This window comes from Alphaproteobacteria bacterium (genome assembly GCA_035625915.1).
Classification (GTDB): Bacteria; Pseudomonadota; Alphaproteobacteria; order JACZXZ01; family JACZXZ01; genus DATDHA01.
The window spans coordinates 1-46,432 of the sequence record DASPOR010000050.1 but is presented as its reverse complement, the minus strand read 5'-3'; the positions used below and the strand labels follow the sequence as shown (position 1 = coordinate 46,432).

44 protein-coding genes are annotated in these 46,432 nt (G+C 61.3%); 26 read left to right on the top strand and 18 right to left on the bottom strand.

Annotated elements, in window-relative coordinates:
* The 3 genes from VEJ16_04700 to VEJ16_04690 all read right to left on the bottom strand — a co-directional run.
* Window positions 1–864: 2Fe-2S iron-sulfur cluster-binding protein (locus VEJ16_04700; GenBank protein ID HYB08947.1), on the bottom strand; the 864-nt coding region annotated here is incomplete at its 3' end.
* The gene (locus VEJ16_04695; GenBank protein HYB08946.1) at window positions 861–1,142 is read right to left on the bottom strand and encodes a sarcosine oxidase subunit delta; all 282 of its coding nucleotides are present in this window, start codon (window positions 1,140–1,142) and stop codon (window positions 861–863) included. The genes VEJ16_04695 and VEJ16_04700, both read right to left, overlap by 4 nt.
* A 12-nt stretch (window positions 1,143–1,154) precedes the next feature.
* On the bottom strand, window positions 1,155–2,405 hold the full coding sequence (locus tag VEJ16_04690; GenBank protein ID HYB08945.1) for a sarcosine oxidase subunit beta family protein: 1,251 nt from the start codon (window positions 2,403–2,405) through the stop codon (window positions 1,155–1,157).
* 326 nt (window positions 2,406–2,731) lie between these two features.
* Between VEJ16_04690 and VEJ16_04685 the strand changes: the two genes are divergently transcribed.
* Window positions 2,732–4,777, top strand: a complete 2,046-nt coding sequence (locus VEJ16_04685) for a PAS-domain containing protein (GenBank protein HYB08944.1) — start codon at window positions 2,732–2,734, stop codon at window positions 4,775–4,777.
* A gap of 29 nt (window positions 4,778–4,806) precedes the next feature.
* Here the strand turns inward: VEJ16_04685 and VEJ16_04680 are convergent, their stop codons facing one another.
* Together VEJ16_04680 and amrS are read right to left on the bottom strand one after the other, a co-directional pair.
* A complete protein-coding gene (locus VEJ16_04680; GenBank protein HYB08943.1) occupies window positions 4,807–4,953 on the bottom strand; it encodes a hypothetical protein in 147 nt (48 codons plus the stop codon).
* 30 nt (window positions 4,954–4,983) lie between these two features.
* The gene (gene amrS / locus VEJ16_04675; GenBank protein ID HYB08942.1) at window positions 4,984–6,093 is read right to left on the bottom strand and encodes an AmmeMemoRadiSam system radical SAM enzyme; all 1,110 of its coding nucleotides are present in this window, start codon (window positions 6,091–6,093) and stop codon (window positions 4,984–4,986) included.
* 187 nt (window positions 6,094–6,280) lie between these two features.
* On the opposite strand from amrS, the gene amrB reads away from it, so the two are divergent.
* The 15 genes from amrB (at window position 6,281) to speE (ending at window position 22,689) form a co-directional block, all read left to right on the top strand.
* Window positions 6,281–7,078: an AmmeMemoRadiSam system protein B gene (gene amrB / locus VEJ16_04670; protein HYB08941.1), complete on the top strand. Its 798-nt coding sequence runs from the start codon at window positions 6,281–6,283 to the stop codon at window positions 7,076–7,078.
* The gene (gene amrA / locus VEJ16_04665; protein ID HYB08940.1) at window positions 7,056–7,694 is read left to right on the top strand and encodes an AmmeMemoRadiSam system protein A; all 639 of its coding nucleotides are present in this window, start codon (window positions 7,056–7,058) and stop codon (window positions 7,692–7,694) included. Before amrB ends, amrA begins: the two co-directional genes overlap by 23 nt.
* 69 nt (window positions 7,695–7,763) lie before the next feature.
* Window positions 7,764–8,366: a cysteine hydrolase family protein gene (locus tag VEJ16_04660; GenBank protein ID HYB08939.1), complete on the top strand. Its 603-nt coding sequence runs from the start codon at window positions 7,764–7,766 to the stop codon at window positions 8,364–8,366.
* Window positions 8,367–8,449: 83 nt separating this feature from the next.
* Entirely contained in the window at window positions 8,450–10,786 is a 2,337-nt protein-coding gene (locus VEJ16_04655) for a xanthine dehydrogenase family protein molybdopterin-binding subunit (GenBank protein HYB08938.1), read from the top strand.
* A gap of 1 nt (window position 10,787) precedes the next feature.
* The gene (cysQ, locus tag VEJ16_04650) at window positions 10,788–11,573 is read left to right on the top strand and encodes a 3'(2'),5'-bisphosphate nucleotidase CysQ (GenBank protein HYB08937.1); all 786 of its coding nucleotides are present in this window, start codon (window positions 10,788–10,790) and stop codon (window positions 11,571–11,573) included.
* Window positions 11,574–11,915: 342 nt separating this feature from the next.
* A complete protein-coding gene (locus tag VEJ16_04645) occupies window positions 11,916–12,896 on the top strand; it encodes an L-threonylcarbamoyladenylate synthase (protein HYB08936.1) in 981 nt (326 codons plus the stop codon).
* A gap of 262 nt (window positions 12,897–13,158) precedes the next feature.
* Window positions 13,159–14,589 (top strand): FAD-binding oxidoreductase, encoded by a 1,431-nt coding sequence (locus tag VEJ16_04640; GenBank protein ID HYB08935.1) that lies wholly within the window; start codon window positions 13,159–13,161, stop codon window positions 14,587–14,589.
* A gap of 39 nt (window positions 14,590–14,628) precedes the next feature.
* Entirely contained in the window at window positions 14,629–16,413 is a 1,785-nt protein-coding gene (locus tag VEJ16_04635; protein ID HYB08934.1) for an acyl-CoA dehydrogenase family protein, read from the top strand.
* A gap of 277 nt (window positions 16,414–16,690) precedes the next feature.
* Window positions 16,691–17,293 (top strand): TetR/AcrR family transcriptional regulator, encoded by a 603-nt coding sequence (locus VEJ16_04630; GenBank protein ID HYB08933.1) that lies wholly within the window; start codon window positions 16,691–16,693, stop codon window positions 17,291–17,293.
* A gap of 36 nt (window positions 17,294–17,329) precedes the next feature.
* Window positions 17,330–18,355 (top strand): NADP-dependent oxidoreductase, encoded by a 1,026-nt coding sequence (locus tag VEJ16_04625; protein HYB08932.1) that lies wholly within the window; start codon window positions 17,330–17,332, stop codon window positions 18,353–18,355.
* Window positions 18,356–18,365: 10 nt separating this feature from the next.
* On the top strand, window positions 18,366–19,256 hold the full coding sequence (locus VEJ16_04620; GenBank protein HYB08931.1) for a haloalkane dehalogenase: 891 nt from the start codon (window positions 18,366–18,368) through the stop codon (window positions 19,254–19,256).
* 24 nt (window positions 19,257–19,280) lie between these two features.
* On the top strand, window positions 19,281–20,078 hold the full coding sequence (locus VEJ16_04615; GenBank protein HYB08930.1) for an enoyl-CoA hydratase-related protein: 798 nt from the start codon (window positions 19,281–19,283) through the stop codon (window positions 20,076–20,078).
* An 11-nt stretch (window positions 20,079–20,089) separates the two neighbouring features.
* Window positions 20,090–20,908, top strand: coding sequence for an NAD(P)-dependent oxidoreductase (locus tag VEJ16_04610; GenBank protein ID HYB08929.1), 819 nt, complete (start codon window positions 20,090–20,092; stop codon window positions 20,906–20,908).
* 7 nt (window positions 20,909–20,915) lie between these two features.
* A complete protein-coding gene (locus tag VEJ16_04605; GenBank protein ID HYB08928.1) occupies window positions 20,916–21,689 on the top strand; it encodes a fumarylacetoacetate hydrolase family protein in 774 nt (257 codons plus the stop codon).
* 142 nt (window positions 21,690–21,831) lie between these two features.
* Complete coding sequence (gene speE / locus VEJ16_04600; GenBank protein HYB08927.1) at window positions 21,832–22,689, top strand: polyamine aminopropyltransferase; 858 nt, start codon at window positions 21,832–21,834, stop codon at window positions 22,687–22,689.
* Between the two features lie 69 nt (window positions 22,690–22,758).
* Here the strand turns inward: speE and VEJ16_04595 are convergent, their stop codons facing one another.
* Both VEJ16_04595 and VEJ16_04590 read right to left on the bottom strand, forming a co-directional pair.
* Window positions 22,759–23,328: an Hsp20/alpha crystallin family protein gene (locus VEJ16_04595; GenBank protein HYB08926.1), complete on the bottom strand. Its 570-nt coding sequence runs from the start codon at window positions 23,326–23,328 to the stop codon at window positions 22,759–22,761.
* A 113-nt stretch (window positions 23,329–23,441) separates the two neighbouring features.
* Entirely contained in the window at window positions 23,442–24,683 is a 1,242-nt protein-coding gene (locus VEJ16_04590; GenBank protein ID HYB08925.1) for a nucleoside transporter C-terminal domain-containing protein, read from the bottom strand.
* Window positions 24,684–24,824: 141 nt separating this feature from the next.
* Between VEJ16_04590 and VEJ16_04585 the strand changes: the two genes are divergently transcribed.
* The gene (locus VEJ16_04585; GenBank protein ID HYB08924.1) at window positions 24,825–25,559 is read left to right on the top strand and encodes an SDR family NAD(P)-dependent oxidoreductase; all 735 of its coding nucleotides are present in this window, start codon (window positions 24,825–24,827) and stop codon (window positions 25,557–25,559) included.
* 3 nt (window positions 25,560–25,562) lie between these two features.
* On the opposite strand, the gene VEJ16_04580 is transcribed toward VEJ16_04585, so the two are convergent.
* The 3 genes from VEJ16_04580 to VEJ16_04570 form a co-directional block, all read right to left on the bottom strand.
* Entirely contained in the window at window positions 25,563–26,072 is a 510-nt protein-coding gene (locus VEJ16_04580) for a GNAT family N-acetyltransferase (GenBank protein HYB08923.1), read from the bottom strand.
* A 72-nt stretch (window positions 26,073–26,144) separates the two neighbouring features.
* Window positions 26,145–26,984: an undecaprenyl-diphosphate phosphatase gene (locus VEJ16_04575; protein ID HYB08922.1), complete on the bottom strand. Its 840-nt coding sequence runs from the start codon at window positions 26,982–26,984 to the stop codon at window positions 26,145–26,147.
* 93 nt (window positions 26,985–27,077) lie between these two features.
* A complete protein-coding gene (locus VEJ16_04570) occupies window positions 27,078–28,652 on the bottom strand; it encodes an ATP-binding protein (protein ID HYB08921.1) in 1,575 nt (524 codons plus the stop codon).
* Window positions 28,653–29,077: 425 nt separating this feature from the next.
* On the opposite strand from VEJ16_04570, the gene VEJ16_04565 reads away from it, so the two are divergent.
* Window positions 29,078–30,193 (top strand): hypothetical protein, encoded by a 1,116-nt coding sequence (locus tag VEJ16_04565; protein ID HYB08920.1) that lies wholly within the window; start codon window positions 29,078–29,080, stop codon window positions 30,191–30,193.
* Between the two features lie 398 nt (window positions 30,194–30,591).
* The gene (locus VEJ16_04560; GenBank protein ID HYB08919.1) at window positions 30,592–32,253 is read left to right on the top strand and encodes a tetratricopeptide repeat-containing serine protease family protein; all 1,662 of its coding nucleotides are present in this window, start codon (window positions 30,592–30,594) and stop codon (window positions 32,251–32,253) included.
* A 111-nt stretch (window positions 32,254–32,364) separates the two neighbouring features.
* On the opposite strand, the gene VEJ16_04555 is transcribed toward VEJ16_04560, so the two are convergent.
* From VEJ16_04555 to VEJ16_04535, 5 genes are all read right to left on the bottom strand, one after another.
* A complete protein-coding gene (locus tag VEJ16_04555; protein ID HYB08918.1) occupies window positions 32,365–33,210 on the bottom strand; it encodes a polysaccharide deacetylase in 846 nt (281 codons plus the stop codon).
* A gap of 68 nt (window positions 33,211–33,278) precedes the next feature.
* The gene (locus tag VEJ16_04550; protein ID HYB08917.1) at window positions 33,279–33,455 is read right to left on the bottom strand and encodes a hypothetical protein; all 177 of its coding nucleotides are present in this window, start codon (window positions 33,453–33,455) and stop codon (window positions 33,279–33,281) included.
* 2 nt (window positions 33,456–33,457) lie between these two features.
* Window positions 33,458–33,997 carry a hypothetical protein gene (locus VEJ16_04545; GenBank protein ID HYB08916.1) on the bottom strand — a complete coding sequence of 180 codons (540 nt, stop codon included), beginning with the start codon at window positions 33,995–33,997 and terminating at the stop codon, window positions 33,458–33,460.
* 3 nt (window positions 33,998–34,000) lie between these two features.
* Window positions 34,001–34,858, bottom strand: a complete 858-nt coding sequence (locus VEJ16_04540) for a ParA family protein (protein HYB08915.1) — start codon at window positions 34,856–34,858, stop codon at window positions 34,001–34,003.
* Window positions 34,859–35,138: 280 nt separating this feature from the next.
* Window positions 35,139–35,900: a glucose 1-dehydrogenase gene (locus VEJ16_04535; GenBank protein ID HYB08914.1), complete on the bottom strand. Its 762-nt coding sequence runs from the start codon at window positions 35,898–35,900 to the stop codon at window positions 35,139–35,141.
* Between the two features lie 224 nt (window positions 35,901–36,124).
* Between VEJ16_04535 and VEJ16_04530 the strand changes: the two genes are divergently transcribed.
* On the top strand, window positions 36,125–36,469 hold the full coding sequence (locus VEJ16_04530; protein HYB08913.1) for a RidA family protein: 345 nt from the start codon (window positions 36,125–36,127) through the stop codon (window positions 36,467–36,469).
* 22 nt (window positions 36,470–36,491) lie between these two features.
* Complete coding sequence (locus VEJ16_04525; protein ID HYB08912.1) at window positions 36,492–38,090, top strand: FAD-binding oxidoreductase; 1,599 nt, start codon at window positions 36,492–36,494, stop codon at window positions 38,088–38,090.
* Window positions 38,091–38,131: 41 nt separating this feature from the next.
* Here VEJ16_04525 and VEJ16_04520 read toward each other — a convergent pair whose 3' ends face one another.
* Window positions 38,132–38,356: a hypothetical protein gene (locus tag VEJ16_04520; GenBank protein ID HYB08911.1), complete on the bottom strand. Its 225-nt coding sequence runs from the start codon at window positions 38,354–38,356 to the stop codon at window positions 38,132–38,134.
* Window positions 38,357–38,585: 229 nt separating this feature from the next.
* On the opposite strand from VEJ16_04520, the gene VEJ16_04515 reads away from it, so the two are divergent.
* Window positions 38,586–40,412, top strand: a complete 1,827-nt coding sequence (locus tag VEJ16_04515) for an adenylate/guanylate cyclase domain-containing protein (protein HYB08910.1) — start codon at window positions 38,586–38,588, stop codon at window positions 40,410–40,412.
* A gap of 193 nt (window positions 40,413–40,605) precedes the next feature.
* On the top strand, window positions 40,606–41,676 hold the full coding sequence (locus tag VEJ16_04510) for a GGDEF domain-containing protein (protein ID HYB08909.1): 1,071 nt from the start codon (window positions 40,606–40,608) through the stop codon (window positions 41,674–41,676).
* Between the two features lie 73 nt (window positions 41,677–41,749).
* On the opposite strand, the gene VEJ16_04505 is transcribed toward VEJ16_04510, so the two are convergent.
* Window positions 41,750–42,148 carry a RidA family protein gene (locus tag VEJ16_04505; GenBank protein ID HYB08908.1) on the bottom strand — a complete coding sequence of 133 codons (399 nt, stop codon included), beginning with the start codon at window positions 42,146–42,148 and terminating at the stop codon, window positions 41,750–41,752.
* A gap of 150 nt (window positions 42,149–42,298) precedes the next feature.
* Between VEJ16_04505 and VEJ16_04500 the strand changes: the two genes are divergently transcribed.
* Window positions 42,299–42,736 carry a cupin domain-containing protein gene (locus tag VEJ16_04500; protein HYB08907.1) on the top strand — a complete coding sequence of 146 codons (438 nt, stop codon included), beginning with the start codon at window positions 42,299–42,301 and terminating at the stop codon, window positions 42,734–42,736.
* A gap of 313 nt (window positions 42,737–43,049) precedes the next feature.
* Entirely contained in the window at window positions 43,050–44,030 is a 981-nt protein-coding gene (locus VEJ16_04495; protein ID HYB08906.1) for a DUF3829 domain-containing protein, read from the top strand.
* 56 nt (window positions 44,031–44,086) lie between these two features.
* Here VEJ16_04495 and VEJ16_04490 read toward each other — a convergent pair whose 3' ends face one another.
* A complete protein-coding gene (locus VEJ16_04490; GenBank protein HYB08905.1) occupies window positions 44,087–45,322 on the bottom strand; it encodes an MFS transporter in 1,236 nt (411 codons plus the stop codon).
* 354 nt (window positions 45,323–45,676) lie between these two features.
* Here VEJ16_04490 and VEJ16_04485 point away from each other — a divergent pair, with 354 nt between their 5' ends.
* On the top strand, window positions 45,677–46,258 hold the full coding sequence (locus VEJ16_04485) for an HdeD family acid-resistance protein (protein ID HYB08904.1): 582 nt from the start codon (window positions 45,677–45,679) through the stop codon (window positions 46,256–46,258).
* Window positions 46,259–46,432: the final 174 nt, after the last annotated feature.

The window sequence follows — 46,432 nt, the reverse complement described above, 5'->3', positions numbered from 1 at the left end:
ACCCGTCGCCAGCACCACGCGCTTCGCGCGTACGCGCCAAAAACGCTGGCGGAGCGCGCCGCCTTTCAACGCTGCGTGATCGCCGACCCGCTCGGCAATCCCGAGGAAGTTATGGTCGTAATAGCCGAATACGGTCGCACGCGGGAGAAGCCGCACGTCGGGCATCGACACAAGCTCACGGACGGTCGCACCCACCCATTCGAGTGCCGGGACGCCGTCGATCGTTTCGCGGGTGCCGAGGAGCGATCCGCCGAACTCGTTTTGCTCGTCCGCAAGGATGACGCGCGCACCACCCCGTGCTGCGGCCAGGGCGGCCATGAGCCCCGCCGGACCACCACCGACGACGAGCACGTCGCAATGGGCGTTTACCCGCTCATACCGGTCGGGGTCGCCTTCCGTCGGCGCCTTGCCCATCCCAGCCATTCTCCGAATGCCACTTTCGTAAGTCATCCAGAGCGAGCGAGGCCACATAAAGGTCTTGTAATAGAAGCCCGCCGGGAAGAGTGGCGAGAGCAGGTTGTTGATGCCGCCGAAATCGATCTCGAGGCTCGGCCAACGATTTTGGCTTTCGGCTATGAGACCGTCATAAAGCTCGATCTGCGTGGCTCGGACGTTGGGCTCGCTTCGTCCGCCGACACCGAGCTGGATGAGAGCGTTCGGCTCCTCCGAGCCGGCCGAGAATATGCCCCGCGGTCGATGATATTTGAAGCTTCGGCCGACGAGAGTAATCCCGTTCGCCAGGAGGGCCGAGGCAAGCGTGTCGCCGACATAGCCTTGGAGCGCGCGGCCGTCAAAGCGAAACTTGATCGGCTTCGATCGGTCGATCCGTCCTCCTTGGGCAAGACGCTGACCCTGCGGGCTCATTTCGTTACCTCGGGGGGTGGGTCGTCCATTTTGTAGACCGCGACGATCTCGTGGCTCACCGTGTCGCGCACCAAGTTGAACCAGCGTCGGCATCCGAAGCGATGCACCCAGCGTTCGCGGTGCAGTCCTTTCGGATTTGCGCGCATGTAGAGGTAATCGGCCCATTCCGCATCGCTTGTCGCCTCCGGCCTCGCGGGGCGGGCGATGTGGCTTTCCCCGCCACATGCGAACTCGGTCTCTTCACGCGGACCGCACCAGGGACATTGGATAAGGTGCATGCCGTAAATTCCTCAATGTGCGACGCCGGCCGAGCCGTGCTCGTCGAGCAGCCGTCCGATTTCGAAGCGCTTCAACGAGAACGGGGCTGCGAGCGGATGGGGCTCGTCGCGCGCAATAGTGTGCGCGAAGGCGAAGCCCGAGCCGGGAATCGCTTTGAATCCGCCCGTCCCCCAGCCGCAGTTGAAGAATAAACCCTCGATCGGCGACTTGCCGATGATCGGGCTTGCATCCGGGCATATATCGACGATTCCACCCCACTGGCGCATCATCCGCAGCCTGCTCACGATCGGGAAAAGCTCCTTGAGGGCGGCAAGCTGCGCCTCGATGATGTGGAAGCTGCCGCGCTGGGCGTAGGAGTTGTATCCGTCGATGCCAGCACCAAGCACAAGCTCGCCCTTGTCGGATTGACTCACATAGACGTGGACCGCACCCGACATGACGACCGTATGGAGCACGGGCTTGATCGGCTCGGAAACGAGTGCTTGAAGCGGATGGCTTTGAATAGGGAGGCGCAGGCCGGCCATCGCTGCGACGACACTCGCGTGCCCGGCAACGACGACCCCGACCTTCTTGGCGGCGATGTAGCCCTTTCCCGTCTCGAGCCCCTCGATCCGCCCTCCCACGAGTCTGAGGCCGGTGACCTCGCAATTCTGGATGATATCGACGCCGCGTGAGTCGGCTGCGCGTGCGAATCCCCATGCCACGGCATCGTGCCGCGCCGTACCGCCGCGGCGCTGGAGGGAGGCGCCGTACACCGGATAGCGCGAGTTGGGGGAGATATTGAGGATGGGGCAGTATGCCTTGAGCTGCTCTGCGCTGAGCAATTCGCCCTCGATCCCGTTGAGGCGCATGGCATTGACAAGTCGCTGCTGGGCGCGGAACTCATGCGGGCTATGCGCGAGCATTGCAAGCCCCCGCTGGCTCAGCATGACGTTGAAGTTGAGCTCCTGACTCAAACCCTCGTAGAGCTGCAGCGACTTTTCATAGATCGCCGCCGAATCGTCGTTGAGGTAGTTCGAGCGTACAACGGTCGTGTTGCGCCCGGTATTGCCGCCGCCGAGCCAACCCTTTTCGAGCACCGCGACGTTCCGGATGCCGTGCTCCTTGGCAAGATAGTATGCTGTCGCCAAGCCGTGGCCGCCGGCCCCGACGATGACCACGTCATAGGCCGCTTTTGGCTCAGGGCTGCGCCAGGCGCGCTCCCATTCCGTATGACCGACCAGCGCATTGCGCGCCAGGCTGAAGATCGAATATCGCCGCACCCTTGACCCCCGGTCCTGCGCTCCTTTTTGTGCGCTGGCACTGCATTGTTACATCGGGAAATGTTTGGGACAACAACGAACTCCGTGCCGTTCCTGCGGCATGTTGTTCACTTAATTGGCGAATGCGCGAAAGAACTTGACGCCGCCCTATGGTTATTATTAGCAGTGTCGTATATTAGAACGCGCATTACGTGTGATCGATTCGGCTGGCCAGCATGGCGGGTCATTCGCTGTGCATCGATTCCCTTGTGTGGCGAATCCGAAATTCGCCATGTCTGGGTGCGGGGCCGTGAGCGAATTTCGGATTCGCCACACTAGGGGACGGGATGCAAGATAGAGCACGCGGCCGTAACGCCTCGCTCGCGGCGAATCCTCGGAGTTCAAACGCCGCTCCGGAGCCGTCGATTGGCGTTCGATTCCGCCAAGCGATCGATGCAATCCCCGATGGATTCGCGATTTACGGCGCGGATGGCCGGCTTATCGCCTGCAATACTCGTTACCGACAGATTTTCCCGATGGTTGCGAATCTCATGCAACCTGGCGTTACGTTTGAAACGCTTTTACGCGAGAATGTCAGGCAAGGTCAGATCGCCGGAATTGAGCCGGACGACGAAACCTACATTCAGAATCGAATTGCCGGACACTTCCACCCGAGCGGTCCGCTCGAACTCCGTCTTGTCGACGGTCGCTGGATTCGCGTCCATGAGCGTCGGATGGCGGATGGCGGCATCGTCTCGATCCGCACGGACATTTCTGAACTCAAGCGGCGCGAAGAAGCCCTTATCGAGGCGCGCGGCCGCCTGGTCGATTCGATCGAGGCGATCTCGGAAGGCTTCGCGCTTTACGATGCTGAGGATCGGCTCGTCCTGTGCAATTCCAAGTACCGGGAGTTCTACGCCGAGAGTGCCGAACTTTTTGTCGAGGGAGCCACGTTCGAACACATCATCCGCGAGGGTGCTCGGCGCGGCCAGTATGCCGACGCGGTCGGTCGGGTCGAGGAGTTCGTGGCCGAGCGGCTTGCCTCCCACCGCAATCCGCAAGGTGCGATCGAACAAAAGCTCGGCAGTGGACGCTGGCTGCGCATCGCCGAACGCCATACGCGCGAAGGTGGCACGGTCGGCATTCGCACCGATATCACCGAACTCAAGCAGCGCGAGGCGGCACTTGGCGAGAGCGAGGCGCAGTTGCGGGCGATGAAGGAGCGCGCCGAGGCGGCAAATTCGGCGAAGTCGCGCTTTCTTGCCGCGATGAGCCACGAGATTCGCACGCCGATGAACGGTCTCCTCGGAATTCTGGGTATTCTCCGCGACGAAGCGGTCACGCCCGAGCAGCGCCGCTATGTTGAGATCGCTCAAGAATCCGGCCAAGCGCTCCTTGCGATCGTGAACGATATCCTCGATTTCTCGAAGCTCGAAGCCGGCAAGACCGCGCTCGAAATCACCGATTTCGATCTTGTCGAACTGGTCGAAAGCGTTGTCGCGCTGTTGAAGCCGCGCGCTCGGGATAAATCGCTCGCCCTTGAGGTCCGAATCGGCGATCGGATCGCCAAATCGCTCAAGGGCGATGCCGGACGGATTCGCCAGATCCTCCTGAATCTGGCCGGCAACGCCGTGAAATTTACGAGCGAAGGATCGGTGACCATCATCGTCGATGAGCTGCCGCGGCAAGGCGATAAGATCATCTTGCGCTTTCAATGCGCGGATACCGGCTGCGGAATTCCGGCCGAGCGCCGCAGGGAGTTGTTCCAGGAATTCTGCCAGCTCGAATCGAACTTCCAAAATCGGCAAGGCGGCACCGGGCTCGGCCTTGCGATCTCGAAGCGCCTCGTGGACCTGATGGGAGGCGCGATCGGTCTCGAGAGCCCGGAGGGTTCCGGCTGCATCTTTTGGTTCGTCCTACCGCTCGAGCCCGGTGTGTCGCTCGCACCCCCGCCACCGGTCTCGCCGCCGAAGGTCCGCCAGCCGGAGAGGCGCGCTGAGGGCTCGCGCGCTCGCATCCTCCTCGCGGAGGACAACCGGATCAATCAGCTCGTTGTGATCGAGATGCTCAAGCGTAGCGATTTTCACATCGACGCCGTGGCCAACGGCGCCGAGGCGATCGAAGCGGTCAGCTCACTCCCCTACGATCTCGTTCTCATGGATGTCCAAATGCCCGAAATGGACGGTTGCGAAGCGTCGAGCGTCATCCGCAAGCTATCCGGGCCGAAGGGGACGGTCCCGATCGTCGCCCTCACGGCCTACGCCATGCAGGGCGACCGGGAACGTTGCCTCGCGGCGGGCATGGACGATTTTCTCACCAAGCCGATCCGCCGCAACGATCTCCTCGCGATGATCGAACGCTGGGTCGGTGCGCGCGGAAATGTAACCCCATAAATAATGGGATAGACGTTACATATAATATATTAGGTCAGGCGCGGCTGTTCCGAATTTACATGGGCTTCGACGGGGACGATGGATGCTGGATCGTCGAAGCGAATGTCGCTGATCCGCACCGAGATTGGATAACGCAGCATCGCTTCCGGCGTGTTGAGCGAACCGCTCCTGCACATTATTGACATTTCAAACACATTACGGGCACGTTACGCGTGATACGCTGCGAGATGGACGGGCCGGCGTTTCGCCCCCCAAGTGCCGGGCGCCGATTCGAACAGGCCGGCACACACCTCGCCGCAATTCGCGCAGCGGCCGTCCGGCGTCACGTTCCAGTGGCCAAGCACATACCAATCGCGTTCGATCAGCAACTCGCCACAGGCGTGGCACCAAGTGCTTTGCCCGGCGGAGTCGTGGACGTTGCCCGTGTAGGCATAGCGGATCCCAAAGTCTTGGGCGATCTTGCGCGCGCGCCGGAGCGTGGCCGCGGGCGTGGGAGATTTGTCGAGCATCTTCCAATCCGGATGGAAGGCCGTGAAATGTAGCGGGACGTCGCAGCCCAGCTTGTCGACGATCCAGCGGCACATGGCTTCCGTCTCAGCCGGCGAATCGTTCTCGCCGGGAATCATTAGGTTCGTGATCTCGAACCACACATTGGTTTCGTGCTTGAGATAGACAAGCGTGTCGAGTACCTCAGCGAGCCCGCCGGAGCACACACGCTTGTAGAATTCCTCGCTGAACGCCTTCAAGTCGACATTCGCTGCATCCATGTGGCGATAGAATTCGGCGCGCGGCTCGGCGCAGACATAACCCGCGGTCACCGCCACCGCCTTGATATTGCGCGCATGGCAGGCCTGCGCCACATCGATCGCGTACTCGTGGAAAATGACGGGGTCGTTGTAGGTAAATGCGACCGAGCGGCAACCAAGATCCTCGGCGGCGCGTGCAATCGCCTGGGGGGATGCGGCATCGGCGAGGGTATCCATCTCCCTCGATTTGGAGATGTCCCAATTCTGGCAAAAACGGCACGCGAGATTGCATCCGGCCGTACCGAAGGAGAGCACTGGCGTCCCAGGCAGGAAATGATTGAGCGGCTTCTTCTCGATTGGGTCGATGCAATAGCCCGACGAACGACCGTAGCTCGTCAGCACCATCCGATCGCCCGTCCTGGCGCGAACGAAGCACAGGCCTCGCTGTCCCTCGTGCAGCTTGCAGGCGCGTGGACAAAGATCGCACTGGATTCGCCCGTCCTCGAGCAGGTGCCAATATCCGCCCGCAATGCCGTCAAGCGCGTCAGTATTCGTTGAGTGATGACCCATTTTGTCAACCGGGTGTCACGGCACTCCGGATAAATCAGCGGAATTTATTTCCGCGCACGGCCCAAGCCCCTGGCCGGTCGGTCGCGGCATCACTATATCACTGCCGAACAGCCCAGTGCATCATATGGGTCGAGCGGCACGATGGCGCAACGGCGGGGACAACGTGCCGCCTGCGAGGAGGGGCAGCATGGGGGATGTCCGCCCGGCGGCAGTCGCCGGTCTCTTCTATCCCGACGATCCGACGATTCTGGCGCACATGGTGAAGTGCTTGCTAGCCGAGGCCGCGGCGAAGGTTGCAACCGACGCAAGCCCACCCAAGGCGATCATCGCACCCCATGCGGGCTACGTCTATTCGGGGTCGATTGCGGCCTCGGCTTATGTACGCCTTTCTCCGCTCAAGGGCGTGGTACGCCGCGTCATACTCCTGGGGCCCGCCCATCGCGTTCCGGTATTGGGACTCGCGGCACCAAGCGTTTCCGCCTTCGCGACGCCAATCGGGCCGCTCGAGCTCGATCGCGATGCCATCGAGCGCCTTTTGTCGTTCCCGCAAGTCAGCATCGCCGACGAGCCCCACCGACTCGAACACAGCATCGAGGTGCACTTGCCGTTCTTGATCGCCGTACTTGGTGGCGTGAGGATCGTTCCGCTCGTGGTCGGCGAAGCGAGAAGCGAAGCCGTCGACGAAGTCATCGAAGCTCTGTGGGACGGGCCGGAGACACTGATCGTCGTCAGCTCCGATCTAAGCCACTATCTCGACTACGAAACCGCGCGCAAGACGGACCGCGCGACCTCGACGGCGATTGAAGCTCTCGATGCAGACGCGATCGGCTGGGACCAAGCCTGCGGCCGGATTCCGATAGCCGGCCTCCTGCAAACGGCGCGGCGACGCGGGCTCAAGGCGCGCATGGTCGATCTTCGCAACTCGGGCGATACCGCCGGGCCGCGTCGCGAGGTCGTGGGATATGGCGCTTATTTATTCGACTGATCCGACCGGCGAAGTGCGACACGCCACTTCGGACGACGTGGCGTTGCTCGCCCGACACGGCAGAGCGCTTCTTTCCCTGGCCCGCGCGAGCATCGCCTGGCGTCTGCGGGCGGGCAGCTCGCTCGCTTTGGATCCCGCCCATTACGCCGATGAAATACAAGTCAATCGCGCCGCTTTCGCGACATTGAAGAAGAATGGGGAGCTGCGCGGCTGTGTGGGCACGATGAACGCGTGGCGCCCGCTCGTTACCGACGTCGCCGAGAATGCCGCAGCGGCTGCCCTTGAGGACCGACGATTTCCCCCCGTGGTCGTCGCCGAACTTCCCGCCCTCGAAATTGCGATTTCAATTTTGACCGCACCCTCTCCGATCCAAGCAGGGACCGAGGCCGAGCTTATCGCCCAACTGCGTCCGGGTATTGATGGACTGATCCTTCGCGATTCGAAGCACCATGCACTCTTCCTGCCGCAAGTTTGGACACAGCTCGACGATCCACAAGCGTTCCTCGCCCACCTAAAGGCGAAAGCGGGTCTGGCGGAAGAGTATTGGTCGCCCGCCTTGACATTCGAGCGGTTCACGAGTCACTCGATCGCAGAGTCTCAATTCGCACCCGACTGAACGGCAAACCTTTACAACCTCCCCACTTGTCAGCAAAGTGCGTCCTGAAAAAAACCAGTGAAGGTTGTCATGCACGAACCGAAGACTTTGCTTCAGATGGCCGGCGCCTCGACACAGCCGAGCCGGATTGACGATTCGGCCCTCGTCCTGATCGATTGCCAACGCGAATACGTGGACGGGAAGCTCGCCCTCCCCGGCGTCAAGCCGGCACTCGAGGAAGCAGGGCGCATACTCTCCCTCGCGCGCGTCGGCGGCGCGCCGATAATCCACATCGTGCATCACGCCGCGGCCGGCGGGGGCGCCTTCGATCCGACGACATCGTTTGTCGATATTGCGGAGCCGGTGCAACCGCGCAAGGGTGAGGCGATCATCGTCAAAAACAAGCCGAACTCCTTTGCGGGAACCGATCTCGATGCCCGTCTCAAGGCGCTCGGCAAGAAAGAGCTTATCGTCGTCGGATTCATGACCCATATGTGTGTCAGCTCCACGGTGCGTGCGGCACTCGACTTTGGCTATCGCTGCACGGTCGTGGCGAATGCGGCGGCAACACGCGACCTGCCAGACGGCCACGGTGGTGTCGTCGATGCCGATTCGCTTCACCGCATGGAGCTTGCGGCTCTTGCCGACCGCTTTGCCGTGGTCGTCGACGACGTCAAGGCTTGGGCCGGCTGACGGCACACTCCCACAGAGCGTTGTGCCTGTTCTTCGTGTGAGGTGGCGAGCCCCCTCCGAGCCGATGGCGAGAGGAAATTCCGATGGGAATGTTTGGCGTGGGACAGTCCGTTCGCCGGATCGAGGATCGGCGGCTCCTGACCGGCCTTGGCCGTTATACCGACGATATTGCATTGCCCCGGCAGGCATTCGGGTATGTGGTGCGCTCGCCCCACGCCCATGCCCGTATCGCGAGACTCGATCCACGGTCGGCGCGCGAAGCGGAGGGAGTCCTTGCCGTCCTGACGGCTAAAGAGGTGATCGCTGAGAATCTCGGCACCCTGCCCTGCGCCGTCGCCCTTCGGAGTAAGGACGGCTCTCCCCTCGTAACGCCGGTTCGCCAGCTTCTTCAGGGGGAGCGGGCGCGCTTTGTGGGCGATCCGGTCGCCTTCATCGTCGCGGAAACTCTTCAGCAAGCGCGCGATGCGGCCGAATTATTCGAGGTCGAGTACGAAGACCTCCCTTCGATTTCGTCGACCAAAGGAGCCCTCGCCCCGCAGACGCCGCGCGTTTGGGAGAATGCGCCCGACAATGTGTGCTTCGACTGGACGTTGGGCGACAAGGTGAAAACGGATGAAGCGTTTGCAATGGCCAAGCGCATCATCCGGCTGGAATTCATCAACAATCGCATCGTGCCTAACTCGATGGAGACACGAAGTGCGATCGGCGATTACGATCCGGCCACCGGCAAATCGACCCTCTACACCTCGAGCCAAGGGACCCACGCGCTGCAAGCGGTCTTTTCGTCCATGCTCGGCATACCCAAGGAAAAACTTCGCGTCGTGACGCCGGACGTGGGTGGGGGATTCGGTATGAAGTTCTTTCCCTACCCCGAGCAGGCCCTCGTCCTGTGGGCGGCGAAGCGCCTAAAGCGCGCCGTACGCTGGACGAGCGAGCGGAGCGAGGCGTTTTTGGCCGACAGCCATGGGCGGGACAACGTGACGCTCGCCGAAATTGCAGTTGACGAGAGCGGCCGGTTCCTCGCATTACGCGTTTCGACCATCGCGAATTTGGGCGCCTACCTCTCCTATTTCGGCCCGTACATCCCGACCGTCGCGGGCGCCAACATGGTCCCAGGCGTCTACGACTTTAAGAGCGTGTTCGTCGAGGTAAAGGGCGTCTTCACCAACACGACACCGACCGACGCCTATCGAGGGGCCGGCCGGCCGGAAGCCGCATATCTTATCGAGCGCATTGTCGACTACGCAGCGCGCGAACTTGGCGTATCGCCCTACGAGATTCGGCGGCGCAATTTCGTAAAGCCGACCGCTATGCCTTACATCACCGCGACCGGAAACATCTACGACACCGGCGATTTCGCGCGTGCTTTGGCGGAGGCGTTGAAACAGGCCGATTGGGATGGATGCCCCTCACGCAAGACGGCCTCCCGCAAATCCGGCAAGCTTCGCGGGATCGGACTCGCATATTATATCGAGCGATGCGGCGCCGGGTTTGACGACCGCGCTCTCGTTCGGTTCGAGCCGAATGGTGACGTGAGCCTCTACGTGGGCTCAATTTCGAATGGCCAGGGCCACGAGACCGCATTTTCGCAGCTCGCCGCCGATCGATTTGGCATCGATATCGCGCGTGTCAAGGTGATCCAAGGCGACACCGATGCGGTCGAGTACGGCAACGGCACAGGCGGCTCGCGCGCGTTGGCCGTGCAGGGTTCGGCTGTAGTCTTAGCCGCGGACAAAGTGCTGGCGAAAGCCAAGGACATCGCAGCGCACTTACTGGAAGCGAACTCGCTCGACCTCGCGTTCAGCGAAGGAGTCTTCTCGATCGCCGGAACGGATCGGCACATTTCCTTCGACGACGTCCTCAAGGCCGCGTTCGACCCCGCCAAGCGACCCCCGGGCATGCCGCCAGGCCTCGAGGACAAGGTTCAATTTTTGCCCGCGGCGCCCACTTACCCCAATGGCTGCCACATATGCGAGGTCGAGATCGACGAAGCGACCGGCGCTACTGAAGTCGTGCGCTACACCATCGTGGACGATTTCGGCGTCATCTTGAATCCCCTGATGCTCGAAGGCCAGATTCACGGCGGCGTCGCACAAGGCATCGGCCAGGCGCTACTCGAGCATACCGTTTACGACGAGGCATCGGGTCAGCTCCTCGCAGGTTCGTTCATGGATTACAATATGCCGAGAGCCGACAACATCCCGATGATCGATTTTCTTACCAAAAATATTCCGACGACGGCCAATCCCCTCGGGGTCAAGGGTGCCGGCGAAGCGGGTGCGATCGGGGCTCCGCCTGCGGTGATCAACGCCGTCGTCGACGCACTCGCTGAATTCGGCGTGCGTCATGTCGATATGCCCGCAACGGCCGAGCGTCTCTGGGCGCTTATCCACGGCGCGCATCGATCAAGGGCAGCCTGACTTGGCCGGCTCGGTCAAGGTTCTTCTCGAAGACGTCATACGCCTCGCCGAAGCTGCGGGTGCGCGCATCAACGAGATTTATCGCACCGCATTCGCCATCGAGCGCAAATCCGACGCTAGCCCCGTAACGGCGGCCGATCGTGAAGCGGAGGCAATCATCGCCGAAGGACTTGCAGCACTTTCGCCGGGAGTGCCGATCGTCGCGGAGGAGGCGGCGGCAGACGGCAGGTGCCCCGCGCTCGCCGACCGCTTCTGGCTGGTCGACCCGCTCGACGGCACCAAGGAGTTCATCAATCGCATCGGCGATTTCACGGTCAACATCGCACTCATCGAGGGGGGCATGCCGGTGCTCGGCGTTGTGCATGTCCCCGTCTCCGGCGAGAGCTTCGCTGCGGCCGGTCCGGGCACTGCGACGCGGCGCAAAAAAGGTGGTGACGCGACGCCGATCGGTGCGCGTGCGCCGGCCGGCGACGGTCTCGTCATCCTCACGAGCCGCTTCCATGCCGATCACGCCAAACTCGACGCATTCCTCGAAGAATGGCTAGCTATGCAAGGGCGGAAAGTGAAGGAACGCAAAGTCGCGGGAAGTGCCCTGAAATTCTGTTTGATCGCGGCGGGAGAAGCGGACCTTTATCCGCGCTTGGGGCCGACGATGGAGTGGGACACGGCCGCGGGCAATGCGCTCGTGCTTGCGGCCGGCGGTAGCGTCGATACGCTCGATGGCATTCCTCTGCGCTACGGCAAGCCGGATTTCCTCAATCCGGGATTCGTCGCGCGTGGGCGATGACGCCCTTGTCGTTTCGCGTGCGGAAAGTCCGCGCGTGTCCTTGATTTTCATATCGCGCAGGCGCACAGTTTCAGTGTGCTGGAGCTTTTAGAAAAGCGATCAGCCTAATCGAACGGTCGGCTTGCGCCGGTCGCGATGGAACCGCCGCATACCCTTTGCGGCGATTGTGGTGAGGTCACAACCGCGGGTGGCCAATAGCCGCAGGAATCGGAAAGAGCCGTCCTTTAGGACGGCTCTTTCGCTTGAAGCGGCCAGCTCACACACGCCCGTAGTCGGTTGACGCCAAATGCGCCCTCCCACTAGGTTGCGTGCGGACGCCGACATTCGCGAGGCCGCACGGCAATGGCCGAATGCAAAGAATTCTTGCCTGAGCTTCTACCCCCGACCGACGCGAACCTCGCCGAAGCCGCTCGCCGGCTGCGCCGGGGCCGGCTTGTCGCCTTCCCCACTGAGACTGTCTACGGCCTCGGCGCCGACGCCCGAAGCGACGGGGCGGTTGCGGCGATTTTCGAGGCCAAGGACAGGCCGCGCTTCAATCCGCTCATCGTCCATTGGCGCGATACGAGCGCTGCGGCGACAGCTGTCAGGTTCGATGCGCGCGCCAAACTTGCGGCAGCACGCTTCTGGCCCGGTCCCCTGACCCTTGTTCTACCGCGAGCGAACGGGACCCAGGTGTCCCTCCTGTGCAGCGCTGGCCTCGACAGCCTCGCGGTGCGGGTACCGGCGCACCCGATTGCTCAACGCCTGCTTGCCATGTTCGACGGCCCGATCGCCGCACCGAGCGCCAATCGTTCCGGCGCTGTCAGCCCGACGACGGCCGCCCACGTCGTCCAATCGCTCGGCGGCCGGGTTGACCTTGTGATCGATGGCGGTTCCTGCCCTGTGGGCATTGAATCGACCGTCGTCGACTTGACCACGTCGCCGGCCACACTGCTGCGTCCCGGCGGCGTCGAACTCGAAGCGCTCGAAGCCGTACTCGGACCGCTCGCGTTGCCTGATGCGCCAGGCGCGCGGCCCCGATCGCCGGGCCAGCTCGAGAGCCATTATGCGCCGCACCTGCCCTTGCGCCTCGACATTGTCGGCAATCCGCAGCCGGGGGAAGCGCTTCTTGCCTTTGGCAAGCCTCCGGCGGAGGCTTTCGCAGCGACGCTCAACCTCTCGCCCGCCGGCGACGTCAGGGAGGCTGCAGCGAACCTCTTCGCAATGCTGCGAGAATTGGACACGCCACGCTTTCGGGCTATCGCTGTGATGCCAATTCCCGAACAAGGTCTGGGCCGGGCGATCAACGACCGCCTTCGCCGTGCTGCGGCCCCGAGACGTTGAATTTTCGCGACGAATCTGGAGACGACCGCTCCATCGACGAAGTGCAGCCGCTCGTGTGGGAAATCCGAAATTCGCCGAAACTGTGTGCGGGACCGTGAGCGAATTTCGATTTCAAAGCCACGCGAGCAATATATCGATTCGACCGTGGTCTTCGGATTTGAAGCTCCTAATCGTGGCCGCCATCAAAATCCTAGGAACTTCAAATTCACCACACTAGGCTATCTGCCTCGCTTCGGATAATCGCTTCGGCGAGGAGGATCGCGTGACGGCGGTGGGCAAGCTTGTCCCAACGGACGCATTGGACGAAATAAAGGCGGCGGTCGGCCCAAAGGGCTGGATCGACGATGCCGCCGAAATGGCGCCCTATCTGGTCGATGAGCGACGCATCTATCATGGACAGAGCCCCCTCGTGGTGCGGCCCGCATCGTGCGACGAAGTTGCAGGGGTGCTGCGCGTCTGCCATCGCCGCCGCATTCCCGTCGTACCCCAAGGCGGGAATACGGGCATGGTCGGCGGCGCCACGCCCCATGAGCGCGGTGGCGAAATAGTCCTCTCCCTCGCGCGCCTCAACCGCATACGCGAGATCGATCCGCTCAATTACACGATGACTGCCGAGGCTGGCTGCATCCTCGCAAATCTACAGAAAGCGGCCGAGGCGGCCGATCGTCTTTTTCCTCTCAGCCTGGGTGCCGAAGGAAGCTGCACGATCGGCGGCAATATCTCGACCAATGCGGGTGGGGTTGCGGTCCTGCGCTACGGCAACGCACGGGAACTCGTGCTCGGGCTCGAAGCAGTACTTCCGGACGGGCGCATCTGGAACGGGCTTACCGCCCTTCGCAAGGACAATACCGGCTACGATCTGAAGCAGCTTTTCATCGGCGGCGAAGGGACCCTCGGCGTCGTCACGGCGGCCGTGCTCAAGCTTTTCCCCCGTCCCCGCGAAGTGGTGACAACCTTCGTCGCAGTGCCCACGCTGCAAGCCTCGATCGAGTTCCTCGCGCAGGCACGGGAGGGATCGGGCGACCAGCTCTCAGCTTTCGAGTTGATGCCGCGGTTTGGCCTCGAACTCGACATGCAGCATCTGCCGGGTGTGAGCGATCCGCTCCAAAAGCCTTACGAGCACTATGTTCTGCTCGAATTCAGCACGCCCGATTCAGCGGCCAATCTCAAGGGCCGGGTCGAAACTCTCTTTGAGCGCGCATTCGAGAAAGGCGTCGTGCTCGACGCGACCATAGCCGCGAGTGCTGCACAGGCGAAGGCGCTCTGGCGCATCCGCGAGGGCATTCCCGAGGCGCAAAAGGCGGATCTCGGCGGAATCAAGCACGACGTTTCCGTGCCCGTGTCGCGAATCGCGGAGTTCATCGCTGCGGCGAAAGCCGCTTGCGAGGAATATGAACCGGCGGTCCGGGTGCTTGCATTCGGACACGTGGGCGACGGCAACGTGCACTTCAATCTGTGCCGTCCGCCGGGCGCCGATCCGGCGGCGTTTCAGGGGCGGTCGGAGGCTTTCAACAGGATCGTGTACGACATCGTGGCACGCATGGGGGGAAGCATAAGTGCCGAGCACGGGATAGGCCGCCTCAAGCGCGAGGAGCTTGCGCATTACACGGCGACGATCGAGCTCGACGCGATGCGCGCCATCAAAAGGGCGCTCGACCCGCAAAATATCATGAATCCGGGGAAGATCGTCTGACGCGCACGCGGCACCCGATTTCCGACGAGGGGGTCTTCGATGTACACGGCACCAACCCAGGAGATGCGCTTCGCCCTCGATCTCGCCGGGCTTGCAAAGGTTTCGAAATTGCCCGGCTACGAGGAAGCGACCCCCGACCTTGTCGATGCCGTGCTTGACGAGGCGGGCAAGCTCGCCTCCGACGTGCTCGAGCCCCTCAACCACACGGGCGACAAGGAAGGTTCGCGGCTCGAAAACGGCGTTGTTTACACGCCCAAGGGTTTCAAGGAAGCATACCGCGCTTTTATCGACGGCGGGTGGAACAGCGTGCCATTCGACCCGGCGCACGGCGGACAGGGTCTGCCCACGCTCATCCACACCGCACTTGGCGAGCTTTGGAGCGCCGCGAACTTTTCCTTTGCCCTCTGCCCGCTTCTCACCTTCGGCGCCGTCGAGGCGATCGCCGTCCACGGATCGGCGCAACAGAAAGCACTCTATCTGCCCAAGATGATCTCGGGCGAATGGACCGGGACCATGAACCTGACCGAGCCGCAAGCTGGCTCGGATCTCGCACTCATCAAAACCCGCGCAGTGCGCGATGGCGAGCATTACCGAATCACCGGCCAGAAGATCTTCATCACCTATGGCGATCACGACTGGACCGACAATATTATCCACCTCGTGCTGGCACGGCTTCCCGATGCGCCCGCGGGTACACGCGGCATTTCCCTCTTCATCGTGCCCAAGATGCTGGTCAATCCCGACGGCTCGCTCAGCACGCGCAACGACCTGCGCTGCGTTTCGCTCGAGCACAAGCTCGGGATCAAGGCAAGCCCAACCGCCGTCATGGCTTACGGCGACAGCGGCGGCGCCATAGGATATCTCGTGGGCGAGGAAAACCGCGGTCTCGGCTACATGTTCACGATGATGAACCACGCGCGGCTCGGCGTCGGCCTCGAAGGCGTGTCGATCGCCGAGCGCGCCTATCAACAGGCGCGCGAATACGCGAAGCAGCGGGTGCAAAGTCGCGATATCGCGGGCGATGACCCTCATCCGGTCACGATCATTCATCATCCCGACGTGCGCCGCATGCTGCTCACCATGCGCTCCCAGACCGAAGCGGCGCGCGCGCTCAATTATTTTACGGCCGCCCACCTCGATATCGCCAAGCGCCATCCGGAAGCGGCCGAGCGCGAGGCAACCCAGCACCTTGTCGATCTCCTTGTCCCGGTTTGCAAAGCATGGTCGACCGACCTTGGCGTCGAGGTCGCCTCCCTCGGCATCCAGGTCCATGGCGGCATGGGCTATATCGAGGAGACGGGTGCTGCCCAGCATTTTCGGGACGCAAGGATCGCGCCCATCTACGAGGGGACCAACGGCATCCAGGCGAACGACCTGATCGGCCGCAAGCTGGGACGCGATGGCGGCGAGTCGGCACGCCGTTTCCTTGCCCGCATGCGGGCAATCGATAAGGACCTGAACGCTGCCGAAAGCGCCGATCTCTCGGCACTTGCCGCTCCTATGCGTCAAGGACTCGACGCCCTCGACGGGGCGACTGCGTGGATGGTCGGCATGCTCGGCAAGGACATGCGCCACGCTGCGGCGGGCGCGGTCGATTACTTGCGGCTCTTCGGTACGGTCGCGGGAGGATGGTCGATGGCATGTGCTGCGATCGAGGCGGCGAAACGGCTGCGCCAAGGCGACGAGAACGCGTCATTCCTCAAGGCGAAACTCCTCTCGGCACGATTTTACGCCGACACGGTGTTGGCGCGCGCGCCCGCCTTGCTCCATCCGATCGCGCATGCGGGCGACACCACCATGGCATTCGCGGAGGATCAGTTTTAGAGGCTTGAGAGGCCGGAAAAATCCTCAAGTTGTGACGGCCGTCACAGGCGACCGGCTTATTGCGGTGCATGATAAGCCCGCTTCCACAGAGGCGCCCACTCTGTGAACCTTTAGGGCGGAGATCGGTTTTCCGGTTTCCGCCCGTTTCTTTTGTGCCTTGGCCTATCGCAGGCACCATTTTGCGGCTGCCATCGCCGTCTCCCGCGCCGTGTCTGACGATAATATGATTATTGTCATTTATTTTTGAATATCGTATGATAATCATCATATATAGGAGATGTTATTGCCAAAAAGCCCCGAGCGAAAGGCCGAAACCCGCCGACGGATACTTGAGGCCGCGTGTCGGTTACTCGGGAGAGAGGGCTTGGAAGGGGCTGGGATCGCCGAGATCATGGCCGACGCGGGGCTTACCCATGGCGGCTTCTACGCGCATTTCCGAGACAAGGACGCTCTCGTGGCGGAAGTTATCGAGACGGCCATGGCGGACGTGCGTGAGCGATGGCTTGCCGGGCTTGAGGCCCATTCGCCGGCTGACGCTTATCGTCGCCTCGTCGGGCGTTACATTTCCCCGACCCATCGGGACATGCCGGCGCGCGGCTGCCCGATGCCGGCTCTTGGGAGCGAGACTGCACGGCACGATGATGAAGTGCGGGAGGCCTTCGAGAGGGCCCTGATCGGCACCCTCGGCGCCCTGGAAGTCCTAATTCCGGCGACGGGACGACTTAGCCCGCGCGAGCGTGCGATGGCAACGATCGCTCTTGCGGTCGGCGGCCTCATGATTTCGCGCATGGTATCGGACGAGGAATTTTCCGATGCCATCCTTCTTGCCTGCCGACGGGCCGCCGTCGCGGGCCTATCCCCCAGTCAGGCTTCTCGCTAAGCTTCGGGGTCCCACCGTCACTCGAAGGATGCGATCATGCCCGCGACGGTTCCGAACGCCAAAAATCGCCAGATCCTGCTGATGAACCGCCCGAAAGGCGAGCCCTCGGAGAGCGACTTCAAGCTCGTCGAGGCCCCCGTCCCTGCACCCAGTGACGGCGAGGTTCTGGTGCAAGCGCTTTACCTATCGCTCGACCCCTACATGCGCGGCAGGATGAGCGACCGAGCTTCCTACGCAAAGCCCGTCGAACTCGGCGAGGTCATGACCGGCGGTGTGGTCGGCCGCGTCATCGCCTCCCAAAATGCCAAGTTCCACGAGGGCGATATCGTCGAAGGAATCCTGGGCTGGCAAACCTATGCGATTTCGGAGGGCAAGGGCCTGCGCAAGATCGACCCCACCCTTGCCCCGATTTCGACCGCCGTCGGCGTCCTCGGCATGCCGGGTCTTACCGCGTATTTCGCACTCCTCGACCTCGGCAAGCCCAAGGCGGGTGAAACGGTCGTCGTCTCGGCGGCCTCGGGCGCGGTCGGCGGAATCGTCGGCCAGATCGCAAAGCTCAAGGGCTGCCGCACCGTCGGTACGGTCGGGTCCCAGGCGAAGGCGGATTATTGCAAGACGGAGCTCGGTTTCGACGCGTGCGTGAATTATCGCGCGAGCAAGAACCTGGCCGCCGATCTCAGTGGCGCATGCCCGGACGGCGTCGACGTGTATTTCGACAATGTCGGAGGCAGCGTCACCGACAATGTCTTCCCCCTCCTCAATTTCAGGGCGCGCATCATCATTTGCGGCCAAATATCTCAGTACAATCTCGAGAAACCCGAACTCGGACCGCGCCTTCTCTGGCACCTTGTTCGCGCCCGCGCGCGCGTCGAGGGCTTCCTCGTCCTCGATTATGCGGAGCGATACAAGGAAGGCCTTGGAGAGCTGGCTCGGTGGGTCAAGGAAGGCAAGATCAAATACCGCGAAGACATCACGTCGGGCATCGAGAACGCGCCGCGCAAGCTGATCGGGTTGTTGAAGGGCGAGAATTTCGGAAAGGCGCTTATTAAAGTGGCGGACTGAGGTTGCCTCGGTGAATGCCGTCGCAATTTCCGCAGCAGATTCCCACGAGCGCCGGCGCGTCGCGGCCGGCGATGGGGAGATCGCATATATCGACCAGGGGGCCGGCGACGCCATCGTCTTCCTTCACGGCAATCCGACATCGTCCTATCTCTGGCGCAATGTCATTCCCCATGTGAGCGACCTCGGCCGCACGCTCGCCCCCGACCTCATCGGCATGGGCCGCTCCGGCAAATCCCCGGCGGGCAATTATCGATTCGTCGATCACGCGCGTTATCTCGATGCATGGTTCGAGGCGGTCGAACCGGGCCGGCGCATCGTTGTCGTGGGGCACGATTGGGGTGGCGCGCTCGGCTTTCATTGGGCCCAACGGCACGCGGAGCGCGTTCAGGCGATCGTCTACATGGAAACGATCGTCCGCCCGCTCATCTGGGCGGAGTGGCCGGAGAGGGCCCGGAGCATCTTCCAGGCAATGCGCTCGCCCGTCGGAGAAGATCTCGTGCTGCAAAAGAATATCTTCGTCGAGCGCATCCTTCCTGGAAGCATCCTCCGCCCGCTCTCCGCCGAGGAAATGGAGCATTATCGCGCACCATTCCGGGTGGGCGGCGAGAGCAGACGGCCAACGCTCACGTGGCCGCGCCAAATCCCGATCGACGGCGTTCCTCCCGACGTCGCGGCGATTGTCGCTGAATACGCCAAATGGCTCAGCGAGAGCCCGATCGCAAAGCTCTTCATCAATGCCGAGCCCGGTTCGATCCTCGTGGGCCCGCAGCGGGAATTTTGCCGACGATTTCCAAACCAGGAGGAAATCACCGTCAGAGGCAACCATTTCATCCAGGAGGACAGCCCACACGAAATCGGCGAAGCGATAGCAAGCTTCGTGCGAGGATTACGCGGCGCATAGAACTGGCGCCGGGAAGGGGGAAAAATGCCCGATACCGTGCTCTCGGCCCGTCAGGGACCGATCGTCGCCGTCACCTTGAATCGCCCGAAATCCCTCAACGCGCTCGACGGCGAGATGCTCGATGCGCTCCAGGATACGTTCACCCGCCTCGAAGCGGACCTAAGCGTGCGCGCGGTCGTCATCCGCGGAGCCGGCGACCATTTCATGGCGGGTGGGGATATCAAATTTTTCCATCAGAGCCTCGATCTTCCGCCCGAGGAGCGGCGCCGGCGCTACGAACTCTTCGTCGGCAGGGTCCATCCGACCGTGACCTCCATCCGTCGCATGCGCGCACCGGTGATTGCGAGCGTAAGGGGGGCCGCCGCAGGATTCGGCCTGAGCCTGGTGATGGCTTGCGATCTCGCCCTTGCCTCTGAGGACGCCTATTTCACCCTCGCCTACAGCCTAATCGGCACAAGCCCCGACGGCTCCGGCACTTATCATCTGCCGCGCACGGTGGGTATCAAGCGGGCGATGGAAATTGCGCTTCTCGCCGACCGGTTCGACGCAAAGAAAGCCCTCGAGCTGGGCCTGATAAATCGAGTGGTGCCCGCGGCCGAGCTCGATGCCGCGACAGCGGCACTTGCCGAGCGGATTGCAGCCGGGCCGACGAATGCTTACGGTGCGACCAAGCGCCTGCTCAATCGCTCGCTCGCCAACACACTCGAAGCCCAGCTCCAGGCCGAGGCCGAGAGCTTCGCGGCCTGTGCTGCGACCGAGGATTTCAAGGAAGGCATCCGTGCCTTCGTTGAAAAGCGGCAGGCGCGCTTCAAGGGCGAATAGGGGAGGATGACATGGCCAGCCTCAAGGGCAAGACGCTCTTCATTTCAGGCGGCAGCCGCGGCATCGGGCTTGAGATAGCGCTGCGCGCCGCCGTCGATGGCGCCAACATCGCGATCGCCGCCAAGACGGCTGAACCTAATCCAAAGCTTCCCGGCACGATCCACACCGCGGCCAAGGAAATCGAGGATGCGGGCGGGCGCTGCCTCCCCCTACAGGTCGACATCCGCGACGAGGTCCGCGTCCACGAAGCGGTAGGTGAGACGGCCGCGCGCTTCGGCGGCATCGATATCCTCGTCAACAACGCGAGTGCTATAAGCCTGACGGGGACTCTCGACACACCGATGAAGCGCTACGATCTTATGAACTCGATCAATGCCCGCGGTACCTTCCTCTGTTCCCGGGCTTGCATTCCTCACCTCAAAGCCGCGGCAAACCCGCACATCCTCACGCTTTCCCCGCCCCTCAGCCTCAACCCACGCTGGTTCGCACCGCACGTCGCCTATACAATGGCGAAATACGGCATGAGCATGTGCGTGCTCGGCATGGCGGAGGAATTTCGAAAAGACGGCATCGCAGTGAACGCTCTTTGGCCACGAACCGTGATCGCGACGGCGGCACTGCAGATGATTCCAGGAGTCGACCCGAATAAAGCCCGCAAGCCGCGCATCATGGCCGACGCGGCACACGCCATCCTTGTGCGCGAGAGCCGCAAATGCACCGGCAATTTTTTCATCGACGAGGTCGTTCTCAAAGAGGAAGGTGTCGTCGATTTCAATCAGTACTCGGTTAAGCCCGGCCAACCTCTGTTGCCCGACCTTTTTCTCGATTGAGGCCAGTATGGCATTGTTGAATGTCGCGAACGCCGTCGAGGCTTTCTGGCAAGAACGCGCGAAGGGCGTTTATTTCCCACCTGCATGGAGCGGCAAGCTTTCTATCGATGAAGCATACAAAATTCAGCTCGGACTGATCGCAAAGCGCGCCGCCGCGGGCGAGCGGCAGGTCGGTTGGAAGGTCGGACTGACTGCGACGGCGATTCAGGAGCAGTTTCGAGTGCACGAGCCTGTGTTCGGCTGCTTGCTCGGCGAAGGGGTCAAACAGAGCGGCCATGCCTTCAACCACGGAACGCTCATCAAGCCCGGCTTCGAGAACGAGGTTTGCGTCCGGCTCGGCCGCGACCTCACGGCCTCCCGTGTGCGTCTTGAAGACGTGCGCCAAGCCATCGAGACTTGTTATCCCGCCTTGGAAATCACCGAAACACGCGGCGATTTCACAGCCGATCTCCCACTCGCACTTGCCGACAACGCGCAGCAGAAGGCCGTGGTCCTCGGTGCAGCCGTGCGCTATTCGCCGGAACTCGATCTCGCCGCCATCGCCGTCCAGATCGTCATCAACGGCAAGGAGGTCGCGAGCGGGAAAGGCGATGCCGTGCTCGGCAACCCGCTCAATTCCGTCGTCTGGCTTGCAGAAAAGCTGTCGACGTTCGGGCGTCGGCTGAAGGCTGGCGATCTCATCATGACGGGCTCGTTCACCCGCCAATTTCCCATTGCCAAGGGCGAGCGAATTCGCACGGAATTCGAGCGCCTGGGCGCCGTCGAAGCGAACTTTACGTGACGCGCCATTGGTGCCCGACGGCCGCAGGCGTTCGACCGACTTTTCCCTTGATTTGCGATCATGCCGACCGTAAGAGGCGCGCATCGCGGCGCAGAGACGGGATCGCGGGCGCTGCAACACCGGACATGAGGGGCAACGCGGCATGGATTGGTACAAGGAGACGCTCTACACGGAGGTCAGCCAAAGCTTCAAGGTCGACCGGATCGTCCACCGCGAGCAGACCGATCTCCAAGACCTCGTCATTTTCGAAAACAAGGTCATGGGCCGCATTCTGGCGCTTGACGGCGTCATCCAGACGACAGAAGGCGATGAGTACTTCTATCACGAGATGATGGGTCATGTGCCGATCGTGGCGCATGGAAATGCCCGACGCGTCCTGATCGTCGGCGGTGGCGACGGCGGGCTGCTCGAAGAAGTGCTGAAGCACAAAAGCGTGGAATCGGTCGTCATGGTCGAGATCGATCCATCGGTGATCGAGCTCTCGAAGAAATATCTGCCGTCGATCCCGAAAAAGGCCTTCGACGACAAGCGGGCCGAAATCGTCATCGCGGACGGCGCCAACCATGTTGCGGTGACGACGGACCGCTTCGACGTGATCATGGTCGATTCGACCGATCCGCATGGCCCGGGAGAAGTCTTGTTCACATCCGAATTTTACGGAAACTGCAAGCGCTGCATGAACCCTGGCGGCATCATGGTGACGCAGAACGGCGTGCCGTTTTTTCAGCCGGACGAGCTGTCGACCACCGATAAGCGGCTAAGGCCTCTCTATGCCGACGTAGGATTCTACGTTGTGCCGGTTCCGACCTACTATGGCGGTTTCATGACGCTCGGCTGGGCGAGCTTGGAGAAAAAGCATCGTTTGACGCCGCTCGCTGAGATCGAGCGCCGCTTCAAGGCCGCGAACCTCGATACCAAGTACTACAACCCGGCGATTCACCAGGCATGCTTCGCACTGCCCAACTATATGCTCGACCGGATGGCGTCTGCCGGCACGTGAGCCGAACCGAAATGAAAAAAAAGGCGCTGCGTGGGACAGCGCCTTCTTTCATGCTTAGCGCGATTGTGACTACTTCGACCTTATTTCGATCTGCCGCTCCTTCGTCTTCGCGGCCGGGGTCTTGGGCAGCGTGAGCGTCAGAACGCCCTTCGAAAATGCGGCAGCGATCTTTTCCTCGTCGATGCCGTCGGGGAGGGCGAAGCTGCGTTGGATCGTTCCGTAGCTGCGCTCGGAAAGGCGATAGTCCCTCCCCTTCTCCTCGCGCTCGGCCTTTTTCTCGCCCTTGATGGAAAGGATTCCGTCGCTCACCGATACCTTGATGTCTTTCTCGTCGATGCCCGGCAACTCGGCTTCGATGCGATAGGAGTCGGCGGTCTCGGAAACATCCACCTTCGGGGCAAGCCCCACATAAGCCGAGACAAGCGGCTCACCCGCGCGCTGGAAGGGATCGAAATTGAAAAGGCGGCTCGGGAACGACATCAGGCTCGGCCAACCTCTGAAGAAATCGTCGAAAACCCGGTCCAGTTCCCCCCTGAGACTCATCAGAGGAGATGCACCGCTTGGCCCAGTCATCGGAACGGCGGCCTGCTCGCCGCCCTTGCCCGGTTTCTGGACGCTTACGTTCCTGGTCTCGTTCATGGCCCTATTCTCCTTGCTTACCCGATAGTGGGACGCGGGGGCGCATCCCGACGCTCCTTGCAACTATGCCGGAAGGCCATCCAGGAGCATTGACATGGGTCAAGGCGGAGAATTCAGCCGGTGAGCAGGCCGGCGATCGTCCCGGTCATGCATGTCGTGATCGTGCCGGAGACGATCGAGCGCAATCCGAAATCGACGACCTCCTGCCGGCGCGTCGGCGCAAGGGTACCGAGGCCCCCGATCATGATGCCGAGGCTGCCGAAGTTCGCGAACCCGCAAAGGGCGTAAGTCATGATGAGCTTGCTGCGAGGCGTTAGCGCCTCGGGCGGCAGGGCGGCCAAGTCGAGGTAAGCGAGGAATTCATTGAGCACGATCTTGGTGCCGAGGAGCGAGCCGGCGGTGCCCGCCTCGGACCAGGGAATTCCCATGAGCCATGTTACCGGCGCCATGAGATAGCCGAGCACGCGCTCGAGCGTAATTGCGGACCCGCTCCAATCGGGGAGAAATCCGAGAAACTTGTTGACGAGGGCTACGAGCGCTACGAGCACGATGAGCATCGCGATGATGTTGACAAGCAGTGCGATCCCATCGCTCGTGCCGCGGGCGATCGCGTCCACGGTACTGCGATATTCCGCCGGGGGTGTGGCCACACCCGCCGTGACTTCACTTGTCTCGGGCACGATAAGTCTGGCCACCATGATGCTGGCCGGGGCCGAAATGATCGAGGCGGTGAGGAGCTGGCCAATCGGATCAGGCACCACGCCTTTGAGGAAGGTCGCGTAGATGACCATTACCGTTCCCGCGATCATCGACATTCCGCAGGTCATCGTCGCAAAGAGCTCGCTCCGCGTGAGTTGAGCGAGGTAGGGTCGGATCAGCAGTGGCGACTCGATCATGCCGAGAAAGATGGTGGAGGATACGACAACGCCGAGCGCCCCGCCGACCGAAAGCGTTTTGCTGAGAGCCCATGCGAAGGATCGCACGATTGTGGGGAGAACGCGCCAATGGAAGAGGAGTGCCGAAAGGGCGCTGATCACGAGCACCAAAGGTAGCGCCTGGAACGCGAGGATGAAGCTCGATCCGGGACGCATCTCAACAAATGGCAGGGCGCCACCGCCAAGATAGCCGAATACAAAACGCGTCCCGGCCGCAGTCGCGTCCTGAAGCATCGTCACGACGCGATTCAACAGCAGGAACAGGTAACGCGTCCCGGGCAACCCGATCAGGAGGACTCCGAGCGCGAATTGCATGGCGAAGCAGGCAAGAATGCCCTTAATCGAGACGGCCCGCCGGTTCTCGCTCAAAAGCCATGCGATGAGCGTGAGTGCGCCAAGTCCGAATATACCTTGAGCCATTCGTTCATTCCGTCACAGCAGCGATCGTCCCGACCCCGCGCGCCGCAAGAATACCCAATGCGGCCTCCTCATCAATGCTCAATCTGCGGAATGGTGCTATCGTCTGTCTCGTCTTTCAGGGGTGGTTCGAGTAAGTACACCATGGGCAATTCAGCGGGCGATTCAGCAAAGCGACCCCCAGGTGCTGTCGTGACGGGTGCGGCGGGCGATCTAGGCTCGGCTCTCGTCGAAAGCTTCATTCAGGACGGTTTCCGCGTCTTCGGCGCCGACGTCGCAGCGATCCCGGAGCGATCCGGGCTCGTCGGAACGACGCTCGACGTTACCGACCGCTCAAGCCTCTTTACCCTTGCCGAACGCGCGGCAGAGGAGACGGCCTTGTGGGCCTGGATCAACGCCGCCGGGATCGTCGCCGTACAACCGGTCGAAGAAGCGGATCCCGCCCTTTGGGCACGCATCATCGACGTCAATTTGACCGGTTGCTTCAACGGATGTTGTGCTGCACTTTCAGTCTTGCGACGCTCGGGTGGCCGCATCGTGAATGTCGGCTCGATATCGGGCCAGATCGGCGGCGTGGGTCCGCATCCGGCCTACGGCGCCTCGAAGGCCGGGGTCCACGCGCTAACCAAATCCTATGCCCTTGCAGGCGCGCGCTATGGCATCACCTGCAACGCGGTGGCGCCTTTTGTCCTCGAAGGCCGCATGGGTCGGGAGTTTAACGAAGCGCAGCGGGAGAAACTCGTCCGTGCGCACCCGATGCGCCGGTTGGGAAGCATAGCCGAGGTTGTTCACGCGATCCGCTACCTCACAAGCCCCGGCGCAGGCTATACGAACGGCGCAATCCTTCAAATCAACGGCGGAACTCTGATGACCGGGTAACCCTCATCCCGGACCGAGTGAGAGGAGCTTTCGGCCCGCGCGCGTGCCCTTGCGGCCGGTTGGGCGAAATCCCAATTTCTCTAGCACGCGCCATGATGCGGCATTTTCCGGCCGGCATTCCGCGACGATACGGAACGATGGAAATTCACGGCGAAGCACGGCGATCATGGCTAGCGCTGCTTCGGTCGCTAGACCTTTGCCCTGGTGCGATGCGCCGACCCAGTACCCGATTTCAATCTCCTTCGCACCCCGCAGGTGCGCGCCGACGACACAAACGAGCACCGGCGGCTCGCGGGTCGAAGCGCCGAAAAAGCAATCCTCGCCGCTTTCGTTGCGATGGATCAAGGACCGCGCGTCGGACAACGAGAAAGGTGTCGAGAGGAAAGGGATCGCGGATACGATCGCTGGATGGTCGCTCAAGTCGCGCAATGCCGACGCATCGACAAGCCGAAGTGGCCGCAAGTCCAATCGGAGCGTGCCAAAACCTTCGAGTGAGGCGAGGCGCTTCATCATCACGAGAGGCCGCCGATATCTGGGCGCGGAAACGTTTGTAAAATCTGCGCCGTGTTGCCGGCGCAACCAAAGTCAGGCAAGGAACATCAGAAGGCCGAGCGAGACCAGACCCGCGGCAGCACAGTAATAAGCGAACGGATCGAGTGCATCAAAGTCGTGCTTGCCGAAGTAGCGCATCAGGAACGCAATGCTCAAATAAGCCGTAACCCCTGCGGTCACGCCCGAGAGAAGTGCCAACGCCCCAAGCTCGTTGCCCGCAGCTTGAGCGCGAAGGAGCTTCGGCACCTCGAGGACGGCAGCACCTAGTATAATGGGAGTGGCGAGCAGGAATGAAAATCGGGCCGCTTCCTTGTGGTGCAATTTCGCGAGCAATCCGCCGACCATCGTCGTGCCGGAGCGCGAGATCCCGGGAATCAGTGCAAACGTTTGCCAAATGCCGATGACGAAAGCGTTCCGCCGACTGAGCGTATCGAGGGATTGTCCACTGCCGCGCTTCAGCCGCTCCGCCGCAAATAGCAGGACGCCGTTGACGATGAGGAAGGCAGCGGCGACGGAGGGGGTTCCGAACAGGCTTCGGATCGGCTTCTCGAACAAAAAGCCGACGATCACGGCCGGGATCGTGCCAATGACGATGAGGGCGAAGAGACGAAGATGCGCTGCGCGCTTCTCGCGCGGGCCGACCCCGACGATGGCACGCGCGATGTCGATCCAATCGCGCCAGAAATAGATCAAGAGCGCCGCCGCAGTGCCGACATGCAGGACGACAAGAAAGGGTAGAAAACTCTCGGCCCTTTGATCGATCCGCCAGCCGAGCAGTGCCGGCAGCACGACGGCATGACCGAGGCTGCTGACGGGGAAAAGCTCGGTAATACCCTGGAGTATCGCAAAAAGAATGGCCTGGATCGCCGACACGCGAACCTCATCGCAGGAAGCCGCGTGGATGCGGCACCTGCTTTTAGCCGCCGCTGATTACGTTGGCAAGCCGCCGCGGCGATGTGGGTCGCCTCACGTCCGAACGGTCAACGGAAGCTCAGGTGAGATGTTTGCCGAAGGTATCCGGATTGTGACGCGGGAACCTTGCCCGATCTCGCTCTCTACGATGATGTCGCCCTGCATCATGTGGGCCAACCGACGCGAGATCGCGAGACCCAAGCCGAGACCGCCACCGCCCGTGTGATGGCTTTCGCCTTGGACCTGGTGAAAATGGTCGAACACAAGTTCGATCTGGGCGGCCGGGATGCCGACGCCGCTATCCGTAACGGCTATGTCGATCATTGCGCTCGGCCCGCGCGAACATTCGAGCGTTATCCGACCGCCGGGGTCCGTGAATTTTACCGCATTGTCCAAGACGCTAATGAGAATCTGATGGATCCGCGCGGGATCGGCCTGGATCAGCCAGTCGTCCGAGTGCCGTGGCGCCGAGATCACGATGTGCTTCGATTTGGCGCGCGGTTCGATCAAGCTAAGTGCGCGCGCCAAGACGTCGCCAAGCCTGGTCGCACGCGAATCGATCTCGAGTTTTCCCGAACCGATGCGGCTCGCGTCGAGCACGTCTTCGATAAGCGATAGGAGGTGTCGACCGGCACCCATGATCTTCTCGAAATAGTCGACGTAGCGTTCATCGAGGGCGCCAAAGAGGCGCGTCCGCGCCGCCTCGGAGAATCCGATGATCGCATTGAGCGGCGTGCGCAACTCATGACTCATGCGAGAGAGAAACTGCGCCTTGGCGTCAATCGCCGCCCGTGCCTCAGCCAGTGCGCGCGACAAATGTTCGCTTTTTTCGGTAAGAGCGCTGTTCGCCTTCTCGATTGCTTCCCGGCTTGCTGCGCGTTCGCGCTCGGCAAGCACAATGCGTGTCACGTCGGTTCCCGTTCCCCGATATCCCGCGAAACTGCCGGTGCGGTCGTCGAACATCGGAACGCCGCTCAGCTGGACGTAACAGGGCTCACCCCCTTCCGCACGCCTGATAACGAAGCGACGATGACGGAAAGGGATGCGCGATTGGATCAGGTCAGCGAGCGGCTGCGGTTCCTCGCCCACATCCTCGAAAAATCCGAAGCCGAACAGATATTTTCCCTTGAGCACTTGGGGTGGCAAGCCGAGCACTTTCGCGATCGAGAGCGAGGCATAGGTGAAATTCATCCGCGCGTCCGTTTCCCATACCCAGTCGGAAACCGAGCGCGCCAGGTCGTCGAACCGCTCCTCGAACTGCGCTGCCCGTTGCTCAGCACGGCGCTGCTCGCTCACATCCACATAATATCCGACGACCGCTGCATTGCCGTCTTTATCGACTATTCGACGATGATGCCCCAAATAGTGTCGCAATTCGCCGAGAACGACGAAACTCTGGGATAGTTTGAGATCGCCTTCGCCCCCGATGACGCGTCGAAAGATGTCGGAGATCGGTGCGAGCGTGTTGACGGGTTGACCGTCATTTGCCTGCATGCCCGGACTGAGCAGTGAGCGAAAGGCGGGATTGGCGAAGCTGATGCTGCCGTCGGCGGTCGCCATATAAAATGGAATTTCGGCTGAGGCGATGGCTGTGCGAAGTCGCGGATCGGGATTACCCGTCTCCGCCAAAGCACTGCCCCGGATCGATCCGGTACCTGCAGGTGATTCTGCCGGGCCGGAACCCAATCCTGATGCCTTGGCATCCAGGATCAACCGAGGAAACAACACCCCCGCTCCTCCGCCCAAGATGCGAGTGCACCCGGATAAATTCGTGAGGAACCCTGCAATCCGCACAGAACCACGAACAATCCGGGGCCTTGTTGCCCAGGTATTTCTAGTCCCCTGGCGTTAACGATATGAATACGTAAACTTTTGTCAAGTATTTACTCAAAAATTGGTAAAAATTTGGTTAGCAAGCCTATCGAATTGTCCTTTATTCCAACGTTTTGACCTAAGCGATGCGCACCACGTCCATACGAGCGCTAACGCTTCTTATACTCCCGTCGGATTAGCTTGACGGATACACAAGACGGGATCGGGCAGGAACCATATCGATGGCGGACATGCAATCGACTGCCGGCGAGCCAATAGAGGTGGCGGCAGCCACGCCGGTCGACCGCCGTGAGGCTGCCCCGCTTGCGCCCACACTCCACTCTGAATTCGTCGCATTCGAACATCGTTTCTTTTCGGCGTTTCCGGAGCTTTATTTTTACCACCCCGAGCTTGGCGGCGAGCCGGTCGCCGTCGTCAACCTTGGCGAGAATGAAGCAATATTGACGTTCCGAGGGATCAAAGCCGAGTTCGGCATCTCCGATGACTCGCCCGACGGACACATGCTTAAGCTCGTTGCGAGTGGGCTCTCTTTCGTGAACGGGCTGCGCGTGGGCGACCCCATCCCCAAAGAGGTGACCAGCGGCGAGGCTTCCTGGAAAGCATCGAAACGGCACTACGAGGTCGCATACGGTCGGATAACCTTAGGGCTCGTGAACTGGATGTCGGGCAACGACCACGTGACCGCCGAACCGAATCGGTTCAAGCAGTTCGGCGCGGATCAACAATCGAAGCCCAAGATTACCGCGGCCATCCAGAGGGCGGCGGATCAGCTTGGGCTCGGCAGCGCAGGAATTGCGGACGTCACCGCCCGCGTCGTCACGCTCAGCGAGTCCCTTGCATTCATCGAAGCCCTTCGTGAGAAGGTCCTGTCCCTTGACCTGATCGAGCAGAAATTGGAAGTGCTTCGCCGCCTCTATGGTCTCGAACGCAGGGTAAGCGAAGCCATTGAGCCATGCATTCGGTTGGCCGCCAATGCGCATAGTCAGTTCAAGGCGAAGCTGAGCGCGGTCGACAGCGAAACCACGGATGTCATCAGCACTCTCACGGAACTCGATGGAAAACTTGAGGTCATTCGAATGGCGCGCGACGATCTCCACCGGCGCCTCATGGCCTGGGCAGAAGTGATGGAAGCGTGGCATGCGTGCAGGCTGGAGGTGTCCGACGAGAATCACGATCTTATCGAGGAGACTTATCGCTTCCTTGCCCCTCGATATCTTCTTGTAAAGGAGTGGGTCCTCATGACGAAGGCCGCCATCCGCACCGTCAGCCCACAAAAAACGATGACCCGCATTTTCGTCCGCCGCGCCAAGCCCATTTCACGCTTGAAGCGCTGGTAGTCCGCCGCCGGGCACGCGCCAACATTTCGCGGGCCTCGCGTTTTGCACGCGTTTCGCGCGGCAGTCTCGAATAACAAGATTTTCTAATTTTCTGCGTCGGCGACGACGGCTCGACGATCGCTAGTGCGATGGATTTGAAGTTCCTGTCCTTTTGGCGGCATCCGCGTTTAGGAACTTCAAATCCGAATGCCACGTTCGATACGACATATTACTGGTGTGGCTTTAAATCCGAAATTCGCTCACGGTCCCGCACCCAGATGCGGCGAATTTCGGACTCGCAACACGAGTGTTGCGTTGTACGCCATGTCCTTGGTTCAACTTTAACGGGATGATATTGTGCGCCATCCGTGTCAGTGCGGCGACAGGACTGTTCCCCGGGAGTATCGATGGGAGTTTCGATGTTTGGGAGCGCCATTGGACTGCTTCGTATCTCGATGCTTTCCATGCTTTTCGGGGTGCTTTTATCGCCTCCGGTGCGGGCCGGGCTCAGGGAGGGTGTCGATGCATGGAACCGTCATGACTACGCAGCCGCGTTGAAGGAATTCCTGCCGCTGGCCGATCAGGGAAACGCGGAGGCGCAAGCGTATGTGGGCGCTGCGTACCTTCGCGGGCAAGGCGGTCTCGCGGACCCGGTACGGGCAATCGATTATCTGCGACGTTCGGCCGAGCAAGGTAATGCCGCTGGCGAAAGCGAATTGGCAAGCGCATATCTGGTCGGTCGCGGCGTTCCACGGGACAATGCCGAGGCCGCGAAATGGTTCCGCAGGGCCGCCGAGCAGGATGACCCATCGGCAGAGACCGCCTACGCGCAGTTGCTGCTCAACGGCGTGGGTGTGCCCAAAGACGCAGCCGAAGGCCTCAACTGGCTCAAAAAAGCCGCGACGCAAGGAAATGCGTCCGCTGAGTTCTTTCTGGGCCGGACCTATTTCAATGGCGACGACGTGCCCAAGGATGCGGCAGAGGGCGTTCGTTGGCTCGAACGCAGTGCTGCACACAACAATGCCGACGCCCAGGAACTCCTGGGCCTTGCATATTATGCGGGGACGGGTGCGGAGCAGAACTATCAGCGCGCGATCGAATGGTTCCGCAAGGCGGCAGAGGCAGGGCGCGCGCGCTCCCAATTCATGCTCGGCACGCTCTACCTGCAGGGTCTCGGCATGCCGAAGGACTATGAAATCGGCTTTTTCTGGCTAAGCCTCGCCGCGGCCAGCTATCCCGAGGGAGCAGACCGCAATAACTCGCTGAAGGCGCGCGAATTCGCGGCTGCGCGGCTCAACGCGGTCCAGCTCGCTCACGTGCAGAAGCTGATCGCCGATTGGCGTTCCGGTGCATCGCAAGTCTCGGGGCAAACGGCCAAGACGACCCAATCCTCCGACCCATCCTCTTCACCTGGCAAGCCGCGGACGCTCGACGACTTCGCCCACCAGTCGACCGGTACGGGGTTCATTGTCAACACATCGGGCGATGTGCTTACCAATAACCACGTCATTGCGAGCTGCGATGGCGTCCAGATTCGAGCGGGTGACGGCCAATCCCGGCCAGCCGCCATCGTTGTGCGCGACGAGAGGGCCGATCTGGCACTCTTGCACGCGTCACTCGGCAACGCTTCGATCGTCACCTTCCGAGAGGGTGCCAATATTCGGGCGGGCGATGAGGTGGTCGCCCTCGGCTATCCGCTGCCCGGCATGTTGGCAAGCCAAGTAAATGTCACGACCGGTGACGTGAGCTCGCTTGCCGGAATCGGCAACGACCCCCGCTTCCTGCAAATCTCGGCGCCCGTCCAGCCCGGCAACAGCGGTGGACCAATCTTCGATTTGTCGGGCAATCTTGTCGGTGTTGTGACAGCCAAGCTTAACGCGCTCGCACTCGCCAACCGCACCGGCGACATCGCGCAAAACGTGAACTTTGCGCTCAAAGCAAACGTGGCGCGCGATTTCCTCGACGCAAACCATGTCGTCTACTCGACGGCAAGTTCCGAGCGCGATTTCAAGGCCGCAGATGTAGGCGAGCGCAATCAAAGATCCGTCGTTCTCATCGAATGTTTGCGCCAAGGCAAATAGCTGCGAGGCAAAGAGGGGCGGTCCCGATCTTGCGCGCGCACCCGAGATTTTCGCTTCTGCATGAGGCGGCAAGCCGGTGCGGCCCGATCGGTCCCGGTCGTCGCGTATCGATCACCGCCCCGCTTCACGCTTGGGAAGGGCCAGCCATTCTGCAAGCGCGTCCTCCATGGTCGCGAACACGGCACCTCGCTCGATCAATCCAAGGATCAGCCGCTCGAGCATCAGCATTCGGTGACCGCGCCCGATGACGAACGGATGGCAGGTGTAGGTAATGACGCCCCATTCCATGATACGGGTCATGTAAAGAAAATCGTCGGACCAGTTGTGCAGTACGTTGTTCGCCGACATGAGACCGGGAAGGACGAAGTTCGGGGTGCGCAGAAATTCGAAGTGGGGATAGTCGTCAAGAGTCCAGCTTATGGGAAGCTCGACGATCTTGCTTTCAGCACCGCGTTTGAACGGCTTTTCGAGTTCGACGACGTCGCCTTTGCGCGCAATATAGGGCGTGTAGTCGTTGCCCATCATGCTGCTGTCATAGAGGAAGCCGTTCCGCTCCAAGATCTCGATGGTGTGGGCGGAAAGGTCCCACGAGGGCGAGCGGTAGCCGCGGGCGCGCCGTCCGCTCAGGCGCATGATCGCATCATTGCCGCGAACGATCTCGCGCTCCTCCTCCTCGCGGTTGACGCTCGCCGGCGGACGATGGGTCCAGCCGTGGTGGGCAATTTCGTGACCGGCCGCGACGACCGCCTCCGCCTCATTGGGAAAACTCTCGATCGTGTGGCCAGGTATAAACCAAGTCGAACGGATCGTGTATTTGGCAAGGAGTGAGAGAATGCGGGGTGCGGCGACCGAACCGAATTCGCCGCGCGACATCGGTGTGGGCGAGGTCATCCCACGCGCGATCCAACCCGACACGGCGTCGAAATCGAATGTCAGGCAAACCAGGTGCCGTGTCATGATTCCCTCCCTGAAGGCGGCCGCGGCCGATCTGGGGCCGCAAATCCACCACACCAGGGAGGATGATATCAGGACGCGTAAGCTTGGGTATAGCGTTTGAGCCGCTCGGCGTGGATCGCCTCGAGACACTCGAAATAGAGTTGGACGATATGAACCGCCTTGGAACCGATGATCTCCTCCGTCGATTCCTTCTGGAGAATCGCTGCCGCGAGGATCGCGGCGATCAATCTGTCATCGGTCTGCACACTCACAACTCACCGTTCTTGAGCCGATGCCAACCATCGGCGATGATCTCCTCGTCCGCCGGCACGCCGCGCGGCAAGACGTGATCCAGAAAGATGACGGCGGCACTTGCGAGAACTTCCTGATACGACGTGTGGGCGACCGTTGCGACGGCGCGCAGACGGTCGAACTCGTCCGGCCAAAGGCGAAGGGTGAGTTGGCGCCGCTTCGATGTCCTGACGGTGCTGCCATTAGCCTGTCCGTTACCCGCGTGCGGCGTGCTCCCGTGGCCTTCGGTTCCATTCGCGACTTCAACCTGAGCGCCCTTGGCAAGGAGTGCGAGCGGAAGAATATCCGGCCGAGGGCCACCCGCGCCGACGGGATCGCGTCGCCGAATGAGACTATTCAGATCGTAACCATCGGCTTCGACGGCATCTTCGCTCGCGGAAAGCGGGCTGATCGCCGGCCGAGGAGTCATGGGCGTCAAGCGCGCACCGGCCGGCATGGCCTCGCCTTTATGCGCAAGCAGTGCCGATTGCAGAATGTCGGGCGTTGCCTCTGTCATTTCTCACGCCCTCGCAACGGCGCGATCGCCTTCGACCGTCCGGCGTCCGAAGCCGGGCTGGTCGCCAGTCCCGGCAGCGAACACATGCCTTGGTGCGGACACCTTGGCGAGGCGTTGTCCCCGGCGATGGATGCGCCCGAGCCTGCCCTCAAGGTAGCTCCACACACCGTCAATTTCGGCGGCCGCCGGCGTGTCGGGCCTGACCTCCATCACCGTTCGGCCGTCGATCATGCTGATTGCGAAATCCGTGCGCTGGTGCACGACCACGGGAGAAACCGTGCCGTGCTGGGAAAGGGCGACGCAGGTCTCACCGGTGATGCGGGCGCGCAGCGACGCGCCGTTGACGACGAAGACCAGCGGCAGACTATAGTCCTCGATCATGTCGAGCGTGGGGCCGAGTGCGCGAAGGTCGTGCGGGCTTGGCCGCGTCGGAACGACCACGAGATCCGCGTGTCGCACGACTTGCCGAACCTCGTTTGTGATCCGTGGCGGCGTATCGATAAAGATAAATCGCATGCCGTCGCGCTCGAGTGCCTCGATGTCGCGCGTCAGGTTGGCGACGCTCGTGCGCACGAAGAGCGGCGATTCCGCCTTGCGCGCGTTCCACCACGCGGCCAGGCTGCCTTGCGGATCCGTGTCGATCAGCGCCACGGGTCCCAAATTGGCGCGAGCCGCCTGGACGGCGATATGCCCGCAGAGCGTGGTCTTTCCGGTTCCCCCCTTCTGTGACGCGAAGACGATCACTTGCGTGCCGCCGCGCGAGGCAGCCGCCGGCGTGGCACGGTCGGAACCCGGTGCCGCCGGGTCCCGCTCTTCCGGCGCACCACCCCCATCGAACGAGCCAAATTCGCCTGCTTGCATCGATAACTCCATTCGCTGGCCGACCGCAGCGGTCCGCCTTTATGGCCTCAAACCGAATTTCGGCATCCCGTCGTTTGTGGCGGTTTGCCTTTCGTCGTCGCGGAGGGGTCGCCGTCGTTAATTTTTTCGTGGTATTTTACTTAATTTTTCGGCAACTATACTTTGCTCCTCCTATAGGTTTCACTGTATTGAACAGCAGGAAGTCTTAAAAATCGACTAATCGGGCGTAATGGAAGTATTAAGACCGATCGATCGTTCGAGACCGCTCGGCCGACCGCCGCTACCCTTGCGCCGAATAGCCGCCGTCGACCGCGATCGCCGTTCCGGTGACGAAGTCGGACGCCGAACTCGCGAGGAAAACCGCGATCCCTGCATGGTCCTCGGGGACCCCCCACCGGCCCGCCGGCGTGCGAGCAAGGACTCGCTCGTGAAGGCCCTCGACTTCCTTTCGCGCGCGGCGCGTGAGATCGGTGTCGATCCAGCCGGGCAGAACCGCATTCACTTGAATGCGGTCCTTTGCCCATGCGGTGGCGAGCGCCTTTGTGAGCTGCACGATTCCGCCCTTGCTCGCCGTATATGGCGCGGCAAAGGATGCGCCGAAGATCGACGTCATCGAGCCGATATTGATGATCTTGCCGCCACCTGCTTTCACCATTTCGGGATAGGCGGCTTGCGAGCATATGAAGGCGCTCGTGAGGTTCGTCTCGATCACCGTGCGCCAGTCGCCGAGCGTGTATTCTTCAGGCTGCTTGCGGATGTTCATGCCAGCATTGTTGATAAGAATGTCGAGCCGACCGAAGCGCGCCAGGGTCGCCGCGACCATCGATCTGCACGATGCCTCATTCGTGACGTCGACCTCGACCGAAGCCGCCTTGTTGCCAAGCGTCTTCACGGCGGCTTCGTTTTTTGACGCGTTGCGACCGGCCACCATGATTGCCGCGCCGGCTGCTGCAAGTCCCTTCGCCATACCAAGGCCGATGCCGCCGTTTCCGCCGGTCACGACCGCAACGCGGCCGGAAAGTTCGAAGAGCTTCATGAGCATATCCCTCCTTTTTCTGGGCAAGCCAATACCCGGGCCCAATCGCGCCACCGAGGCATCCTACGGTTTTGGCGTGAGTGGGCGCCAGTCGCCGATAGTGCCTCGCTCGCATAAGCGGCTCTCGCCATCAGTGGATTGCGACACCTCTCACCGCTATTATGCGTTCTCGCGAGGACCCTCGCGTCTCGATCGGATCAAATCAACGGGATCAAGCCAAGGAGAAAGCCATGATTAAGCGCTCACAGATCGGCCCGCGCATGAGCCAGATCGTCGTCCACAACAACACGGTTTATCTTGCTGGCATGGTGGCCGACGACCCCTCCGCCGACGTGGCCGGACAGACGCGCCAGATCCTTGCCAAAATCGACAAGGCCCTCGCGGAAGCTGGCACGGACAAAACCGCCATCCTGATGGCGACAATCTGGCTATCCGACATTTCGACGTTCAACGCAATGAATGGCGTGTGGGATGCATGGGTTCCGCAAGGTCATACGCCAGCACGCGCCTGTGTCGAAAGCAGGCTTGCAGCACCTCAATACAAGGTGGAGATCCGCGTTATTGCTGGGCTCTGAGCGCCAGCACGCGGGGGGCATCGTGGGACAGGCTCGGCTCAAGGTCTTCGGTTGGGGGCGTGAGGGTGAAGGACTCACGGCCGAGGAAGAGGCCTTCATCCTCGAAAGATATAAGACGCGCTTCAACGTAACGAATTTCGATGAGGTGCGCGTGAAGCCTTTCGCCCAGGCTGAGTTGCGCCCCCCTCGCATCGCCCCGCCGCCGAGCCTGGCGCCGATTTGCTCGAGTGCGCCTTACGACCGGGCCGCTCATACCTACGGCAAATCCTATCCCGACACGGTGCGGGGAATGCTCGGCGACTACGCGAATGCGCCCGACGTGGTCGCCTATCCGCGAACGGAAGCGGAGGTCGCCGCACTGATCGATTGGGCCGGCGACGCCGGGGCAATCGTCACACCCTTCGGCGGCGGATCGAGCGTGGTCGGGGGCGTCGAGCCGCGGGATCCAACTGGGCGCTACAAAGCTGCGGTGACGATCGACCTTCGCGAATTGAGCAAGGTGATCGAGGTCGATCGCCAATCTCGCGCGGCGTGCATAGAAGGTGGGGCCTTCGGACCCGCAATCGAGGCGCAGCTCAAGCCCCACGGTTTGACGCTGCGTCACTTTCCCCAAAGCTTTGAATTTTCCACGCTGGGAGGATGGATCGCGACCCGCTCCGGCGGGCATTTCGCATCGTTTTATACACACATCGACGACCTCGTCGAGAGCCTGCGGGCCGTAACACCAAGCGGCATTCTAGAATCGCGCCGATTGCCCGGTTCAGGTGCTGGACCAAGTCCGGATCGCCTCCTGATCGGGTCCGAGGGAATTCTCGGAGTGATAACTGAGGCGTGGGTGCGGCTTCAGGACCGTCCGCGCTTCCGGGCCGGTGGTGCGGTGCGCTTCAAGGATTTCTTCTCGGCGGCACGCGCCCTTAGGGCAATATCTCAAGCCGCCCTCTATCCCGCCAACTGCCGAATTCTCGACCCGCAGGAAGCACACAATACGGGTGCCGCAGACGGCGGCGTCGCAATCATGGTGCTGGCATTCGAGTCGGGCGATCATGCCGTAGACGCGTGGCTGAGACGCGCCCTCGAGTGCTGCGCCGACCATGGCGGGACCCCCGAAGCATCGGAACAAACCGATGCGCATCGCACGGGCTCTGCTGGCAAATGGCGCAACGCCTTCATCCGCATGCCTTACGCACGCGAGCGATTGGTCCCTCGCGCGATCATCGGCGACACATTCGAAACGGCGATTACGTGGGAGCGCTTCGAGTCGTTCCACGATCGCGTGAAGGCCGCAACCGAAAGGGCGATTGAACACGCGACGGGTCGGCCCGGCCAGGTCACGTGCCGCTTCACACATGTCTATCCGGACGGCCCGGCACCGTATTTCAGCTTTCATGCCCTTGGCCGCCACGGCCGGCTTATCGAGCAGTGGCGGGAGATCAAGGCAGCCGCGTCGGATGCCCTGATCGCCGCAGGTGGGACGATTACGCACCACCACGCCGTCGGGCGCGACCATCGGCCCTGGTACGACATGCAACGCCCCGATCTTTTTGCCTTGGCGCTCAAGAGCGCCAAGCGCGCACTCGACCCACAGAGCACGCTAAATCCTGGCGTACTGATCGATCCGTGAAGTAGCGTGAATCAGGTGCGGCGCCCAGCCGATTTCTAGAATCAAGCGCCTTTGCGCGGTCGGCGCGCGGACTTCAAGGGCTTGTCCCGATGCGGCGACGCATTGGCAGCTTGAGCGGCTTTCTTCAGAAGTTTTCCAACGCAGGCACGATCGACGCCATCGCTTTTCATCACGGCGAGCACGATCGGGTCGGAAAGCATCTCGCTCAGATTCGGCTCGCCCTCGAACATCGTCATCTCGACCTCCCGCCGCTTTGGATGCGACATGTGTTCAATTCCCGTTTCGATCATGGCGGGATGGATAGCACCGGCATGGATCGTGTCGCTGTGAAATGCGTCACATGGCTATACGGATTTTCTCGAGGAATCCTGCGCTCGCGGCCGAATGTGCGCCCGACATTTTTTGGTCCAGACCGCTCGCCACCCCCGTGTCCCGCGCCCCATTGGTGCGTTAGAATGCCGAGGTGAAAACCACGTCGTCCGAAGGCAACACTGGATGCTGGGTGTCAAGCGGTTGACATGGGAGTGGCGATTCGATCAGCCACCGGAGAAGATTTGGCCGATATTTTCCGACACGGCCCGTTTCAACGAAGCTGCTGGCCTTCCAAGCTATCAGGTGCGGGAGATCCCGCAGGCAAACGGCAACATTTTGCGGCTGGCTAGTGCGAAAGTCGGGGGCGTTCTATTCGAATGGGACGATCGGCCCTATGAGTGGGTGCAGAACCGGAACTTCAGCCAAACCCGAATTTTCCGCAATGGCCCCCTGAAGACGTTCGGGCCGATCTTCGAATTGCGCCGCGACGGTGGGGGCACCGTCGCCACGTACAGCTTGCTGGCACGACCCGGCGGCATTGTCGGTTGGCTCCTTCTTAGGCTCGGATTTCTCGAAAAAGGCGGGCGCATGATCAAAGCGCTGATCAAGTCGGCGACCGCTCATCTCGCGGGCGATCAAGCCCCGCTTTTCGAATATGCGCCTCCCCGGCTTCCACAGGGTGCGGCGGAGCGTGTTGCCGCCACGGTCACCGAGATCGAGAAGACAATCTACGGACACGGCCTCGCGGCACGACTTGGCGATTTCCTTCTGCATGCACAGGAAGTCGACCTCGCTCACATGCGGCCGTTGAAGCTGGGTCGCGATTGGGGCGTCGAGCCGCGGTTCGTCGTCGAATTGTGCTTCGAGGCGACGCGCGCCGGGCTACTGAAGCTCAGCTGGGATTTGCTCTGCCCGCGCTGTCGGGGAGCGAAGAGTTCCACCTCGACCCTCGATCAATTGCCGAACCAGGCGCACTGCCCGTCCTGCAATATCGTCTTCGATGCGAATTTCTCCAAGAACGTCGAGTTGAGCTTTCGACCGTCGCCGACCGTCCGCGATCTTTCGTCGGGCGAGTTTTGCTTGAGCGGCCCGCACACGACTCCCCACGTCGTGGTGCAGCAGATCTTGGAGCCTGGCGAAGAGCGTGGGCTTGCGGCCACACTTGCCCCGGGGCCCTACCGACTGCGCACGCTTGCGCCCGGCGGCGAAGTCGACGTCGATTTCCCCGGCGACGGATTCCCCACCTTCATCGTCGAAGACGATCGAATATCGCTCGGCGGTCCAGCGCCTCCCGAGACGCTTCACCTTGTCAATCGAAGCGGGCGCGAGATCGCCTTTGTGATCGAGAGTCGCGCATGGGTCGCGGAAGCGCTGACGGCGCATCGTGCAACAACAATGCAGGCCTTTCGCGATCTTTTACCAGAACAGGCGCTGCGGCCGGCCGAGCACGTCGAAATCGATAACGTGACGCTCATGTTCACCGACCTAGCGAGTTCGACATCGCTCTACGAACGTGTCGGAGATGGGCAAGCCTATCGGCTGGTGCGCGATCATTTCGACTTTCTCGCCGATGCCGTGCGTCGGAACAATGGCGCAATCGTCAAGACAATCGGCGACGCCGTCATGGCGGCGTTCAGTGAACCGGCCGACGCCGTTCGCACCGCACTCGATATCCAAGGCCAAGTAACCCGCTTCAACGCGAACCACGGCGGCGAGGCGATAACGATCAAGATCGGCCTGCATGGCGGTGCCTGCATCGCGGTAACGATGAACGAGCGCTTGGACTATTTCGGTTCGACCGTGAATATCGCCGCGCGCCTCCAAGGCCAGAGTCAGGGTGGGGACGTCGTGCTCTCTGAACGCCTTTCGGCAGACCCGGCGGTCTCAGCCCTCCTTGGCGATCGGCCCGTGACCACCGAGATCGCGCAACTGAAGGGCATTGCCCGCGCCGTGACCTTTCGGCGGCTCCTCGGCGATGGCCGCGTCACCAAAGGTGGGGCAGCGAAATAGAAGCCAAATCGCACACCTTTGACCTCATTCGTCTCAGCTTGGCAGGATGCCACCACCCGGGTCGAGCCAAGGAGTTGACCCGGCCCAACCACGATTTAGTCCATCGTTAACCAAGCTCTTGTATTGGACAAGCGACCGCACAGGCCAGCGCATTTGCCGGCAAGGCTCCCGGCTCGTGTCCAGGAGTGCAAGGATGCAACTTGACGAGGATCAAGCGCGCACACGCGAATTTGCCGAGGCAGCATTGGCCTGGATGGCCAAACTCGCCGTTCCCCCGCTTCCACGGAATTATCGGCTTTTCTTCGGCTATTTCGAGGGGACACACCCCGATCTTGCCCAGGCCATCGATCGCGTGGAGAAGGACGGGCAAGGCTTTACGGCGGCAATTCTCGAACAGTTCCATGAGCGCTATTTCGGCGTCGACCGGCAGGAACGCGCGGTTCACAACGCCGCCCTATGCTTCGGGGAACTCGCCGAACGGATCAAGGCCCTCCTCGGCGAAGCGGGCCAAGATATCGAGCAGTACGGAAGTACTCTCGGAAACTTCAATGACTCCCTCGAACGGAACGACCAGCCCGAACATCTGCGCATCCTCGTCGGCGAACTGGTGGCGGAAACGGGGCGAATGGTCGAGCGAAACAAGGATCTGGAATCTCGGCTGAGCCGCGCATCGGACGAGATGACGGCTCTGCGCGAGGATCTCGTGAACGTCCGCAAGGAGGCGCTGAACGACCCCCTCACCAAGATCGCCAACCGAAAATGCTTCGACGACACGTTGCGCGAGGCCGCGAGTCATTCGTTCAGCACCGGTGAGCCGCTTTCGCTACTCATGCTCGATATCGATCATTTCAAGACTTTCAACGACCGCTTCGGCCATCAGGTCGGCGACGAAGTCCTCAAAGTCGTGGCACGGACACTCGTACGGTCAGTCAAGGGACAGGATCTTCCGGCCCGCTATGGCGGGGAGGAATTCACGGTCATCCTGCCGAACACGTACCTCGAGGACGCGGCGACGCTCGCCGGCCAGATTCGCGCCAACGTCGCGACGAAGCATATCGTCCGAAAGATCACGGGTGAGGATTTCGGAATCCTGACACTTTCGATCGGCGTTGCCCAGTATCGTCTTGGCGAGCGGCTGGCGAATTTCGTGGGGCGTGCCGATGAGGCCCTATACGCGGCAAAACGCGACGGTCGCGATCGTGTCTCCGTGGCGTGCGAACCCGTAGACAACTTCGGAACAGAAGCACTGGCCTCGCGCAGTTGACGCAACGAAGCTCAATTTCGGTAGTTTTACCCGCAAATCGGCAGCCTCAATCGCGATGATCGCGATCTCGACCCTAAGGGCGGCGCGCGATGGCGTCGATTTCGACGCGGGCCCCGCTCGCCAAAGCAGTGACCCCGATGCATGTTCTTGCAGGCAGGCAATCCTTTAGAAAATAGGTTCGGTAGACCGCGTTCATTCGCTCGAAATCCTGCGCAAAGTTCGTGAGGAATACCCGCGTCGCGACAAGGTGCGAGAAATCGAGGGCGAGCGGCGTGAGAACGTAGGCGAGATTTTCCATGACCAGCCGGGTTTGTCCTTCGATGTCGTCCGGCAAGGCCCGGTGCTCGTTCGGCGGATCGTTTGCGACTTGACCGGCGACGAATACGAAGCCGCCGCCCTCGACGGCATGACTGTAGGGAAAATCGATCTCGCGTCCTCGCAGGAAACGATGAAACAAGGTTTCGGTGGCCATGATCCCGCCCCGGCTCGCCTGCTGACTGACGATCGAATATCATATGTTTGAAGCAGTCAACTCATGACCCGCACATTTCGGCGATCTGCGAAGTCATTGACTCGTTGAAGGGCCGATCTTGAGCCACATCCTTGAGAGGGAGCCCGCGCAATGCGCACTTTATTCACAACACGCTACTGGATCGTTCCAGGCTCGATCATGCTTTCGGCCTGTGTGCTCAGTGTTGTGCTCGGGCTGAACGCGACGGGCGAGGACGCCGGCGCCATGGTCAAGCCGGTCTTCACGCAAATGCTCCCGAATGTGCCGGGCAAGACCCTCACCGCTGTGGTCGTGAGTTACGCGCCGGGCGGAAAATCGGAAAAGCATCACCATGCCGGAAGCGTTTTCGCCTATGTCCTGAGGGGTGCAATTCGGTCCGAGAACTCCGCGACCGGGCCGAGCAGGGTATATGTCGCCGGCGAAGCGTTCTTCGAACCGCCGGGAAGCGAGCATCTTGTCAGCGAGAATGCAAGTGAGACGGAGCCAGCAAGCCTTCTTGCCGTATTTGTGGCCGACACCGGGGAAACGCTGACAACCTTCGATAAGTAGGGCAGCTTCGCCGAATAGAGATTCAGCTTGCGTGGCTTTTAAGTTCCTAAAAGCGGCCGCCGGCAACTTCAGCCCGAATGGCATGCGCCGCCTCTTCCTTTCGGCTCGTCCGCATTTCACCGCCGGGTCGGCTCGCTCTCGTTCGATCGCTGAATTCATCGACGGCGGTATTAACACGATGAATTGATAAATGATCGCAGAAAATTGTTGTGAAATTTCAATATCTTGAGTTGCCCGCCGCCTCACTCGCGAATTGAATTCGCGCGCCCTGCTTTGAATCTGGTTCTTCGAATGGAGTGGGACGGGCTCTGCGATGCTGAAATCCTTTCGCCCCCTCACCTTCGCGCTTGTCGCGACCATTGTTTGGCTCGGGGTTGGCTGTGGATTCCTGCGGGGATCGGCGCGCGCCAACGACGCGGACGATGAGGCCCTCGAAAGAAAATTGACCCCCATCATCGATTGCATAAACGGGTCGGACAAGAATCTACAGGAAGCTTTTCAAGAATACGGGCGGCTGCTCAACGATATAAAAAAGAACCCGAGCGAAAGCAGTGCCTCATTCAAAATGGGGTTCGAAAATATCGACCGTGGCCACAAGATGTCGCTCGAATGCGCAAGCGATTTCGAAATGATCGCTAAGCAATCGCCCAAAATCGACGATATTGACCGGATGACGGCCGAATATGCAGCAACGATTCGTGCGTTTGCCCCCCTCTCGATTCAGGCCGATGCCTATTACCGACAGCAGGGCTATAGAAACGACAGCTGGGCGAAGGGCAAGGCGCTCGACGATCAGCTCGCACCTCTGATCGCAAAACTCGAGGGCCTTTCCGCCGACATTCATAAGGCGGGGGAGCGGGAGGCGAATGGCATTCACGACCGTGCGCTCGCCACAATCGAGGCCCATGAAGGCAAGGGCTTCGCGTGGCATACGCTCCATTACATGATCGAGGCGCGCAAAACGCTGGACGCGATCGAGGCAATGGCGGAGAGCGGCACGATCTCGCGGGACAAGGTTGGCAGCGCCGTCGCACCGCTACAGGCTGCATTCGAGGATGCGAGCGCATATGCGTCGGCCCATGCCGACGAAGCGAAGGTAAAGTCAGGCGCAAAATTGCCAGGCTGGATCTGGATCAGCGCCACAGCCGGCTACTACCTGAAACAGGCCAACGACCTGCGCGTAAAGCTGGATGAGAAAAATTCGCCGGCCAATCTGGAGACGAACTTTCAATCCCTCGTCGTCTCGTATAACGGTCTTGTAGACGCCTATAACAATTACGAGGCGCAGGAATAGCAAACAGGAGACGATTTGGCGAGGGCGGTCCCATTGCGACGCGCGGATCGTGGTCGCTAGGTTGCGCGTGCCGGGCTGGCTTGCTTGTGGAAGCTGACGCCTCGCGCTTCAAGCCCAAATCCGGTTATGACCGCGATGACCACGGCGACGACGCCGACGACCAGCAACAAGGGCATGCTATAGTCGTTACCGTGACGCTCGGCGATCCCGGACTGGAGCGTTGCATTGTACGAAGCGATAAGATTGCCAAGCTGATAGACGAAACCCGGAAATGTTCCGCGCGCCCTGGGTGGGGAAAGTTCGTTGAGATGCGCCGGGATCACACCCCATGCCCCCTGGACACAAATCTGCATCAGGAAGGCGCCCAGCCCCAGTAACACCGGGTCTGTCGACAGCGCCCACAGCGGTAGGACTGGCAGCGCCAGAAGTGAAGCGATAACAATGGCGCGTCGCCGTCCGATCCGCTCGCTGAGATTGCCGAAGAAGATGCCGCCGCAAATAGCGCCGATATTGTAGACGACAGCAATCGTCCCGACGGTCGCCGAGTCGAACTTTAGCTGGACGCGCAGGAAAGTTGGATAAAGGTCCTGTGAGCCGTGGCTAAAGAAATTGAACGCGGTCATCAGCACGACCAAGTACAGCGCCAGCTTCCAATGCTTGGCGACTGTCGTCAGCGTAGGCTCGTGCGGGGTATCCGCATGCGCGGTCCACACGGGCGACTCCGGAACGAAGGAGCGGATATACACCACAAGGAGCGCTGGGAGCGCCCCCAGCATGAGCATGCCGCGCCAGCCGATGATGGGAAAGAGGAACCAGAAGGCTAGAGACGCAATCAAATAGCCACTCGGATAGCCGGCCTGGAGCAGGCCCGAAACGACGCCGCGCGCCCCGACCGGAATGCTCTCCATCGCCAACGACGATCCCACACCCCACTCCCCACCCATTGCCACGCCGAACAAGGTACGGAGCACGAGCAGCATGGTCAGGCTCGACGAGAAGCCCGACGCGAATCCAAGCATTGAATACAGAAGGATGTTGACCATCAGCACGGGGCGGCGCCCCCACCGGTCAGCCGCGCGCCCGAAGATGAATGCGCCGACCGGGCGCGACGCGAGAGTCAGGAACAGCGCATAGGATACGGCCTCCACGTCGGTGCCGAAATCCTGGGCGATGTCCTTGAGGACGAACACCATGAGGAAGAAGTCGAAGGCATCGAGGCTCCAGCCAAGAAATGCCGCGACGACAACCAGCTTCTGTTGCTTGGTCCAACCGGACAATGCTGCGAGGGCCATTTGATCCTCCCGACGTTCGTGGTGGGAAAATCAGTGTCCGCCATAAGCCTTCAAACAACCGATGCGATCGCGGGGCGGTCCGCCTTTCGCCACACTAGCTGCGCCCACGTTCTGATCCGCAGTAGTCTACGGTGGTTCGCCGCTTGACCATAGACAAAAAGAAAATCCCGCAATCGGGGGAATGCAGCCTCGCGCAAAATCATCGCGGTTTCGTATTCGCGCGCCCGAGGGGATCAAGCTTAGGCGCTCAGGCAGCGCACGTGGCACGATTCGCCGGCAGCATCGAGACGGGAGGTCTTCGCCGCGGCCACCCAGTGTGATAGTGTTAGCTAAAATCATAGTGGGGGTGCGCGCATGAGCATGCCATCGCACAATCCCGTCGGACTGGCCGGTCTGGCGAAAGCAATGCACGAGCATTGGCGGCTGTTCCTGATCGAGGGAATCATTCTAAGCGTGCTCGGGGTGTGCGCAATTATCGTCCCACCTATCGCGGGCCTCGTCGCAACCGTCTTCCTCGGATGGATGTTCCTCATCGCGGGTGTCGTGGGTTTCGTCGCCACGGTCAGAGCGCGACGCGCGCCGGGATACGGCTGGGCGTTGCTATCGGCAATACTCGCGGTGATCGCCGGCGGCGTATTGCTGTGGAATCCCTTCCAAGGCTTGGTCACTTTGACTTACGTGCTCATCGCTTTTTTCATCGTCGATGGCATTCTGATTATCGTTCTTGCCCTTGCCCATCGCCGCGAACTGTCAGGAAAATGGGAGTGGATGATGGTGAACGGTGTGATCGATCTGGTTCTCGCGGCCATCATCATCTCCGGCTGGCCCGGCACGCTTGCGTGGGCGCTAGGTCTTCTCGTCGGGATCGATTTGTTGTTCGGCGGCTCTTCACTCATCGCCATGGCGTTGGAGGCGCGCAAAGCGGGGAGCGCCTGACGCTGCGACGTGAAGCGATCAAACGTTCGCAGCGATCCATCGAAGCTGTTCGGCGATCGGGGTGCATTTAATCCGCGATGAAAAAAGTTGCGCGCGAGAGGAACAATCCGTCAAGCGCGGTTAGGCCTTCGCTTCAAGGAACGAGCCTATTCGCATGGCCACCATGTGAGGAAT

What these genes read in the sequence shown, in the direction of transcription:
- VEJ16_04695 (HYB08946.1), bottom strand. Translation starts at nt 1,142, where the DNA reads ATGCACCTTATCCAATGTCCCTGGTGCGGTCCGCGTGAAGAGACCGAG.
- VEJ16_04685 (HYB08944.1), top strand. Translation starts at nt 2,732, where the DNA reads ATGCAAGATAGAGCACGCGGCCGTAACGCCTCGCTCGCGGCGAATCCT.
- VEJ16_04680 (HYB08943.1), bottom strand. Translation starts at nt 4,953, where the DNA reads ATGTGCAGGAGCGGTTCGCTCAACACGCCGGAAGCGATGCTGCGTTAT.
- amrS (HYB08942.1), bottom strand. Translation starts at nt 6,093, where the DNA reads ATGGGTCATCACTCAACGAATACTGACGCGCTTGACGGCATTGCGGGC.
- amrB (HYB08941.1), top strand. Translation starts at nt 6,281, where the DNA reads ATGGGGGATGTCCGCCCGGCGGCAGTCGCCGGTCTCTTCTATCCCGAC.
- amrA (HYB08940.1), top strand. Translation starts at nt 7,056, where the DNA reads ATGGCGCTTATTTATTCGACTGATCCGACCGGCGAAGTGCGACACGCC.
- VEJ16_04660 (HYB08939.1), top strand. Translation starts at nt 7,764, where the DNA reads ATGCACGAACCGAAGACTTTGCTTCAGATGGCCGGCGCCTCGACACAG.
- VEJ16_04655 (HYB08938.1), top strand. Translation starts at nt 8,450, where the DNA reads ATGGGAATGTTTGGCGTGGGACAGTCCGTTCGCCGGATCGAGGATCGG.
- VEJ16_04645 (HYB08936.1), top strand. Translation starts at nt 11,916, where the DNA reads ATGGCCGAATGCAAAGAATTCTTGCCTGAGCTTCTACCCCCGACCGAC.
- VEJ16_04635 (HYB08934.1), top strand. Translation starts at nt 14,629, where the DNA reads ATGTACACGGCACCAACCCAGGAGATGCGCTTCGCCCTCGATCTCGCC.
- VEJ16_04630 (HYB08933.1), top strand. Translation starts at nt 16,691, where the DNA reads ATGTTATTGCCAAAAAGCCCCGAGCGAAAGGCCGAAACCCGCCGACGG.
- VEJ16_04625 (HYB08932.1), top strand. Translation starts at nt 17,330, where the DNA reads ATGCCCGCGACGGTTCCGAACGCCAAAAATCGCCAGATCCTGCTGATG.
- VEJ16_04615 (HYB08930.1), top strand. Translation starts at nt 19,281, where the DNA reads ATGCCCGATACCGTGCTCTCGGCCCGTCAGGGACCGATCGTCGCCGTC.
- VEJ16_04610 (HYB08929.1), top strand. Translation starts at nt 20,090, where the DNA reads ATGGCCAGCCTCAAGGGCAAGACGCTCTTCATTTCAGGCGGCAGCCGC.
- VEJ16_04605 (HYB08928.1), top strand. Translation starts at nt 20,916, where the DNA reads ATGGCATTGTTGAATGTCGCGAACGCCGTCGAGGCTTTCTGGCAAGAA.
- speE (HYB08927.1), top strand. Translation starts at nt 21,832, where the DNA reads ATGGATTGGTACAAGGAGACGCTCTACACGGAGGTCAGCCAAAGCTTC.
- VEJ16_04595 (HYB08926.1), bottom strand. Translation starts at nt 23,328, where the DNA reads ATGAACGAGACCAGGAACGTAAGCGTCCAGAAACCGGGCAAGGGCGGC.
- VEJ16_04590 (HYB08925.1), bottom strand. Translation starts at nt 24,683, where the DNA reads ATGGCTCAAGGTATATTCGGACTTGGCGCACTCACGCTCATCGCATGG.
- VEJ16_04585 (HYB08924.1), top strand. Translation starts at nt 24,825, where the DNA reads ATGGGCAATTCAGCGGGCGATTCAGCAAAGCGACCCCCAGGTGCTGTC.
- VEJ16_04580 (HYB08923.1), bottom strand. Translation starts at nt 26,072, where the DNA reads ATGATGAAGCGCCTCGCCTCACTCGAAGGTTTTGGCACGCTCCGATTG.
- VEJ16_04565 (HYB08920.1), top strand. Translation starts at nt 29,078, where the DNA reads ATGGCGGACATGCAATCGACTGCCGGCGAGCCAATAGAGGTGGCGGCA.
- VEJ16_04560 (HYB08919.1), top strand. Translation starts at nt 30,592, where the DNA reads ATGTTTGGGAGCGCCATTGGACTGCTTCGTATCTCGATGCTTTCCATG.
- VEJ16_04555 (HYB08918.1), bottom strand. Translation starts at nt 33,210, where the DNA reads ATGACACGGCACCTGGTTTGCCTGACATTCGATTTCGACGCCGTGTCG.
- VEJ16_04545 (HYB08916.1), bottom strand. Translation starts at nt 33,997, where the DNA reads ATGACAGAGGCAACGCCCGACATTCTGCAATCGGCACTGCTTGCGCAT.
- VEJ16_04540 (HYB08915.1), bottom strand. Translation starts at nt 34,858, where the DNA reads ATGCAAGCAGGCGAATTTGGCTCGTTCGATGGGGGTGGTGCGCCGGAA.
- VEJ16_04535 (HYB08914.1), bottom strand. Translation starts at nt 35,900, where the DNA reads ATGCTCATGAAGCTCTTCGAACTTTCCGGCCGCGTTGCGGTCGTGACC.
- VEJ16_04530 (HYB08913.1), top strand. Translation starts at nt 36,125, where the DNA reads ATGATTAAGCGCTCACAGATCGGCCCGCGCATGAGCCAGATCGTCGTC.
- VEJ16_04520 (HYB08911.1), bottom strand. Translation starts at nt 38,356, where the DNA reads ATGTCGCATCCAAAGCGGCGGGAGGTCGAGATGACGATGTTCGAGGGC.
- VEJ16_04515 (HYB08910.1), top strand. Translation starts at nt 38,586, where the DNA reads ATGCTGGGTGTCAAGCGGTTGACATGGGAGTGGCGATTCGATCAGCCA.
- VEJ16_04510 (HYB08909.1), top strand. Translation starts at nt 40,606, where the DNA reads ATGCAACTTGACGAGGATCAAGCGCGCACACGCGAATTTGCCGAGGCA.
- VEJ16_04505 (HYB08908.1), bottom strand. Translation starts at nt 42,148, where the DNA reads ATGGCCACCGAAACCTTGTTTCATCGTTTCCTGCGAGGACGCGAGATC.
- VEJ16_04500 (HYB08907.1), top strand. Translation starts at nt 42,299, where the DNA reads ATGCGCACTTTATTCACAACACGCTACTGGATCGTTCCAGGCTCGATC.
- VEJ16_04495 (HYB08906.1), top strand. Translation starts at nt 43,050, where the DNA reads ATGCTGAAATCCTTTCGCCCCCTCACCTTCGCGCTTGTCGCGACCATT.
- VEJ16_04490 (HYB08905.1), bottom strand. Translation starts at nt 45,322, where the DNA reads ATGGCCCTCGCAGCATTGTCCGGTTGGACCAAGCAACAGAAGCTGGTT.
- VEJ16_04485 (HYB08904.1), top strand. Translation starts at nt 45,677, where the DNA reads ATGAGCATGCCATCGCACAATCCCGTCGGACTGGCCGGTCTGGCGAAA.